Below are 57,671 nucleotides of genomic sequence, written 5' to 3'. Positions count from 1 at the left end.
GGGCGGGGATCGGTTGGCTCGGGGGCTCAATAAGCGTTGAGCCTGGCTGAAGTTATCGGTTGTCAGTGATACCGCTTTCGTCGGAACGCCGCCCGGAGCAGGCTCGCTCCCACAGTTGATCGCGTCCGTCTGGACATCTCGATCGAATGTGGGAGCGAGCCTGCTCGCGAATGGCTGCGAAGCAGCCACCGGCGCCTTGGCGTATATTCGGCAAATCCCAATTGCCTGCGCAGCCCACCATGAAACAGACCCCCACCGACCTTGAGCAGATCACCTCCACCACCCTGGGCCATTACAACTCGGTGGCTGAAAGTTTTCGCGAAGGGACTCGCGATCATGATGTCAGCCAGAACATTGCTGCGTTGCTGCGGCATATTCAGGGTGAGGCGCCGTTCGACATTCTCGATTTTGGCTGCGGGCCGGGTCGTGATTTGCAAACCTTCACGCGCATGGGCCATACCGCTGTCGGGCTTGATGGCTCGGAGAAGTTTGCGCAGATGGCGCGCGAAGACAGCGGCTGTGAGGTCTGGCAGCAGGATTTTCTGAAGCTGGATTTGCCGGCCGAGCGCTTTGACGGGATCTTCGCCAATGCGGTGTTGTTTCATATTCCGCGCCAGGAACTGCCTCGGGTATTGAAGGAGTTGCGCGGGGCTTTGAAGCCGGGTGGGGTGTTGTTCAGTTCCAATCCGCGTGGCGAGAATCAGGAAGGGTGGAATGGGCCGCGTTATGGGGCTTATCACGATTTGCCAGCGTGGCAGGAACGGCTGACCGAGGCCGGGTTTGTGGAGTTGGAGCATTACTATCGGCCGGCGGGGTTGCCGCGCGAGCAACAGCCTTGGTTGGCGAGTGTCTGGCGTCGGGTTTGATTTTAGCGGTGTGTCAGCTAGATCGACCCCTCACCCCAGCCCTCTCCCCAGCGGGGAGAGGGGGAAAGGGAGCCGATCTTCAAGTCTTTCAAAACCTGGGTTCGGCTTGATTTCCCCGGTCGCAGAATGCCTCAGAAACGACTCGGTCAGCCCCCTCTACCCCCTGGGGAGAGGGTTGGGGTGAGGGGTGGATTTCAAGCCGAGCACACACTCGTGTAACACCCTTAATCTTTCTTCGGCTCCCGAATCTTGTACCAAGCCACATATAGCGCCGGCAAAAACAGCAATGTCAGCAACGTCGCAATAATAATCCCGCCAATCATCGCGTACGCCATCGGCCCCCAGAACACTTCCCGGGCGATCGGGATCATCCCCAGGCTCGCCGCCGCAGCCGTCAGCAGAATCGGTCGGCGACGATGCTCCGTGGCTTGCACCACCGCATCCCACGGTGCATGACCGTCCTTCTCCAGGGCGTCGATCTGCGTCACCAGAATCACCGAGTTGCGGATGATGATGCCGATCAGCGCCAGTATCCCGAGGATCGCCACAAAGCCCATCGGCGTGCCCGTCGGGATCAACGCCAGCACCACGCCGATCAGCCCGAGTGGCGCGACACTCGCCACCAGGAACAGCTTCTGCACGCTGTGCAACTGGATCATCAGGAAGGTCGCCATCAAAAACAGCATCAACGGCACGACCTTGGCAATCGGCCCTTGGGCCTTGCCGCTTTCCTCGACGGTGCCGCCAGTGGCGACCTTGTAGCCCACCGGCAAACTGGCGGCGAATTTATCGATGTCGGGTTGGAGTTGTTTCACCAGATCGGTCGGTTGAATGTCGTCGCGCACCGCAGCCTTGATGGTGATGGTCGGTTTGCGGTCACGGCGCCAGACCAGCGGTTGCTCAAGTTCATAGCGCACGGTGGCGAACGCCAGCAGCGGAATCGACGTGCCGCCCGGCGTGACGATCTGCAAATTCTGCAGGGTTTCCGGGGTGCCGCGTTCGGCGTCTTCCGCGCGGCCCACCACGTTGATCAGGTAGATATCGTCATCGACCTGAGTCACGGGTGCGCCGACCACGATGCTGTTCATCAGGTTGGCCACGTCTTCTGACGACAGTCCCAATTGCCTTGCCTTGTCCTGCGCGATGTCGATGCGCAGGACTTTGCCCGGTTCGTTCCAGTCGTAAATGATCTCGCCAATGTGCGAGTTTTTATCCAGTTCGGTGGCCAGGGCGATGGCGTGTTTGCGCACCTGATCGATGTCCTTGCCGCTGACCCGGTACTGAATCGGCCGCCCCACCGGCGGGCCCATTTCCAGCGCCTGGACGTAACTGCCGATACCGACAAAATCCTTGCGCAGGCGCTCGCGCAAGCGTTGGCTAAGCGCGTTACGCGATTCCAGCCCTTTGCTGACGATCACCAGTTGCGCGTAATACGGGTTCTGCAATTGCTGGTCGAGGGGCAGGTAGAAACGGATCGCACCTTCGCCGATGTAAGTACTCCAGCGCACGATGTCCGGGTCGCCCTTGAGTGTCGCCTCGAGCTTGTCCACTGCCTTGCGGGTTTCGGCGATCGAAGCGTTTTGTGGCAGGTTCAGGTCGACGAGGATTTCCGGGCGGTCCGAGGACGGGAAGAACTGGTTCTGCACAAACTGCATGGAAAACACCGACGCCACGAACAGCAAGAGGGTGATGCCGATCGCCCACCAGCGATTGCGCATGGCCCAGAGCATGCCGTAATTGAACGTTCGGCCAATGCGCCCCGGTTCTGCTTCGTGAGGTTTCACGTTGGTGCTGAGGATGTGCACGCCGATCACCGGGGCGAACAGCACCGCGACAATCCACGACACGATCATGGCCACCGCGATCACCGCGAACAACGTGAAGGTGTACTCGCCGGCCGAGCTGGCATTGAGGCCGATGGGCACGAAACCGGCCACCGTCACCAACGTACCGGTGAGCATCGGGAACGCGGTCGAGGTGTAGGCGAACGTGGCCGCTTGCTCCTTGGTCTCGCCCATCTCCAGGCGCGTGACCATCATCTCGACGGTGATCATCGCGTCATCCACCAGCAGGCCGAGGGCGATGATCAGCGCGCCGAGGGAAATCCGCTGCATGGTGATGCCGCTGTATTCCATGAAGACGAAGACCATCGCCAGCACCAGCGGAATCGAGCAGGCCACCACCAATCCGGCACGTACGCCGAGGCTGATGAAGCTGACGATCAGCACGATCACCACCGCTTCGAACAACGCACTGGTGAAGCCGCCGACGGCTTTTTCCACCACTTCGGCCTGGTCGGAAACGTTGTGCACGCCGACGCCCACCGGCAGATCGGCAGTCAGGTCGGTCATGCGCTGGTGCAACGCCTTGCCGAACACCTGAATGTTGCCGCCCTTCTTCATCGCAATGGCGAGGCCAATGGCAGGATGGCCGTTAAAGCGGAATTCCGGGGTCGACGGGTCGACATAGCCACGGCTGATGTCGGCGATGTCGGCCAAACGGTAGAAACGGTCGTTGAGTCGCAGGTTGACGTTTTCCAGGTCCTTCTCAGAGACAAACTGCCCCGACGTGCGCACGGAAATCCGCTCGGGACCTGCCTCGATCACACCGGCCGGGGTCACCGCGTTTTGCGATTGCAGGCTCTGCACCACCTGACGCTGATCAATGCCCAGCGCCGCCAGTTTGCGAGTGGAGAAGTTCAGGTAGAGGACTTCATCCTGCTCGCCGACCATCTCGACCTTGCCCAGCCCCGGCACTTCGCGGATCTCGGCGCGGACTTGCTCGACGTAATCGCGCAATTGGCGCATCGACAAACCGTCGGCGGTAAAGGCGTACACCGAGCCGAACACGTCACCGAATTCATCGTTGAATCCCGGCCCTTGCAGGCCTTGAGGGAAGTCGCCGCGAATGTCATTGATCTTCTTGCGCACCTGGTACCAGATTTCCGGGATGTCCTTGGCGCTGGTGGTATCACGCAAATTAACGAAGACCGTCGACTCGCCGGGGCGGGTGTAGCTTTTCACGTAGTCGAGCGAGTCGAGCTCTTCGAGTTTTTTCTCGATCCGGTCAGTGACCTGCTTGAGGGTTTCTTCCTGGGTCGCGCCCGGCCACCGGGTCTGGATCACCATGGTTTTGATGGTGAACGACGGGTCTTCCTCACGGCCGAGGTTCAGGTACGAGAACACGCCCATCAGCAGCGCGATGAACATCAAATACCAGACAAACGACTGATGCTTGAGGGCCCATTCGGACAAGTTGAAACTCCCTTTCATTGCGGGCTGTCCTCATCGATTTTTACTTTCTGCCCCGGTTTCAGGCTATTCACCCCGGCACTGACCACCCGCTCGCCGGACTTCACCCCGTTCGCCAGGACCATCGTTGAGTCAGTGCGGCTGACCAGGCTGACATCTCGCGGGGAAACGGTCTGGGTCTGCGGGTCGATGACCCAGATCCGCGGTTTGCCATCGACCTCCTGGAGCGCAGTCAGGGGCAGTTCGATACGCGGTTTGATCGCGGAACTGAGGGTCACGCTGATGGCCGTGCCCAGGCGAAAACCCGGTGGTGTGTCGGTCAGTGTCAGGCGGGCGCGACGGGTACGGGTCGCGCTTTGCGCCTGGGGTTCGATTTCGCGAATGATGGCGGTGGTGGTGATGCTCGGGTCGAGCTGGACGGCCACCTGAAACACCACGTCTTCCGGCAACTGGTCGACCAGGGTGTCCGGCAGGTCGATCACCGCTTCCTTGATGTCCGGCTGCGCCAGGGTCACCACTTGCTGGCCGGCGCTGACGACTTGCCCGGCTTCGGCGTTCCACGCGGTGACCACGGCTTTGTGGTCGGCGCGCAGTTCAACGTAGTTGAGCTGGTCCTTGGCCTGATCGACCGCAGCCTTCGCTTGATCGAGGGAGGCCTGGGTGGTTTTGAGATCGGTCTGTGCGATGTCGAGTTGCGCCTGGGCGCCCACGCCACGATCGAACAACTCTTGCTGACGCCGGGCGTTGGCCTGGGCGTTGATGAGTTGCGCCTGGACGCTGGCCAGATCACCCTGAGCGGAGCGCAACTGGTTCTGCTGATCGGTGGGGTCGAGCGTGGCGAGCAACGCGCCCTTATCGACTTCGGCACCGACATCGACGTTACGGCTGGCAATACGCCCCGGCACCCGGAACCCGACATTGCTTTCATACCGGGCCTGGATGTTGCCAGCGAAGCGGCCCAGGCTTTCTTCGTCCAGAGACTGGACCTTGATGGACAGCACCGGACGCACAGACTCCGGCGGCGGTTCCTTTTTCGAGCAGGCCACCAGCATCACACCGGCGCATACCAGTAACAGACGCTTCATGGCTGGGCTCCCGCGGATAAATCCTTATAGGTGTTTTCGGCGATTTCCACCTTCACGCCGGGGTGCAGCAACTGTCCGCCGGCGATGACCACTTTTTCGCCACCTTTCAGGCCGTCGCTGATGATCACTTTGCCCGTCAAGTAGCGGCCGACCGTGACGGTGTGCAGCTGTGCCTTGCCCTCGCCGTCCACCAGCCACACCGCCGGGTCGCTGAGATTTTTCGTCAGAGCCGACCAGGGCAGTTCGACCGCCGATTTGCCTGGCGTCTTGGCCGTGGCACTCACCACCGAACCGAGCTGCATGCCTTCCGGTAGTCCGTTGAGAGTGACTTTGACCTGCACCGTGCCGGTCTGCGCGGAGACGGCCGGGGTGATTTCCCGAACGGTGCCGGTGGTTTTGATCGCGGGGTTGTCGAGCAGGCTGACGACCACCGTTTTATCCTCTGGAGGCTCTTTCAGCAGCGATTCGTAGACGTTGAACACGGCGTCGCGCTCACCGTCCCGGGCCAGGCTGAAAATCGGCACAGTGGCCTGCACCACCTGGCCGACCTCGGCCTGGCGCGCGGTAATCACCCCCGGCGCGTCGGCAATCAGCGCGGTGTAGCCCAGTTGTTCCCGGGCGTTGGCCAGCTGCGCCTGTGCGGCAGTCAGCGCACTCTGAGTGCTGCGCAAGGCGGCCTGGGCGGAATCGAACTCGCTCTGGCTGGTGTAGCCCTTGGGCAGGAGTTTTTGCTGGCGAACGAATGCGGCGGCGGTCTGTTTGACCCGGGCCTGCTCGGCAACAACCTGCGCCTGAGCCGAGTCGACGCTGGTTTGCAGGTCCTTGGGATCGAGCTTGGCCAGCACTTGTTTGGCCGATACCCGGTCACCGACATCGACCATGCGCTGGATGATCTTGCCGCCAACGCGGAACGACAGGTCAGTCTGGACCCGCGCCTGAACATCACCGGTCAGGGTCACCGTCGCCGCGTAATCCGCAGGTTTTACCTCTTGCACGAATACCCGCGGACGGTCCTTTTCGACCGGTTTTTTATCGCCACAGGCGCTCAGCAGAACAAGGAGGCTCAGGCCAACCACTGTTTTCAATCCGGGACCCACCATGCAGACTCCTTTGCGTTGTACGAACGTGCCAATGGCGATACGACTGTGAGCGTAGAACAGGGTTCCAAGGGTGCGCCTCACGGTTTGAAATAAAGCCTGGCGCACGATGACGTCGACAATAAGGCAGAATCGCGCACCACGCAGCAGGAAGCTTCCCATGCTCAAAACCCTCGCGGTGGCCAATTACCGCTCGATCAATAAATTGGTGATTCCGTTGGGTCGGTTGAACCTGATCACCGGCCCCAACGGCAGCGGTAAATCCAACCTCTACCGCGCGTTGCGCCTGCTGGCGGAAACCGCTCAGGGCGGCGTGGTCAATGCGTTGGCCCGCGAGGGTGGGCTGGATTCGACCTTCTGGGCCGGGCCGGAAAAAATCAGTCGGCGGATGCGTAATGGTGAAGCCCCGATCGAGGCGACCGTTCGACACAGTGCCAAACGCCTGCGCCTGGGGTTTGCCGGGGAAGATTTCAGCTACTCAATCGCGCTGGGGCTGCCGGAGCCGAGCCTTTCCGCGTTTTCTCTGGACCCGGAAATCAAGAAGGAATGCATCTGGTCCGGCCCGTTTTACCGCCCGGCCAGTCTGCTGGTGGATCGAAACGGCCCGATGATCCGGGCCCGGGCCGGGCGCGGCTGGGAGGTTCTGGCCCAACACACGCCGAATTTCGACAGCCTGTTCGATCAGGTCGGCAGCTTTCGCACCTCGCCGGAAGTCATGCAGTTGCGTGAGTTCATCCGCCGCTGGCGATTCTATGATCACTTTCGCAGCGACGCCGATGCGCAGGTGCGTCAACCGCAATTGGGCACCCGCACGCCGGTGCTGCATCACGATGGTCGGGATCTGGCGGCCGCGTTGCAGACGATCCGCGAAATTGGCGACCCCGAGGCCTTGCAGGCCGCCGTCAGCGACGCCTTCCCTGGCGCGCGATTGAACATCGCGCCGCTTCAGGGTGGTCGGTTTGCGATCGAGTTTTACCAGGAAGGATTATTGAGGCCCTTGTCGGCGGCCGAGTTGTCGGACGGGACGTTGCGCTATTTGCTGCTGGTCGCAGCGCTGCTGACGCCTCGGCCACCGACGCTGATGGTGCTGAACGAGCCGGAAACCAGTCTGCACCCAGACCTGTTGCCCGCGTTGGCGCGGTTGATTATCCGCGCGTCCGAGCAGTGTCAGGTGTGGGTGGTTTCTCATGCGCGGCGGTTGATTTCGGCGCTGCAGGAGGACCCGGAGTGCAATTGCATTGTGCTGGAGAAGAACCTGAGCCAGACCGGGATTGTCGGGCAGCGGATGCTGGATGAGCCGGCTTGGTATTGGCCGGACTAACCCCGACCCACGCACTGAGTGGGAACGATCATCCATATCGCGCAAAAACTATCCTCCGAATTTGCTGAGGCAGCAGAAGACGACTATTTTTCTTTGCGTTGTAGGAAGGATCTTTTTTTCGTAATCCCCCTCCAAGGACGCACAGCTTTTGGCCAGACTCCCCGGCCGAACCATCACAAGGAAGAGAAAATGGCTGACGTAAAAGTGCCACAGCGGCTGGATCCGCAGGACATCGTGAAGTTGCTGGTGGCGTTGCGCAGGGCGTTGAAGGCCAGGGTGGCCTGAACGAGTAGATTCCCCTGTGGGAGCGAGCCTGCTCGCGAAAGCGGCGTATCAGCAAAAGTAATGTCGACTGACACTCCCTCTTCGCGAGCAGGCTCGCTCCCACATGAATTGCGTCCATAAAAAACGCCGACGCTATATCAGCCGTCGGCGTTGAAACCTTGAAGGGGTTTACCTCGCGAATCAGAACGCCGGCAATACCGCGCCGCTGTACTTCTTCTCGATGAATGCTTTCACTTCCGGGCTGGTCAAAGCCTTGGCCAGTTTCTGGATGGCTACGCTGTCCTTGTTGTCCGGACGCGCCACCAGGAAGTTCACGTAAGGCGAATCTGCACCTTCGATCACCAGCGCGTCTTTAGCCGGGTTCAAACCGGCTTCCAGCGCGTAGTTGGTGTTGATCATATCCAGGTCGACCTGGTCCAGAACACGCGGCAGCATGGCCGATTCCAGTTCCTTGAACTTGAAGTTGTGCGGGTTCTTGGCGATGTCTTTCGGGGTGGCCAGAGCGTTTTTCGGGTCTTTCAACTCGATCAGGCCAGCCTTCTGCAACAGGATCAGGGCACGGCCGCTGTTGCTGCCTTCGTTCGGGATTGCGATGGTTGCGCCGTCTTTCAACTCAGCCAGGGTTTTGACTTTCTTCGAGTAGCCGCCGAAAGGTTCGACGTGCACACCGATCACGGTCACCAGGTTAGTGCCTTTGCCTTCATTGAAGCTTTTCAGGTACGGCAGGGTCTGGAAGTAGTTGGCGTCCAGACGCTTCTGGTCGACCTGTACGTTCGGCTGAACGTAGTCGGTGAATACTTTGATTTCCAGGTCCACGCCTTCTTTGGCGAGGGTTGGTTTGATCAGTTCAAGAATCTCGGCGTGTGGAACCGGGGTCGCCGCCACCACCAGTTTCTCGCCAGCCTGGGCCAGGCCCGCGGTCAGGGCAGCCGCCAATGCGGTGAACAACAGAACCTTTTTCATGCAGTGTCCTTATCGAAAATCACGGTCGTGCTCGACGACGGCTTGTTTATTACGAGTGGTTTTTGTAAGTGCTAATGAAGTGCTATCGCTGGCGTGACGCGGACAATACCGGGATTTTTTATTCCCGAACAATATCTTTTATTCACTTTCATATTCCATTTTGTTCATACAGCGTAGGAGCTGCCGAAGGCTGCGATCTTTTGATCTTGATCTTCGGCAATCTAGAAGATTGCCAAGATCAACAGATCGCAGGCTGCGCCAGCGCCTACACAAACGCGGTGTTTTTGAGGAGTTGTTTCAAGGCTTCTCTCTCTGCGGTGGAACCGCTGCCGAGAATCTGCTTCAGTTGCCGCTCGATCTGCACCAATGACGGCGGCGCCTCGGGCAGATTCAAATGCTCCGGCAAAATCTCATCGCCGGTGCTGACCAACAATGCAAAGTGAATGACGTTTTCCAGCTCCCGGGTGTTGCCCGGCCAACTGTGTTGCTCTAACAGATGCTGCGCGGCTTCGCTGATCAGCGGCACCGGCAGGTCCAGGCGCTGGCTATAGATGCCGAGGAAATATTCGGACAGCGACAGAATATCGCCCACCCGCTCACGCAAGGCCGGCAGTTCGAGCTGGCCTTCGCTGAGGTAGTGGTAGAGACGCTCATGGAATTTTCCGGCGGCCACCGCTTGGGCCAGGTCGATGCTGGTAGCCGCCACTAGGCGCACGTCCACCGGGCTTGGTTGGTGAGCGCCGACCCGCGTGACTTCGTGGTTTTCCAGCGCCGCGAGCAATTTGATCTGGATTGGTAGCGGCAAGTCGCCGATCTCATCCAAATAGAGCGTCCCGCCGTTGGCAGAACCGAACCACCCCGCGCGACTGCTGGCTGAACCGCTGTAACTGCCGGCGGCATAACCGAACAATTCCGCATCAGCGTAAGTCGGGCTGATCGCGCCGCAGTTGACCGAGACGAACAACCCACCGCGATCACTTGCACGATGGATGTGCCGCGCGAGCAACTCCTTGCCGCTGCCGGTTTCGCCACGGATCAACACCGAGATCGAACGCGGCGCCAATAGCTCCAGCTCCTGGCGTAACTGACGCGAACGCGGATCGACAAACACCAGCGCCTTGGCGCGAATGCTCAGGGGACTTTTTTCTGCGTCGGGGAAGGTCAGCAGCGGCTGACCGAAGGTTTCAAAACTCATGGCAGACTCCCGCCCTGAACCGCCGGGAGACGGGGGGCGTTGTTTTAAAAAACAAAAGCAAAAAATAAAAGGTTCAAGCGCGGCGCAGGGCGTGGTGTTCCATTCGGTTTTGCAGGCGATAGAGATAGGCAAAACCCTGCTCCCAGCGTTGATGACCGGACTTCACATTGATGTGCCCGGCGCCCGACAAAATCCCCGCCTCGGCGCCCCAGTGACGTGCCAGTTCCAACGCACGCGGTGTGCTCACGGCGCCGTCATTGTCGGAGCTGACAACCTGACTCGGGAACGGCAGCAGGTGGGTCGGAATCGGTGCGAAATTGCGCAGGGCCGGTGCGCAGGACGGACGCTCGACGTCCGCTGGGGCGACCAGCAAGGCGCCGCGGACCTGACGCAAAAACGGCACGGGCGCCGTGGCAGCCCAATGCGCGACAGTGATGCAACCCAGGCTATGGGCGATCAGGATCACCGGCGTGCTGTCGGCGGCAATCGCCTCAGCCAGTGCCGCGACCCAGTCTTCACGACGTGGTGTCAGCCAGTCGGCCTGCTCCACCCGCGCGCTGTTCGGCAGGCTGTTCTGCCAGTGGCTTTGCCAATGATCTTCTGGCGATCCTTGCCAGCCCGGCACAATCAGATAGCGAATTGATTCGTTGCGCATGGGGGAGCTCTCCTGCTGCTTGTCTGTTCCCGAGCAAGTATAGGGAGGAGAGTTATATTCGTTAAGGAATAAGAAGCTATTTATTAAGACCTATATCGAATATAAAATCGATCACCTGTGGGAGTGAGCCTGCTCGCGATAGCGGTAGATCAGTCACCATCCATGTTGGATGTAGCGACGCCATCGCGAGCAGGCTCGCTCCCACAGGGTTTGGTGTTTGTCCGGAATAAAAAAGGGACCGCACCCTGCCAAGGAGACGGCCCCGGAAACTCAAAATTTGAAAGCGCGATGATTGGCTGAAATTGATATCCAATAAAGGAATATTTAATTACTTTATTAGGCCTAAAACGCATATATCAATCAGCGATACCGTAGCCACCCAGCAACCCTGCTTGTGCCATAACGTATCGCCCTTTTGGGTCAGATTGATGACGGGCGCCTTTGCCGTTTTGAGTTTCCGGACACATCGATCAAACCTGAGCCGCACGAACCTCCTGTGCCTCTGTTGTTTCCTTGCGCACAAATCGATTCGCCCGCCCAAACGTCCCGAAATCATTAAACCGCACGCCCATCTCGCGCATCACTTTATGCGCCACCGGCACGGTCATCTGACGGATGTAAAACGGTTCCTTCACCACAAAATGATGGATGCCGTGGCTGCTGCCGAAGTTGAAGCAGAACGCCTGCAACGGCCACATCCACCACGGGTTCAGCACCTGGGTCTGCTGGATGACATTGCCCGGCTCCACGTCACCGTAGTAGTGCATGTTCGAGCTGACGAAATGCAGGCAAAAGGTACGCAAGACGTTCGGACCGATGATCACCACGGCAGCGATGTCGATCACCTGCATCACCGACAGCGTGGTCGCCGACCATTCGATCGACGTTCCCATCAGATAGGCGATGCCATTGGCCGCATGGAAGCCGAGAAACAGGTACCACGCCCCCCAATGCACCAGCGCCAGCGGCGCGTAGACATTCAGGGTGCGCTTGATGATGCTGATCTTGTGAGCCCAGGTCTTGGCCCGCAGCATACGAATGAACGCCGACATCACATTGTCGCCGACCATCAGCAACCGCGCGAAACCCCAAGGCTCGCCGTTGGTGATGGCGCGCTCTTCCATGTCGGATTCCGTGCCGGAGACTTTGTGGTGATTGAGGTGCAGATGCCGGCGAATCCACGGATTGATCGTGCTCGGACGCGCCAGCCACACCAGGCCCATCATCAGGTTGTGCGGCACGCGCTGTTTGCGGAAGTACATGCTATGGATCAGGTCGTGTTCCAGCTCGTGGGTCAACGAGGCAAAAAAGGCGTTGAGCAACAGGCATGCCCACCAGGCCATGTGCCCGGTCGTGTAGAGCGTCGCCGAGCCGATCATCCCGATCAGCGCGAAGGCCAAAATACCTGCGCCCAAAGCGTCCTGATGGTTGAGAATCGGGTAGCGCTGACGCAGTTCGCCCCCCTTGGCCAGCACCACTTGGCGAATATGCGCTGATCGCTGAGCTACATTCAGTCGCTGGGGACTTGCAGAAGTACCGTGCATGCTTCCATCCTCTGGTTATTGATGTTCGCATCCTGCCTTGTGAACCCTCGCAACGCGGTAGCCGTGAACGCCAACCTGTTGACCGGAAGCGCCAATCAGCATGACTGAACCGACCTCCCTCGCCAGCTGGACCCGCGCCCTGCGCAAGCAACTCGATGCGCTGGGCCTCGACAGCACCGCCCTGTGCCAACAGGCGGGGCTCGACCCGCAACTGATGGACGACCCGAACGCCCGTTACCCGTTGTCCGGCACCACGCGCCTGTGGGAAATCGCAGTGCAGGTCAGCGGTGATCCGGCGATTGGTTTGCGGGTATCGCGCTTCGTCAGCCCCACCACGTTTCACGCACTCGGCTATGCGCTGGTGGCCAGCGGCAGTCTGCGAGAAGTGTTCGAGCGCATCGTGCGTTATCACCAGGTGGTCAGCGATGCCCTGGACCTGGAACTGACCCGCACCGAGGACCGCTACCGCTTCCGCCTGAAAATCCCGCCAGGCAATCCGGCCCCGGCCTTCGAAGCCATCGACGCCTTCACAGCGATTTACGTACGCACCTGCCGCAATCGCCTGGGCCGCGATTACGCCCCGCTGGCGGTGTACCTGCGTCGCCCGGAACCGGCGGACCCGCATCAATGGCACAAAGTCTTCCGCTCACCGGTGTACTTCGCCGCCGATGAAGACCGACTGGAATTCGCCGTCGTGGACTTCGACAGCCACCTGGACGACGCCAATCCGGAACTGGCCGAACACAACGAAGCCGTGCTCAAACGCACCCTCGCCCAGCTCAAACCCCTGACCTGGGAACGCAAGGTTCGCGACGCCATTGAGGAGCAATTGCCGGAAGGTGAGCCCAGCGCCGAACACATCGCCCAGGCTCTGCATCTGAGTTTGCGCAGCCTGCAACGGCATCTGGCGGACGAGGGTTGCCGGTTCGATACGCTGCTCAACGAAAGTCGCGAGAACCTGGCGCTGCTGCATTTACGCGATCAGCAATGCTCATTGAGCGAGATCAGCTATCTGCTGGGATTTGCGGACACGAGCAGCTTCAGCCGCGCATTCAAGCGCTGGACCGGGATGACACCGGGGCAATTTCGAGATGGGTTGCGGTAACAGATTCTGAAAGTGGGTTGTCTGGTCTTGCCTCTTCGCGAGCAGGCTCGCTCCCACAGTTGACCGCATTCCAATGTGGGAGCGAGCCTGCTCGCGAAGAGGCCAGACCAGACGCTACAGAAACGCCTCAGCGCCCCCGATCCCGCCGCAACAACTTGCGCACCCGCTTCACCAACTCGCTTACGGCAAATGGCTTGAGCAGGTAATCATCCTCATGCAACTCCAGATCGCGCAGGCGATCCTCGATGCCGTCCCTGGTGGTCAGGAACAGCACCGGCGTTTCGCCGAGCTTGCGGATCTGCTGCAGCAACTGCCAGCCATTGAGCCCGGGCAGCATCACGTCGAGGATGATCAGCTCGTATTCGCCGGACTCGATAAAGCGTCGGCCGTCCATACCGTTGACCGCCACATCGACTGAGTAACTTGCCTCGCTCAGGCCTTTAGCCAGGAGTTTGGCGGTCTCGGGTTCGTCTTCCACTAACAGCACACGCATGGCACACCTCGATTGTCGTCATCACAGGCTAGGCGCCTTCGCGTCCAAAGCCCACCACTAACGCCGGGTTTTAGATAATCGCCAACATCCGCAATCGTTGCGCATCCAGAATCTCGATCTCGCCGTACTTGAGATTCACAATCCCCTGCCCCTGCAAGTCGTTGAGAATCTGGTTGGTGGTCTGGCGCGACAGCGACAGCATCGACGCCAATTGTTCCTGGGGCAGTTGCAACACCCGTCGCGGCGGGTCGATCTCGCCATAGCCCTCGGCGATCATCAGCAAGCGATGCGCCAGTCGGGCCGCTGCCGGCATGAGGCTCAGCTGTTCGAGATTGATGAACGTCAGGCGCAGCTTGTGGCTCATCAGCAACGCCAGTTGTCGCCAATACACCGGTTGTTCATCAAGCAACGTCAGCAGCGCGGTTTGCGAAATGTGCAGCAGGGTGCAATGACCCACACCGAACGCATCATGAGTGCGCGGCTGGCCATCGAACAGACAGATTTCGCCGAACCAGTGGGGCGACTCCACCAGGCTCAACAGCGCCTCCTTGCCCTGCTCGCTCACTGCGCCGATGCGCACCGAACCTTCGAGCACCGCGTACAGCCCGCACGGTGGATCGCCGCGCTTGAACAGCCGCTGGTCCGGCGACAACCGCCGCACCCGGGCGGCAGACAGCAGACTATCCTGTAAGGAAACAGGTAAATGGCTGAACCACTGGCCGCTCATCAGGCGTGGACGCCAGACCTGCATATCCATGAAAACTCCTAGAGATTGTCGCCTGCCTGACAGAGCGAAATGTGGACCCGGGGCATGATCCATCACCCAACAGGAGGAACAACAATGAAAAGCCTCGTCGACCATCTCAGTCAATACGCCGCCTACCACCGTGACCCGCGCAATATTGCCACCCACTTTATCGGTATTCCGCTGATCGTTGTCGCCGTTGCGGTGCTGCTGTCACGGCCCGAGTGGTCGCTGGCCGGGGTTTGGGTGTCACCGGCGGTGCTTTTGGCGCTGGCTTCGGCGTGGTTTTATCTGCGATTGGAGTTACGGCTGGGCGTGCTGATGACCGTGCTGCTGGGTCTTTGTGTTTGGCTGGGTCATGTGCTCGCGCAGCAAAGCACGCTGGTTTGGCTGGTGAGCGGCATCGGGATGTTTGTGGTGGGTTGGGCGATTCAATTTGTCGGTCATCACTACGAAGGACGCAAACCGGCGTTTGTCGATGATGTGACGGGGTTGATTGTCGGGCCGTTATTTGTGGTGGTTGAGTTGGCGTTTTTACTGGGGTTGCGGCATGACCTCAAAGAGCAGATCGAGGCGCGGGTGGGTGGGGTGCGTTTGCGTCAGAAGAACGCTGCAGCGTAGGACGCTTTAAAAGATCGCAGCCTGCGGCAGCTCCTACAGGTTTTTCGGTTGGCCACACATGTGTGCTTAACCCAAATCCACTGTAGGAGCTGCCGCAGGCTGCGATCTTTTGATCTTAGATGTTGGCGAGTTTCTGCCAGACCTTCGGCTTGAAAAACAGCGTCTCGCCCTTCGCCAACCCGATCAGGCTGTCGTGATCTTTCACCACTTCTGCTTCGATCAATTCGCTCTGGCCTTCGACCTTCAACGTCACCCGTGTCGTCGCACCCAACGGACGAATATCCCGCACCTCGGCCGCGTGGTGATCCTCCAGCTCATGACGCGACAGCGACACTTCGTGAGGACGGAACAGCACATGGTTGTCTTCACCCAGATGCAACCGGTTCGAGTCACCCAGGAAGTGATAAACGAAATCGCTGGCCGGGTTTTCGTAGACGTCGCCCGGTGAGCCGATCTGCTCGATCACGCCCTTGTTCATCACCACGATGCGGTCGGCGACTTCCATCGCTTCTTCCTGGTCGTGAGTCACGAACACCGAGGTCAGGTTGATGTCTTCGTGCAGCCGCGCCAACCAGCGACGCAGTTCTTTACGGACCTTGGCGTCGAGGGCGCCGAAGGGTTCGTCGAGCAGCAGGACTTTCGGTTCCACCGCCAAGGCACGAGCCAAAGCAATACGTTGACGCTGACCGCCGGAGAGTTGTTCCGGGTAGCGATCCGACAGCCAGTCCAGTTGCACCATGTTCAGCAGCTCGTGGACTTTCACCGCGATCTGGCTTTCGCTCGGGCGCTGGTTTTTCGGCTTCATGCGCAGGCCGAACGCGACGTTGTCGAACACCGTCATGTGGCGGAAAAGGGCGTAGTGCTGGAACACGAAGCCGACGTTGCGATCACGCACGTCGTGGCCGGAAACGTCTTCACCGTGGAACACGATATTGCCCTGATCCGGGGTTTCCAGGCCGGCGATGATCCGCAGCAACGTAGTTTTGCCGCAACCGGACGGGCCGAGCAGCGCCACAAGTTCGCCGCTTTGAATGTCCAGGCTGATGTTGTCCAGCGCCTTGAACGCGTGAAAATTCTTGCTGACGTTACGCACTTCAATCGACATGACTTATTCCTCCGCGGCGCTGGCGCGCAGGCGGTTAATACGGTTTTCGCTCCACTGCTTGAGCAGCAGGATGAAGAGCGCCAGGATCAGCAACAGGCTCGCCACGGCGAACGCGGCCACGTGGTTGTATTCGTTGTAGAGGATCTCGACGTGCAGCGGCAGGGTGTTGGTCACCCCGCGAATGTGCCCGGAAACCACCGATACCGCCCCGAACTCACCCATGGCCCGCGCCGTACACAGCACCACGCCGTAGATCAAGCCCCATTTGATGTTGGGAACGGTGACGTGCCAGAACATCTGCCAGCCATTGGCCCCGAGCAGGCGCGCGGCCTCTTCTTCCTGCGTGCCTTGTTCCTGCATCAGCGGGATCAGCTCGCGCGCCACGAACGGCACAGTGACGAAGATCGTCGCCAGCACGATGCCCGGCAAGGCGAAGACGATCTGGATGTCATGGTCCTGCAACCACGGACCAAACAGGCCCTGAGCACCGAACATCAGCACGTAGACCAGACCGGCGATGACCGGCGACACCGAAAACGGCAAGTCGATCAGAGTGACCAGCATACTTTTGCCACGGAACGAGTACTTGCTCACGCACCATGCGGCGCTGACACCGAACACCAGGTTCAGCGGCACTGAAATCAGCACGGCGATCACCGTGAGTTTCAGGGCCGACAAAGCGTCGGGTTCGAAGATCGCGGTGAAGAACGCACCGATTCCGAGCTTCAGGCCCTGAGACACCACGATCACCAGCGGCAGCAACAGGAACAGGGTGAACACCAGCCAGCCAAGGCCGATCAGGATTCGCCGCGATGAAGCACTGCCACGGCGGGCGGCGTTCGAGGAAGCAGCAGCAATAGACGATTGGGACATTTCTGCGCCTCCTTATGGGGTTTCGATGCGCCGCTGCAGCAAGTTGATCAGCAGCAACAGGACGAAAGAAACCACCAGCATCAGTACACCAATGGACGTGGCGCCGGTGTAATCGTACTGGTCGAGCTTGACCATGATCAGCAGCGGCAGGATCTCGGTTTTCATCGGCATGTTGCCGGCAATGAAAATCACCGAACCGTACTCACCGACCCCGCGGGCAAAGGCCAACGCGAAACCGGTCAGCCAGGCTGGCAGCAGCGCGGGGACCAGAATATGGCGGAAAACCTGCAACGGTTTCGCACCCAGGCACGCCGCCGCTTCTTCCACTTCCCGAGGGATATCAGCCAATACTGGCTGTACGGTACGTACTACGAATGGAAGTGTCACAAAAGTGAGGGCAAGGGTGATGCCGAGGGGGGTATACGCGATCTTGAAACCCAGGTCCGCTGCAAACTGACCCACCCAACCATTGGGCGCGTATAGCGCAGTCAGCGCGATACCGGCCACGGCGGTGGGCAATGCGAAGGGTAAGTCGATCATCGCATCGATGACTTTGCGTCCAGGGAAGGTATAGCGCACCAGCACCCAGGCCAGCAGCGTGCCGATGATGCCGTTGATGATCGCGGCATAGAGCGCGGTGCCGAAGCTGAGCTTCAACGCCGCCAGCACCCGTGGCGCCGAGATAATCGCCCAGAACTGGTCCCAGGTGAGTTGAGCGGCATGCACGAACATCGCCGCCAGTGGAATGAGCACAATCAGGCTGAGGTACACCAAGGTGTAGCCCAGCGTCAGCCCGAAGCCGGGTATGACGGGGGAGATACGACGCGACATAAAAGTCCTTGGTTGAAAAAATCAATCAGCTCAACGCATCCATGTGGGAGCGAGCCTGCTCGCGAAGAGGGAGCATCAGTCAACAATTACGTCGCCTGAAACACCGCCTTCGCGAGCAGGCTCGCTCCCACATGTTCCGCGCCCAAGCTTAAGGCTCGTTGTGTGGCTTATTTCAGGTTATTGCGCCTGATAAATCTGGTCGAACACGCCACCATCGTTAAAGAATTTCGGCTGTGCGGTTTTCCAGCCGCCGAAGTCCTTGTCGATGGTCACCAGGTCCAGTGTCGGGAACTGTTTGGCGTACTTGGCGGCAACATCCTTGTCACGTGGACGATAGAAGTTTTTTGCCGCGATTTCCTGGCCGGCCGGGCTGTACAGGTGCTTGAGGTACGCTTCGGCGATCTCGGTGTTGCCCTTTTTCTCGGCGTTCTTGTCGACCACGGCTACCGGAGGTTCGGCGAGGATCGACAGCGAAGGCACGACAATGTCGAACTTGTCAGCGCCACCGTCTTCTTTCAGGGCCAGGAAGGCTTCGTTTTCCCAGGCCAGCAACACGTCGCCCTGACCGTTGTTGACGAAGGTAATGGTCGAACCGCGAGCACCGGTGTCCAGCACAGGAACGTGCTTGAACAGGGTTTGCACGTATTCCTTGGCTTTCGCTTCGTTACCGCCATTGGCTTTCAGGCCATAGGCCCAGGCGGCGAGGAAGTTCCAGCGTGCGCCGCCGGAGGTTTTCGGGTTCGGGGTGATGACTTCCACGCCGTTCCTGGTCAGGTCGCCCCAGTCCTTGATGCCTTTAGGATTGCCCTTGCGCACAAGGAACACGATGGTCGAGGTGTAAGGTGTACTCGCTTCCGGCAGACGCTTCTGCCAATCCGCTGGCAGGGTCTTGCCGAGTTTGGCGATTTCATCGATGTCACCGGCCAGGGCCAGGGTCACCACGTCGGCACGCAGACCGTCGATCACCGCTCGGCCCTGTTTGCCCGAACCACCGTGGGATTGCTGGATTTTCACGGTGTCGCCAGCGTGGTCTTTCTGCCAGAACTTGACGAATTCGGCGCTGTAGTCCTGATACAGCTCGCGAGTTGGGTCGTACGATACGTTAAGCAGTTCGTAATCCTTGGCAACCGCGGAACCAGCAAAAAGGGCACTGGCCAGGGCGGCCAAAGCGAAATGACGAATCGACGACATGGTGAAAGCTCCTGGAATTCTGATTGTGTTGGCTTTTTATGGTCTGGAATCGGGGTTGCCTGTCAAAGATCGCAGCCTTCGGCAGCTCCTACACAAAGCCCCCGTAGGAGCTGCCGCAGGCTGCGATCTTTTGATCTTTGTTTCAGCTCGGTTTGTTGCTTGGGTTCTGCAACCGGAATTTCTCTTTGCGTTCGATCTGGACCACCTGGGCGTTGTGCACGGTGATTTCCACTGCGCCAAAACGCAGATCGCGCAAGGCGCTCTGGATCTCACGCAAAATGGTTGCTTCGTCCTGGCCGTCAACGCTACGCAGGGATGCGCTCATGGTGCTGCTCCTTCAACTAGAGGTTGCCTGGCAGTGGCGAGACTGCTTGCGGCGTGAGGGCAATAGTAGATAGGCGTGGTTATTCTTAAAAAGACTATTTAAGAATGTTTATATAACCAAATTAGATTATCTGACGGGACAAGGGTTTGCGGAGGGTTATTGGCCCAAAGATCAAAAGATCAAAAGATCGCAGCCTTCGGCAGCTCCTACAGGGGTACGCATCCCCATGTAGGAGCTGCCGAAGGCTGCGATCTTTTTGCTTTCATAGAATTTCTGGCGCTTTGGCCCAATCCAACTGCAGTGCCTGCACCGGCCGTCCAAACCAGTACCCCTGCCCCAGATCGCAGCCGTGTTCGAGCAGGAAACTCGCCTGCTCGACCTGCTCGATCCCCTCGGCGTGAACCTGCATCCCCATGCTCTGGGCCAGCGCAATGATCACCCGCACAATCGCCGCGTCATCCTCATCCCACGGCAACCCGGCAACGAAGCCCTGATCGATCTTGAGTTTCTGTACCGGCATTCGCTTGAGGCGCAGCAACGACGAATAGCCTGTACCGAAGTCATCGATGGCCAGCCGAACGCCTAATTCACGCAACCTGTGCATCTGCTCCAGCGCGACTTCCGGGTCATCCATCACAGCGCTCTCGGTAACTTCCAGCTCCAGACAGGCAGGATCCAGCCCGGTTTCGTTCAGCACCTTCGCCACCTGCCCAAACAGCTCGCGGCGGGCGAACAATCGAGAAGAAACATTCACCGCGACAAACGACAACACCACCCCGGCCTGCTGCCACTGGCACATCTGCTCACAGGCCTGGCGCATCACCCAGGCATCAATTTCGGCGATCAGACCGGTGCGCTCGGCAATGGGAATGAATTCTGCCGGCGACACCAACCCTCGCTGTGGATGCTCCCAGCGCACCAATGCCTCGACGCCGATCAGGCGGCTGGTCTTGAGGTCGTGAACCGGCTGGTAATAAACCCGCAACTCCTGCTGCTCCAGCGCACGGCGCAATTCGAATGCAGTCTCGACCCGTTGCTGGGCATGGACGGTCAATTCTTCGGTATAGAGGGCGTAGCCGTTACGCCCGGCGCTCTTGGCCTTGAACAGCGCCGAGTCGGAATTGCGCAACAACTGCTCCGCGCTCAAGGCATCGCCAGGGAACAGGCTGATGCCGACGCTGATATTGACGAACAACCGATGCCCGTCGATCTGGAACGGCTCTTTGAGGCCATCGATGATCCGCTGAGCCAGCGCCGCCGCGTGCACCATTTGCGGACAGCTTTCAGCCAGCACGGCGAACTCGTCACCACCCAGGCGCGCCAGGGTGATTCCCGGACCGACCATCGCTTTCAAACGCTCGGCCACGCCCTTGAGCAACTGGTCCCCAATGCTATGCCCGAGGCTGTCGTTGATCATCTTGAAGTGATCGAGATCGATCAACAGTAACGCGCAGCCGCGCTTGTGGATCTGCGCCGAAGCCAGGGCCTGCCCGGTGCGGTCGGTGAACAGCAAGCGGTTGGGCAGATCGGTCAGCGGATCGTAATGAGCCAGACGCGTCAGTTCATGCTCGGAGTTTTTGATTGCGCTGATGTCGGAAAACACTGCCACGTAATGGCTGCGCCGCCCCCTCTCGTCGTCAATGACGCGGATGGTCTGCCATTGCGGGTAGATCTCGCCGCTTTTGCGGCGGTTCCAGATTTCCCCGCTCCACTCGCCGGTGCTGTTGAGTGTCGCGAACATCGCCTGGTAGAAAGCCGGCGGATGATGACCGGACTTGAACAGACTGGGGCGCTGGCCGAGCACCTCCTCGCTCTGATAGCCGGTGATTGCCATGAAGGCCCGGTTTACATGGACGATCAACCCTTTGTTGTCGGTGACCAGCACCCCTTCACGCGTGCAATCGAACACCGCGGCCGCCTGACGCAAACGCTCGCGATCTTCAGTGCGCTCACGCAATTTTGCGCCGATCCCCAAACAACGGAACAATCGCGCCCGGGCGAGGAAAATCAGACCGGCACTGAATACCACCCAGGCATAACCGTTGATCAGTTGCCATCGTATTAGCTCAGCAGAGCTATCGAAGAAACTGTTCAATAAATAACCGCTGAACAGCAGCCAACCTATAGAAACCAGAAGGTAAAGCAGTGCAGCACGCAAAGCATCGCGATAGGTGGCAGACATTCGGCTATCCATGTCCCTTCAAAAAGGATGGAACTATAGTTTAAAGAAACATCCGGCCACTCTTATCTGAAAGGGCGACTGGTTTTATCTGTGGGCTAAGTGATAATGCAACGGCTGTTTTTTTCTTTATCGAGGGCCCAATAGCCTATGTGGTACGAAGGTTTTCTCGGCTTGTCGCCCTGGTCACTGGTGGCAGTCACCCTGCTGATGACCCACGTGACGATCATCGGCGTCACGGTCTATCTGCATCGTTATTCAGCCCATCGCTCGCTTGAGCTCAATGCTGGCCTGAAACATTTCTTCCGCTTCTGGCTGTGGCTGACCACGGCACAGAACACCCGCGAGTGGACCGCTATCCACCGCAAGCACCACGCCAAATGCGAAACCGTCGATGACCCGCACAGCCCGGTCATCAAGGGCCTGTCCACCGTTCTGCGCAAAGGCGCCGAGCTGTACCGTGCCGAGGCGGAAAACCCCGAGACCCTGCGCATCTACGGCAAGAACTGCCCAGACGACTGGATCGAACGCAACCTGTACAGCCGTTTTCCGCTGCTGGGCGTGGCGATCATGGGCGTCATCGACCTGCTGCTGTTCGGCACCATCGGCATCACCATCTGGGCGATCCAGATGATGTGGATCCCGGTCTGGGCCGCCGGCGTGGTCAATGGCCTGGGCCATGCCATCGGCTACCGCAACTTCGAATGCCGCGATGCGGCGACCAATCTGGTGCCGTGGGGCATCCTGATCGGCGGCGAAGAACTGCATAACAACCATCACACCTACCCTAATTCGGCAAAACTGTCGGTAAAGAAGTGGGAATTCGATCTCGGCTGGGCCTGGATCCAGGTCTTCAGCTTCCTGCGCCTGGCCAAGGTTCAGCGGGTCGCGCCAATCGCCCATCGGGTCGAAGGCAAAGGCAACCTGGACATGGACACCGCCATGGCGATCCTCAACAACCGCTTCCAGATCATGGCCCAGTACCGCAAATTGGTGATCGCACCGCTGGTCAAACAAGAACTGGAAAAGGTCGATCACTCGGTCCGTCACCAGTTCCACCGCGCCAAGCGCCTGCTCTCGCGGGAAACCAGCCTTCTGGATGACAAACACCACATTCGCATCCAGACCATGCTCGAGCACAGTCAGGCGCTGAAGGTAATTTACGAGAAACGCCTGGCCTTGCAGCAGATCTGGGTCAAGACCAGCTCAAATGGTCACGACATGCTGGCCGCCATCAAGGATTGGGTACACGAAGCCGAAGCCAGCGGGATTCAATCCTTGCGCGACTTCGCCGATCAGTTGAAAACCTACTCCCTGCGCCCCGCCGCTGTCTGACGCCGTTGATCGGTGCGCCCCGTTCGTGGGCGCACCCTTCGGAACTAAGCTCCAAATCCCCTATCTCAAAGACACTTCGCCATCCAGGCGGGCTCTGGTATTGGCCGCTTTCGAACCTCGAGCGGCACACGCCCTTTGAGATTTTGTGTCGATGGTCAATAAAAGCCTACAAGACTCATCCCTCCCGCTGTGGCCCGAGGCCGCGCAAACGCTGCTGGCGCTAATGCATGCACAAGGCGAAGTGGCGCGCCTGAGTGAACGCGAGCAGCTGTTCAGCGCTCTGCTGGTGAGCGTCAACGCGGTGCTTTGGGCCTTCGACTGGGAATCCCGTCGGGTGCTCTATGTCAGCCCTGCGTATGAACGGATTTTCGGCCGCTCTGCAGGCTTGTTACTGTCCGACTACAACCATTGGCGCGACAGCATTTACCCCGACGATCTGGACTATGCCGAACGCAGCCTGGCCGAAGTACTGGTGAAAGGTGCCGTTGAAGACCGCGAATACCGAATCATTGCCGCCGACGGCCAGGTTCGCTGGCTCAGTGACAAGTGCTTCATCAACCGTCAGGCCGAGCCGGGGCAACCGGTGATCATCGTTGGCATTGCCGAAGACATTACTGACAAAAAGCAGATGGAAACCGAGCTGCAACGCTTGGCCACCACCGACGTGCTGACCCAGAGCAGCAACCGCCGACACTTCTTCGAATGCGCCCACCGTGAATTCCAACAGGCACGGCACCAAGGCACGCCGCTGGCATTCCTGCTGCTGGACATCGATGATTTCAAAGTGATCAACGATTCCTACGGCCACCAGGAAGGCGACAACGTGCTGCAACGAATCGCCGAGAGCGGTCGCGCGGCGTTGCGTCGCGGCGATGTGTTCGGGCGAGTTGGCGGTGAGGAATTCGCAGCGGTATTTCCCGGCTGTGCGCCAGACATGGCCATGCAAGTGGCCGAGCGCCTGCAACGGGAGATTCAGCGATTGAGTTTCAGCCATGGCGACCAGACGTTCGGCATCACCGTCAGCCAGGGCCTGACCAGCCTCACCGCCGAGGACGAAAGCGTCGACAGCCTGTTTGCCCGCGCGGATGCGGCAATGTACAAAGCCAAACACCAGGGCAAGAACCGCATCATCTGCGGCTGACAGGTCCAACACAGACCCCATGTGAGAACGGGCTTGCTCGCGAAGGCGTCGGGTCAGGCAACTCAATGTCGACTGGATGTCCGCCTTCGCGAGCAAGCCCGCTCCCACATGGGGAATTGTGTGATGCCTATTTCTTGCGCAAACGCATCAATTCCGGCAACCCGATCTTGAGCAACCGCGCCGTCCGGCTCTTCGCCAGGTCCTCAATGCCCTCATGCTCGGTCAGACGCGCCAGTTGCGCAGCCATGTTCATCACCAGCGCTTCGCGCGAATAAACCCCACCACCGAGCTGGTAGACCGCCGCAATCAGCTCTCGCAGCTCCAGCGGCAGGCGCCAGCGAGTGCGAAGCGCCGAACCATAACCCGCGCCGAATTCGGCCAGCGCCTCGCCAACCTCCTCCCATTCATCCAGCTCGCCACCGGCCTGCTTCCATTCCTGCAAACACCGCAACAGCGCAAGGTCACCGAGGCGATGCAGCATACCGGCGCAATAACAACGCTCCTGATCCAGATCCAGCAAGCGCGCCAGGGTCCGGCCATATTCGGCGGTGCGCAGCGACAGCTCCCAATAGCGCTCGGCATAGTCGGCCAGACACGGATCGCTGAGTCGGGCACTGCGCTTGAGGGCCAGCCCCAGAATCAGGTTCATGCTTTGTCCGGTGCCGAGGCGGTGCAGCGCCTGGGACAGGGTTTGTACGGCAGCGCCATGGTGCTGGGCCGCGCTATTGGCAGCGGCGATCAGCACGGCGGTCACCTGCGGATCGGTGCGGATCTCGTCTTCCAGCACTGTCAAATCGAGGCCGTTGGGATTGAGGCTGCGTTTGACCGCCAACTGCACGTCGGTCATCAAAGGCGCGCCATCAGCAAACTCACGACGACGCTCCAGGTACGCCGACAAGGTCATGCCCGGCGCCAATGAAGGCACCTCGCAAGACACTTCCTCACCGGCATTGAGCAGCAGATCCTGCAGACGCAGGGTCAGGCTTTCCATGTTCAGGGGTTTGGTCAGGTACGCCGCAGGCGCCAGGGGCAAGACTTCGCGCACACTGGCGCTGTCGTTGCGGCTGCCCATCAGAATGAACGGCAGCGGTGGATTCCGTTTGCGTTGGCGGACATTGCGCAAGACATTCAAACCATCGACGCCGGGCAACTCCCAGTCGACGATCACCAGGTCGTAAGGATTTTCCGCCAACAGGTGCAACGCTGCCTGACCATTGGCACACAGATCCAGCCGTGCGTCGCAGCGCACATTCAACAACACCTGCTTGAGCAGGTCACGGGACCAGGGGTCGGCCTCGGCAATCAGCACACGCGGCGCAGCGGGTAACACCACAGCAGTCATTTACACACTCCAGAGTAGTGCTTGCACCTTAGTCAATGCTGGCCATTCGATACAGCGCATTTGCCATCGATGGGTTCCAGGGACACAAAAAAACCCGCCGAAGCGGGTTTTTTTGTTGATCAGTTCACACATTCATCGGAGCACTTTAAATCAAAGCTCAGAGAAGCACTCTTCGATGATCGCCAGACCTTTGTCCAGTTGCTCATCCGGGGAAGTCAGTGGTACCAGGACGCGCAGAACGTTGCCGTAAGTGCCGCAGGACAGCAGGATCAGACCTTTGTCGCGCGCCTTGGCCACAACGGCGGCTACCGCTGGAGCGTTCGGCTTGTGGCTGTCGCCATCAACGAACAGCTCGACCGCGATCATCGCGCCCAGGGCACGGACTTCGCCGATCACCGGGTACTTGGCCTGGATGGCTTTCAGGCCAGTGACCAGACGCTCGCCGACAGCCTTGCAGCGGTCCAGCAGGTGCTCTTCTTCGAACACTTCCATCACGGCCAGTGCTGCGGCGCAAGCGATCGGGCTACCGGCGTAGGTGCCGCCCAAGCCGCCTGGAGCAATGGCGTCCATGTATTCGGCCTTGCCGCACACACCGGCCAACGGGAAGCCGCCAGCGATGGATTTGGCGAAGGTGGTCAGGTCGGCAGCAACGCCCATCTGTTCCATGGCGAAGAAAGTACCGGTACGACCAGCGCCGGTTTGTACTTCGTCAGCGATCAGCAGGATGCCGTGCTGGTCGCACAGCGCGCGCAGACGCTTCATGAACTCTTTAGGCGCGACGTAGAAACCACCTTCGCCCTGAACCGGCTCGATGATGATGGCAGCGATGTCACGCGGCTCGGCGTCGTTCTTGAAGATGCGTTCGATGCTGGCGATCGAATCGTCGATGCTCACACCGTGCAGTTCGTTCGGGTACAGCGCGCGGAAAATGCCGCCTGGCATCAGGCCCATGCCGGCCGAGTAAGGCACGACTTTACCGGTCAGGCCCAGGGTCATCATGGTGCGGCCGTGGTAAGCGCCGGTGAAGGCAATCACGCCGGCACGGCCAGTGGCGGCACGGGCGATTTTCACGGCGTTTTCTACCGCTTCGGAACCGGTGGTCACCAGCAGGGTTTTCTTGGCGAAATCACCTGGCACCTTGGCGTTGATTTTTTCGCACAGCTCTACGTACGGTTCGTAAGCCAGTACCTGGAAGCACGTGTGAGTCAGCTTGTTCAGCTGCGCGGTCACGGCGGCGATGATTTTCGGGTGCAGGTGACCGGTGTTCAGTACGGCGATACCGCCGGCGAAGTCGATGAACTCGCGACCTTCAACGTCGGTCACGGTGGCGTTCTTCGCGGACTCGGCGAAGATCGGGTGAATCTGGCCAACACCGCGTGGTACAGCGGCTTCGCGGCGTTTCATCAGGGATGCGTTAGTCTTGCTCATATAGTCCTCATTCACCGCTCATCGGGCGGCGTGGTTCAAGGAAAATGCGGCGGGGAGGCAACTACGGCAGCATGCGATGATCGACTGCCACAGCTTTCCCGACCACAGAGAAAATTCCGTTTGAAGCGCAGAAAGGGACAGCGCTCTCGTGCCCTTTCCGCTTGAAGCAATGCCTAGCCGGGCTTAGATGCCCAGGCAGAGGTATTTGATTTCCAGGTAATCTTCGATGCCGTACTTGGAGCCTTCACGGCCCAGACCCGACGCCTTGATGCCGCCGAACGGCGCGACTTCGTTGGAGATCAACCCGGTGTTGACGCCAACCATGCCGTATTCCAGGGCTTCAGCCACACGGAACACACGACCCAGGTCGCGAGCATAGAAGTACGAGGCCAGACCGAACTCGGTGTCGTTGGACATCGCGATCACTTCGGCTTCGTCTTTGAAGCGGAACAGTGGAGCCAATGGACCGAAGGTTTCTTCCTTGGCCACGGCAGCGTTTTTCGGCACGTTGGTCAGGATGGTCGGCTCGAAGAAGTTGCCTTCCATGACCTTGCCACCTGCCAGAACAGTTGCGCCTTTGCTGATGGCGTCAGCAATGTGCTCTTGAACCTTGGCCACGGCTTTTTCGTCGATCAGCGGGCCAGTGGTGGTGCCTTCTTCCAGACCGTTGCCGATCTTGAGTTTGGCCACGGCCACTTTCAGCTTCTCGGCGAACGCGTCGTAGACCGAATCCTGAATGTACAGACGGTTGGCGCAGACGCAGGTCTGGCCGTTGTTGCGGTACTTGGAAATGATCGCGCCTTCGACGGCCTTATCCAGGTCCGCGTCGTCGAACACGATGAACGGCGCGTTTCCGCCCAGTTCCAGAGACACTTTCTTGATGTCCTTGGCGCATTCAGCCATCAGCTGACGACCAATTTCGGTCGAGCCGGTGAAGGACAGTTTGCGCACGATCGGGTTGCTGGTCAGCTCGCTGCCGATGTCGCCGGCACTGCCGGACACAACGCTGAACACACCGGCAGGAATGCCGGCACGCTGGGCCAGTTCAGCCAAAGCGAATGCGGAAAACGGAGTTTGCGAAGCAGGCTTGAGCACCATGGTGCAACCGGCGGCCAATGCTGGACCAGCCTTGCGGGTGATCATCGCGGCCGGGAAGTTCCACGGGGTGATTGCAGCGGTCACGCCGATTGGCTGCTTGATCACGATCAGGCGCTTGTCTGGCTGGTGACCTGGAATCACGTCACCGTAGACGCGCTTGGCTTCTTCGGCGAACCACTCGATAAAGGAAGCGGCGTAAACGATTTCGCCCTTGGCTTCGGCCAATGGCTTGCCTTGTTCCAGGGTCATCAGGCGAGCCAGGTCGTCCTGGTTCTCGATGATCAGTTCGAACCAGCGACGCAGCTTGTTGGCCCGGTCCTTGGCGGTCAGTGCACGCCAGGCCGGCAGCGCTTTGTCAGCGGCTTCGATCGCACGGCGGGTTTCGGCAGCGCCCATTTTCGGCACGGTGCCCAGAATTTCGCCCGTTGCCGGGTTGTTGACCTTGATCGTCTGACCATTGTCCGCATCAACCCAAGCGCCATCGATAAAGGCTTGCTGGCGGAACAACTGGGTGTCTTTAAGCTGCATGTCGGCTTTCCTTAACAGCACCGCGGCAAGCGCGGAGCGAATTATGATTGTAGAAAGGCGCCTTATAGGCTGCCGTCAGGGAAATCATTCACCGGGCTGAAGCACATAAATAGCGCACTGATTGAATCTCGTGCGGTTCAGCACCCAGACAAGAGCGTTTGAAATCTCAAACGAATCCTAGGATCAAAGGGGGTAAAGGACAATAGCCTGTTCGAAAAAAAGAACGAAAACGCCGCATTTGCCTAATTTTTCTGATCAACGTAGCAAACACAGGTTACGCTTTGGAAAACCGCAGGCGATTCAGCAGCATGGACGCCCGCAGTGCATATGAGTATCATGGCGCCCGCATTGCACCAGTAGCTCAGCTGGATAGAGTACTGCCCTCCGAAGGCAGTGGTCGTGGGTTCGAATCCCGCCTGGTGCACCATATAGCAGTCTAGGCCTGTCTCAGACAGTCTACGAAACACCCCAAGAAGCCCGCCCCGTGCGGGCTTTCTTGTTTCTGGCTATCCATCCCTGTCTACCCCTATAACTTCACGCCGTGTATGCCCACGTGTATGCTTTGAGATTCATTGAACTGGAGGCATACACGCAGTGAAGCGTACTGAAATCAAACGCCGCCCACTGGCCGACACTACTCTCGCAGGCTTGGAGCCGGAGAATGCGACGTACCGGGAGCAAGACGGCAACGGCTTGTATTTTCGGGTGAAGGCAAATGGGCAGAAGTCGTGGGAGTTGCGCTACAAAAAACCAGACGGGAAATGGTCCTGGCTGGGCCTAGGCGGTTACCCCGAAATCAGTGGTTCGCTAGCCAGGCAGAAGGCGGCGCAACTGCGGGATGACGCATCGACTGGTAAAAATCCTTTAGTCAGTAAGCAGGCTCGTAAGATTGCTGACCGGGTGGCTGCCAACAACACTTTCGAAGCATTAGGCCGCGAATGGTTTGAGGCTAGGCGTTCAAGCTGGGAAGCCGGCACGTCCCGTCGAGTCCTTGGAGCCCTGGAGCTTCACGTATTCCCTGTTTTCGGCAAACGCATCTACACAGAAATACTGCCCCTTGAATGGATGGAGTTTCTGCGCGGCATGGAGCAGAAAGGGATCATTGAGCAAATGGGCAGAGTTCGGGCCTTCTGCAAAGAGATCTATGACTTGGCACGCGTGACAGGTCGAGCGATCCACAACCCCCTTGAAGGCCTCAATAAATTTCTACAAACGCGCAGTGCTGAAAATTATGCACACGTATCAATAGAAGAGTTGCCTGCATTACTTCGCGCCATCAACTCTTACCCTCACGCGAAGGACGTCCGTCTAGGTCTCCGACTGCTGGCCTTATTAGCGGCACGCCCGAGTGAGATTCGAGAAGCACGCTGGTCAGAGATCGACCTCAACAAAAAGCTATGGACGATTCCAGCCGAGCGAATGAAGCGTCGTCGCGAGCATGTGGTGCCTCTATCTCGCCAGGCCATTGAAGCGATAACGGAGCTGCGCACGCTAACAGGGGCATACCCCCTTCTCTTCCCAGGAAGAAAAGATCGAACCATCCCCCGTAGCAATACCGTCTTTCTGATGGCGCTGCGCAGACTGGGATACGCGGGCCGGCAAACTGGCCATGGCTTCCGCCATATCGCGAGCACGATCCTTAATGAACAAGGCTTTGATGAGAACCACATTGAGGCTCAGCTTTCTCATGTCAAAGAGGGAATTGCAGGGGTGTACAACAAGGCGGTGTACCTGCCTCAGCGCAAAGTCATGATGCAGTGGTACGCAGATCATCTTGATGAGCTAGTAGTTGGCAATGTCGTGCAAGGCCAATTTGGAAAGGTGATATGAGGCTCATCATCCACCCCCCCAAAAAAAACGGTGTTACGCGTGTTACAGGTGTAACGCAAATCTATAACTCATTGAATATAAAGAACTTATATCGCGCTACACGAAGAAATGGTCAGCGCTACACGACGTGTTGCGTGGTCGAATCGTGTAACAACATTTGCCCAGCCACCTCACTGTTGGTCGAGGAGAACCGTGTCGTGAACCGCTGTATTCATGACGCCAAGCGGGGCCAAGGGGCAGTGAATGGACGATGAGAGCATGCCGATTGGCCGCCTAGAGATTGCTGGCTTCGATGTCAGTAATTTGCTGTGGGAACTAGACGACATCGAACAGGCCGTGCGTGAGTTAGCGTTGTATTCGCAGTTTCGGGAGTATTTCAAAGAGGCGCTGGAGCTGGCCAATTACGCCACCTCATACTGGCTTGAGGATGGCCGTTATCCTGATCGAGCAGGGTCGGTGGTCGCTACGATGTTTCAACTCCGCGACGAGATCGAAGAACATGCCAGCTACGCCGATGCAGCCTCACTGCCGAGTGTCATACGACGGTTTCATGGCATTGATCACAACGCTGCGGACTCGCAACTCGTGGCGACTTACACCCTAGTGCAGAGCATTCAAGCCATTCAAGTTCTCGCCAACTGGCTCTTTGAAACGGAACTCTACGTCTTCGACCTTGACGCAGATCTCATAGCCCAAATGCAAATAACAGATCCTAAGAAATATTGCGCACTGGCCGAAAAGGAGCGACTAAAGGATCCAGGCGGGGAAATTGATGCTCGTGAATCCTTCCGCACATTCATGGGCGATGCCGACAAGACGATCATGCTGGCGAGCCTCTACAGACAAGTTGAGGACATCGACGTATCGAAGGGTAGCTTCAATGTGGCCAATTTTCTAAGCGAGGCGCTGAGTAAAGCGTTTTCCGCCAAGGCCTCGCAAAGAGGCGCGGCTGCGGGTAAGGCCAACAGGAAGCCGGAGTCGGTAAAGCAGCAGAATGCAGCGGATCTCCGCGAGCGCATCCGCAGTGCGGCTGACCGTCACATTTTGGCCAATCCGACTATTTCAGAGCGAGAGCTGAAAAAAGCATTGGTAGAACAGGAGGGCATAGCGTCTGAGCCTACCGTCAAAAAATATCTGATTATGGGTGGATACCTACCCCGATAATTTCAATCAAAAGCAAACCGTGTTTGCTTTTTTTTCCCTCTCTAGTCTGTGCCTGTCTCTCACCATATAGGCACGACTATGACAGCTTCCGTCCAAGCAATTGATACCAAATCCCCAGCTCGCGACCCCTATACAACCCTCATTCGTATCAACGAAGTCATTGCGATGGTAGGCCTTGCTCGCCCCACCATCTACAAGCTCATGCAGCGCCCTGACTGCAACTTTCCCCTGCCCGTCAAATTGAGCAACAGCAACGCGCGCGGCGCCCCTGTCGCCTGGGTTCTTTCCGAAGTACAGGCATGGACACGCAGCCGCATTGAGGCGCGTGACCAGGTGGCAGCATGAAGCGCAACTACAGTCTATTCAAAGGGCCGTTTCTCGACTCCTACAGCATCGGATTTCGCCTCTATCAAACCGGGGCAATCAACTGGCGGCACCGCACGATTGCGGGTGTGAGCTGGAATGGGGAGGAACAAGATGCCTTCTTTTTCAACCCTGATGGCCTGGTCCTTCCGCTTAAACCCAATCCGTGGGAATTGCCTGAACTGCTCCGCAAAAACGCGGTACGCAGGGAGTTTTCCAGCATCCACGGTACGGGCCATTTCGCGATGAAGGAGGGCCGTCGCACCGCCCTGAAATCGCTGGGCTTGACCGACTGGGTCACGTATTGGCTGGTCGATCAATCGGCAGGATTTGCGAACGATCCGGCGGTGTGGCAACAGATCACCGAGCGGGATCTTGCCGAGGAAAGGACCGCTAGCGAACGCCTGCACCGTGAAATGCGCATGACCTCCGATCTGTCCAGCTATGTGGATGAATGCCTGGCACAGCAACGCGATCGGCTCACGGTAGAACACCGCCGGCGGTGCGCCGAGGACAGCAAGATCCTGGCTTGGCTCAAAGGCGAAACACCACTGCCGCTGTTTGCCAACGTGCAGGAGGCAGCATGACCCCGACCTTTCTTCACCACCAAGCATTGGATCTTGTCGGTGTACTTGAAGCGTCTCTGACTTCTACCGCAGAGATCAAAGGTCGCCAGCGCTTGCTGACCCTTCGCGATCAAGCGATCTCGGCCGGCGCTCAGGTGCTAATCGTGCTGTGGCATGACCTGGAGTGGACGTTGTTAGCGATTCAGCCGCCCGCAGACGTGGTGATCAGCGACGCTTGCGAGCTGATTCCCAACCTCCTGCGCAATCCCGAAGCGCTACAGCAGATGCGGCAACGCGCCGGCCAAGGCAACCACTTGCAGTGGCTCACCCTCGCCCGTCCCATCACTACCCAGCACTAACGAAAACGCCCCCGGGAGCGATCCGGAGGCGTTGAGGTAAATCTACATGCCCACACAATTTATGCCGCATCAAAAAAATGCGCAAGATCTCCGCACGGTTGCACTTTGCAAAACAGGACGTTACTCTTTGGCCGTCGCTGCAAATTCAGCGACCGGGTTTGACGGCCCGATCAACAATAGGCGCACAGGCGCCCCCATTACGATTGCAGGCGCTTTTTTTGTGCCCGCATTCCCGTTTTATGGTGGCTGTGCGTGGGAGACCTTCGGGTCTGCCGGGTTCCTATTGTCCCGGTCCGTCAACCTGCGCACAGCTGCCACCCCAATTCGTTTGACGGCGAACGGTGGTAGCTCCTCAACAATAGGAGTTTCGCCCCATGCACGCCCTCAATCCGTTCAAAATTCGCGCCACTGCCCATCGTGCAATGGCTCTCGCCGCTTTACACGCCAACTCCAGCCTCGCTACACGCCTCACCCGATACAACGCCCATATGGCCAAAGCCCGCGCGCTCGAAGCCGCAGGCGGTGCCCAATGAACCAAGCCCTGAGCTTCTCCCTACCCGAGGACCTGCTTTGCGTCCACAAAGGCGCCGAAGCCGGTGTGCCGATTGACGCCATCACCTGCGCAGTGGATCGAGCCAACTCCGTGCTTTTGCTTCTTGAAGACCAGTTCGAGTGCGACGGCCCACGTCTGGCCAACCATGTCATCGCGGCGGCGCTGTGGGATGTTCGAGGAACATTGGGACTGATCCGCACCCTTGCCGTGCACGCTGACAACTCCACTCGCCCACCCATGAGTGGAGGCGCCCAATGAGCCCTTCTATGTTGATCAATACGGTGGGCGGCGCCACCTTTGCCAAGTGCAACGCTCAGAGTCAGCCACTGTTCCGTATCAATGCTGGCATTTCGTGCGAAGAAGCGCTCGAACAAGCCTCTCTACTCATGGATTGTGTAAACAAGCTCACTTTCCTGAGCGGAATGGAGAATGACAACGACGCGATGGTCTGGGCTTCACACTATTTGAGCGAGATGGCGAAGGCGATCATCGATGACGTCACCAGCGGGTTGCAATTGGCCCAAGGCGGTGGCGTATGAATGCACCTACATCTCATACCCGTCGCCCCACGTTCGCCCAAGTCAAAGCCGTTGCGTTGCAGAACATTGATCGCGTGCTTGCTCACTGGCTGCCCAACGGTAAACGCGTCGACAGTGGCAAGGAATACACCGCTCCTAATCCGACTCGCACCGACAAACATGCCGGCTCCCTCAAGGTCAGTTTGGCCAAAGGCACCTGGGCGGATTTTGCCACCGGCGACAAAGGTGGCGACCTGATCGATCTGGTGCGCTATCTCGACGGCGGCACCGACGTCGAAGCCTGCAACAAGCTGGCGGATCTGCTGCGCGTTACCGCTGGGGCGGCTGAATCGAAACCAAGCCCTAGCAAAAGCAAAACACCGGAATGGCTGGCCATTCAGCCGATCCCGGCCGAGGCCATGAGCAAGTGCCCGGCCAAACACCGGCAACACGGTACGCCGTCCAAGGTTTGGATTTATCGCGACGCTCAAGGCCAGCCAGTCATGGCCCTCTATCGCTTCGACTTGGGCCCGGATGAAGATGGCAAACCGCGCAAGGTGTTTGCCCCGTTGACCTGGTGCCAACGGGCCGAAGGCCAAACCCAACAATGGCGCTGGCAGGGCCTGCCTGAGCCGCGTCCTCTGCTGCGTCTGGATGAACTGGCGCAGCGCGCAGAGGCACCGGTCATTCTATGCGAAGGCGAAAAGGCCGCCGACGCCGCGGCGGGGTTGCTGCCCAGCTACGTGGCCACGTGCTGGCCGAACGGCTCGAACTCCTGGCACAAAGCCGACCTGACACCGCTCAAAGGTCGGTCCGTGGTGTTGTGGCCAGACAACGACGCCAGTGGCAAAAGCTGCATGGACGCCGTCGCCGAACATCTGCAACAGATCGGCGCCGCGTCGATGCGCGTGATTGCCCTGGACGTCTTCAAGCGCAAGCCCACCCTCAAGAATGACCAACCGACCTTCGCCAAGGATGGTCAATGGGACGACGGCGACGACGCGGCCGATGCACGGTCCAAAGGTTGGACGGCGGCGCACTTCGCCGAGCTGGAGCGTAGCGGTGAATTGTTCGGGGTTGAGCCGGAGAAAGCACCGGCCGAACAACCCGAAGTCAAAGCCAAGCCAACGACCAAGCGTGCCGCAAAACCCAAAAACGATCTGCTGCCCGGAGGCTTCCGCCTGACGCCCGAAGGCGTGTTTTATTCCGGTGACGATGGCGAGGCACGCCCGGTGTGTTCGCCACTGGAGATCCTGGCACGCACCCGTGATGCGCAGGGGCATAACTGGGGATTGCTGGTCGAATTCGACGATCCCGACGGTGCGAAAAAGCGCTGGAACATCCCGGCGCGGACCATGACCGGCGACTTCGGCAAGGACGTGCTAGGCCCACTCGTGGACATGGGTTTGCGTCTCGCCGGCAGTCGCTCCGGTCGCAATGCCCGCAACGACCTACAGAGTTACCTCGGCGGCTTCGACAGCGCCCAGCGCGCTCGATTGGTCACTCGCTTGGGCTGGCACGACAGCGCCTTCCTGCTGCCCGAACAACAGGTCGGCTCGCACGTTGAACACCTGCACTTCTATGAGGCCGGCGCCCAGCTTCCACCCATCAGCGAGGCCGGCACTTTGGAGCAGTGGCAAGAACAAATCGGCGCCTTGTGCATCGGTAATCACCGCTTGGCGTTTGTGGCCAGCGTGGCGTTTGCCGGTCCGCTGCTGCACATGCTCGGCCATGAGTCGGGCGGCTTTCACCTCTATGGTGACAGCTCGGGCGGCAAGACCACCCACCTGCAAGTGGCCGCCTCGATTTACGGCGGGCCGCGTTTGGTGCGCTCCTGGCGCTCGACGGATAACGCCTTGGAATCCATCGCCGCCGCGCATTCAGACGGGCTCCTGGTCCTAGATGAAATCGGCATGTGCGACCCGCGCATCATTGGTGAGACGGTGTACATGCTCGGCAACGGCACCGGGAAGGCTCGCGCCAATGATCGAGGACAAGCAGGCCGACAGGTGCAGGAGTGGCGCTTGCTGTTTCTCTCGACCGGCGAGAAGACCTTGGCGCAGCACATGGCTGAAGCCAATAAGGAACTGAAAGCCGGTATGGAAGTGCGCATGCTTGCCGTACCAGCGGATGCCAGCAAGGGCCTGGGCATGTTCGACGTACTGAACGGTTTCGATGACGCCGCCGCCCTCTCCGATGCACTCAAGGCACGGGTGGCCAAGTACTACGGCACACCGCTCACCGCCTTCCTGTCGGCCCTCTGTGAGCCCGGTAAGCGACATGGTTGGTCGGCGATCCTGCGCCACACCTTGGAGGGGTTCATCGCCAAGGCGCTACCTGCCTCGGCCAGCGGTCAGGCGCATCGTGCAGCGGCCCGTTTCGGTCTGGCCGCAGCAGCCGGCGAACTGGCCACCGCGATGGGGATTACCGGCTGGCCCGATGGCGCCGCCACCACCGCAGCTAGGGTGTGCCTCAGTGCCTGGATGAATGAGCGCGGCGGTGCTGGCAACTTGGAAGGGGACGCGATCTTGGCGCGCTTGCGTCAGGTCATCGAGCGCTTCGGTGAAAGTCGTTTCACCCGCTGGGAGTCGGCCGCCGCGAAGATTGATGAGCACGGTCCACGCACCATTGACCGGCTGGGTTTTCGCAAGACGCTGGAGCACGGCCTCGGTGACGCGTTGCACACCACCAACACCTACTACGTGTTGCCGGAGGCTTGGCGCTCCGAGGTGTTCAAAGGCATGAACATCAACGCCGTGAACAAGGAGCTGATACGCCGAGGTGTTCTTGAGCCCGGGCCGGACGGCAAAGCCTCCTGCGCCGTCCGCTTGCCCGGTCTAGGCACTCAGCGTTGCTATGTGGTGAAGACGGTACCGGGGACGGATGAAAGCGAGGCACAGGCCGCCTGACGGTGAACCTGCTGACTGAGGTAGAGCCGGCTTAATCGGCCTCGCCAGCCACTGCGACCCCCCATTAATCATCAGGACAAAACTCATGAACCGAATTGAACAACTGAAAAACGCACGCGCCAATAAAGTCATCGAAATGGAGGCGCTCAAAAAAGAAATACCACCTTTTGAGTCAGCGCTTCACAGCGAGGACGTCATTAACAACGGCCGAGAGAGCGACGTCAGGCATGAAATCAGCAGTCGCCAAATCAAGATCGACTCGATCGATCATCAGATCTTCCGACTCGACCAAACGCTGGACCGCCTGGAGAAGCTGGCTAACCGAGAAAGCCTGATGGAAGGCTACATTACCGACATGGCTAACTGGATGGCGGATGAGCTGGAGCTTAACGATAAACGGCAAAGCCTGAGCACTCGCCTGGAGGAAATTCGCCAGCAAGCGCAGGAAGAGATGGCCAGCGCACGGCAGGCTGAGACTCAGGCGGCTACCGCATACGCACAGGCCGTGGCGTGGGGCGACGTCGACGGCGAAAAAGCAGCCAGCACCGACGCTCAGAAAGCCGCAAAAAACCTCACTACCGCCACCGAACAACATCGCCGCCAGCTCCTAATCATCACCGCCTTGGAGCAAGAGCTGGCCATCGTAGACCGACACATCAGCGAGGCTCAGGTAGAACACCAAAAAATTGAGGACACAGCCTTGCGGCTGGCCCACAACGCCCTGGAGGAAGCATGGAATGAAGCCGCCCAAGCGCTGCTAGATGTGGGAGGCAAGCTGTACGCCGCAGCTCGGCTGATAGGCCGTGACCCCGTGTCCTTAATGAAGCTCGACATCCCCGAGCAAGGTGAAAACTTCGGCAGTTGGAGGTGGAGCGAACTGGCGGACCGTGGCCGTCAGCATCGCACGCGCGATCTGCTCGCGATGTAATTGCCGCCTCTACTGAAACAGCCTGCTTTCGCGGGCTGTTTAAATCACTCCAAGGAACGAAGCCATGAGCATAGCGACGCAAAACAGCTCAACTATTTCCGAGACACTTAAAGCGAGAAAAGCCCACCTGACCGCCCTACTCAAGATCCTAGATACTAAAATTGGAGGAAGCACTGCGATGCAGAAGCTCACCATCACTGCGATCAAGGCAGAAATGGGGCTTATCGAGCATAAGCTAAAAAAACGGCCGTAGAACAACGCGGAAGCTTGCCAAAGTTTCCGCTGCACTAAAGAGTTCTTGGTACTGGCTGTCGCCCAGCGACGCATCAAGAAACGTCTCTACAGACCATCCGGTAAAAAATAATGTGCGGCGAAGCTGCGTTGGATAGCCCCGGAATCCTCTTAACAATCTCAAGGAGCACAGGGAGTACACGGGAGCACACCGAGTACATGGATAACCATGGAGTACACAGCAATCAGCCAAACCCATTGTTTTATTTGGCTTTTTATTTATTTTTTTGCATGATTCCGCGCAACTTAACTATATAAATTGAGTTATATCTATCAATTGAAGCTGATGTATTGATCGGCAAATATCATCAATTTGCATGAAACCGTGCGTCTTCACTCATTGCTTGGTTGCCCCAGCTACCCCAAAATGTTCCTCATTGAACATTGGGGGATCCAAAAAATGAAAGAGCAAACCAAAGCCGGAGCAACGAAAAAAGCCCCGACACCTAAAGCAAAGGCATCGGCAAAAGCACCTTCTAGCGACTCGAAGATTGATGGCAAGTCTCTGACAGACAAGCAAAATACTGCTAGAAAAAATGGAATGGCGGAGCGCGCAGCAGAGCAGCTTAAAGAGTATTTCCCTGATGTGCCGACCGAGCAGTTGTGGCTCCGTCAAAAGAACAAGGGGTTCAGCACTATCCCACGCACGCTTCCGATTGCCATGGAGGTGATCGATAACCTTTCCAAAGGACAACCTGCGGGGCACGCATATTTTGCTCTGTGGTGCCGTGCACCTGACAGCCCTCTTGTGGTGGTGCAAAACCCTATTGTTTTCGCAGCAGAGGCCGGCTTCAGTGGGGAGCGGACTGTGGATACCTGGCGTCGACGGATGAAACGGCTTAAGGAGCTTGGTTTCATCCAGACAAGGAAGGGAGTGTCGGGAGACTTCCATTACATTTTGCTGATGAACCCAAATGTCGTTATCGAGTTGATGCATAAAAGCGGTAAGCATCCTATCCAGGAGGAGCTTTATCTGAAATTTCGTGACCGCATTATGGATATCGGGGCCCGAGCAGATATTGCTACCGCAGCCGAGATCTTTGAAGCGAGCCGCTAGGATCTGCAGGAGGTGGTCCCATGGGCGGGCTAGTAGCAAAGAAAATTTTTGGTCAGAAAAACTGGAAACTGATTGGGCTCCCTGACATTCGTGACATTGACGTGAGATTGCAGGCTCTTGCCCTTCCGGAAATGGACGGCGCGCCTGATATGGAAAGCGCGCTGAGCCAGGTTGCCTTGGGGTTCGGGCTACAGGAAGGTATCGATGCAGTACTGATCGAGACACCTTGTGGGGCTGTTGCAGTGCAGCGTAAAGGACTCGCGCACATTGTGAAGAAGCGGCCTAACTCGCGTGAGCGTTTCACAGCATTCGCGGTTGACACTGTGAAAAAACCTTTAGAAGTCTGGCGTACTAAGTACGATGATGGATCGTCCAGACTCGTTTTCATTGGTATCTATCAGGCTAGGTACCAAATGCTGGTGATCGTCCATTTGGAGCATGGTCGAGCGCTTTGGAACTTTATGAACTGCGATAAAAAAGCACTGAACAAGCATCGCAATGGAGAGCTCGTTTATCGGAGCTACGAGACCCAGAAATGAAAAAAGCAGCCGTTTGGCTGCTTTTTTCAGGATGTGTTGCTTGATATTGTGCTCCCTCAAGCGGGGGAGAAGAGGTCTCACCCGTGCGCTGATATCTAGGTCATCAACGGGGTTCCTAACGCCGACTATTGCCACCTAGATGCAGTCGGTTTCGCGCTCTCAAGAGCAATTCTCTGCCACAGTTGACGCTGGTGTCAACTGCCTACGCTTACCAACCGATGACTGCCGCTCTTGCATGTTGACCACAGGATCGCCAACGGCAGCTCTTCTCCCGTGCATAAAGCCATCGCGAATCTGAATCGGTCAGCCTAGTCGACTTCGACATCAATGCCTTAAAGGATCGCCTGACAGCAACAAGACTCTTTGACCACCAGGGCCTTCCCCAGCAGCAGGGGTTAAGTGAGTGCAGGCTGGAAGCAGCGTTTCATGAAAGGCAGATATCGGCCAGAAACGGACGGTCGGCCTAAGTCCGCTTTCGGCTGTGGAATCAACCGGTCCGCTTCCGGCCCAATAGCGGTCATTGAATCGTGCCTACAAAAGTGGGAGGCGACTCAAATTGAGGAAGAATCCGACCTATTCGTGGGCTGTGCAACGTTAAAAAAAGTGTGTTTTACTCAGCGAAACAGGCCTGATTAGCAGTGACGAAAGGATAAGAATGATTCAGGATACGGATTTCATACCCTTGGTTTCGCCTTCGAGCGAAGATCATATTCCCCTTATTGATAAGGGCGAAGATCTAAGCAAATGGCTGAGTGAAAAAGAGAATGAAGGGCAAGTTGTTCGCACGAGATTGAAGGCAAGCGAACGTGTAATTGCACGTGTCACTGATGGTATTTACCGCCAACCTGCCTCTGCCCTCCGAGAACTGATATCTAACGCATGGGACGCTGATGCCAATAACGTAGACATCATCACCGATGCTCCTCGATTTTCGCGCATGTATATCAGAGATGATGGCGCAGGAATGTCCTACGCAACTTTGGCTAGGTTACTTCACTCAATAGGTGGCAGTGCAAAAAGGACAGAGGTCGGCCAAGAGCTTGGGGTGACGGATAAGCTAGATAGCGAAAAAACTCCCGGCGGACGACTTCTAATAGGAAAAATAGGCATCGGCCTATTTTCGATTAGCCAACTTGCTCGCAGGTTTCGAATAGTCACTAAAGTAGCCAATGAGAACTATCGATTAATCGCAGAAGTAAAGGTTCGTGCCTATTCTGAAGATTCAGATGATGAGGCCTCGCGCGACGAGGATGATAACTTTGTAAATGGCGAAGTTTTAATAACTCGCGAATTTGTAGAAGACCTTGCCGCGCATGGCACCGACATCATACTTTATACATTAAAGCCTCGCGTCAGAGATATGTTACGTAGTGCGGACCGCTGGAAAGCACTAGATGAAAAAGAAGCGGCATTGGCTGCCGATGATCTAGAAGCGGCACAAAGCATTAGAGTAGAAGAGCCGAAATACCACTCTGGCTGGATAGAAAATCCCCCTAAAAAGAAAAGCGACCCGACAGTTCTCACAAAGATACCAAAATTCCCATGGGACGCAAACGCTCCAGCTGATTCACGCATGTCGCTCTTAATGGATGCCATAGAAAAAGAATCCAGCCGCACTGAAAGGCCTGATCTTGCGAGTACACTTGATACATATTTGGAAACCTTGTGGACACTATCTCTATCGGTCCCGGTCGAATATGTTGAAAAGCATCCCTTTGAGTTAACCGCTGATTCTGGTGTGAGCATCTATTGGTTGTCGAATGAGAATCGTGGCCAAGCGATAGAGGTAAAACTAAACCCTGGTCAAACTGTTCGTGATGCGGTGAAAGAACAAATCGCAGGACACCCTGAGCTTACGGAAGGAAAGATTTCGCCAAGTGGCGGCTTCAAGGTAACCATTGATGGCTTTGAATTAAAACGCCCGATTAGATTCAAACACCCAACAAATGATGCAAAAAAAGCTAACAACCCTATGCTATTCGTTGGTCGGTATTCTCCTAATTTGGCCAACGTTAAAAGCGATGTGCGCGGCGGTAATCTTTCATTAGAAGCGTACTTATTTTGGAACTCAAAAATTGTCCCTAAAGAAAACAATGGAGTTCTAGTTAGAATCAGAGGCGCAAGCAGTGGCGTTTTTGACACTACCTTCTTCAAATATCAAGTCTCGGAACAAACGCGACTCAGACAGATAACTACAGAGCTTTTCATTGGCAGGGGGCTGGACGCTGCCCTGAACATAGACCGGGAGTCGTTTAACTTTTCACATCCTCATGTGCAGCTTGTCGGGCAATGGTTACACAAAGCAATTCGCCAGTTAACAAATAAGCACAAAGATCTTAGCAAGCGCGCACGAACTGAAAAAAATGAAGCTCAAGCCGAGCAGGTTCGCGATGCATTGACCGTGCATTCGGAATCGGTATGGAATTCACGCCGTATCGGTGATCCCCTGCCAGAAATTACTATTGCTCAAGATAGAGCAAGCGCAGAACAATCTCGCTCAGATGGATTCATGACCATCGTCCGAGAAGATATCCCATCCCTAACCGGGGCGATGACTACAGCAGAACGGAAAGACAAGGAAGCGCAAGCTAGTGCACTCATGCGAGTCCTAGACGCATATGGAATGTTGGATGATCGCCCTTATGACGAACAACAAAAAATTATCGATGCTATTTTCAAAGTTTTCTACGCGGCAAATATCAAATGAATGAAACTAATGCAATGCCGGAAGCCGCGTATGAGTCTGAAGAAGAAAACTTTGAAGATGTTTACGGAGAGGAAGATGAAACCGTTGATGACCAAGCTACGTTAAATCGTTTTCATCGTCGTGACTATAGCCCCTGGCACCACCCAGTTAAGCAAATTGTTCGCTCTCATCAATGGGCAGCTTTGACGGAAAGATTCATTCAAGCACGCCCCCAGGCGAACGCTTCCGATGTGCTAACTTACTTTACGCTGCCTGGTGCCGATCTGTTTGATGTTCAAACTCTCTCAAACATCTGCGAACCATTAGGAGTGAAAATTAAATACTTTGGGTTCAATTCTGCATTTCCAGATGAAGAAGCCGGAGAAGGAAATGATTCTTCAGATGCACCTTGGGTCACTGCGGAATCGGCTCTTAGACAGGCGGGGCGCATTACTTCAGATGCAGTTGTATTGTCTGATCGGTTGGAAGACATAGCAAATACTACTTCCCAAGCATCGCTTGAGCTTGGAAAACGCCCGCCTTTCGACATCATAAATATTGATGCATGTGATCATCTTGCATACAACCCGAAAGGCCGACCTCAAAGTATATTTGATGCACTACAGCACTTATTAGGCCATCAACTCAGAGCAACTTCCCCCTGGCTTCTTTTCATCACTACAAGAGTACAACCCGATTTGATTGGAGATCCAGGGTCCCGATTCCAGCAAGCCATTAATGAAAACTTATCCGTTACTAATAGCGGCTTCGGCGCAGCCCTAGCGGATTGTCTATCTTTAGATGAAGAGCGACTTAGAGAGGAATTATCATCATGCTGGGATATACATGATGAGCGATTTCTTAAATTATATACGATTGGCTTGGGCAAATATCTTCTTCAGTTCTTCCATGGACAACCTTCACTCCCTGCAAATGTTGAACTCGCAAGCGTTTATTCATACCGGGTGTTTGGCGAGCAGGCAGATATGTTGGCGCTCGCATTCCGAGTGACACCAGATCCTATGCGAGTTTTTTTACCTATGACTGGTGGGTCTTTTATCATCCCGGACTTAGAGCCACGACGCGCCACAAGAGTCGCGCGTCAAGCAGTTAAAATTCAGGATTTGGATAAAGCACTAGCTGAGGATGAAGACATCCGTGAGGCAGCCATTAATGGCACTGTTAAATTACTTGAGGGAGCAAGATTCGATATAGCAGGCTGGTGCGAATGGCTGGCCAACCACAGCCAACGCCCCCTAGTAGTGTCACTTTAGGAGGTTTCAATTACTGCCGCAGTTAGCTGAATTCAGAGCGAACTTAACTGCGGCAGCTATACTCTGAGCCAAAGGAGGTGGAACAGCATTAGAAACCTGCTCAACCTGCTCCGACAAGTTTCCCTTTAACACAAAGCTAACTGGAAACCCTTGAAGTATCATCGCTTCAAAAATACTTAAACGTCGAGTACCATTCGGATGTACGTGTATCTCACGATTTCCAAATGCCACTGTCGGACTAGCTTTATCCCAAACCAAACGCTTGAAGCTTCTTCCTTCTGCGTAGTTTGATTCCGGACTTAAAAAGCGAGCTGATTTCGGCTGCATTGTCCAATGATTTGGATGGACAGGAATATCTGCAGGCGTCAGGGCCCTGTTAAAAAAAACAGGCTCAGAAAGATGCGAAATAGCCTCTCTAACTGTTTTTAATCCTGCCTTCTCTAAAGGTTTTACGGGCAAGTAGCCCTGCCCTATACGCATAGCGGACAATATAACTCGACGGCGATTTTGAGGAACACCGAAATCGAGAGCGCACAACTCTTTCTCTGTAACGTCAAAACCTAAATCGATAAGGCCGTCCACTAATGCCTTATATGTATCAGCGTGCTTTTTGTCTCTGATACCTAATACATTTTCCAAAACTACAAAATCAACTGTGTAGTCGATTTGTAATCGTTTAACGATGTCCAAGTAGAGACGAGGAAGCTGATTCCGCGGATCATCCGCTTGAGATGTAGTGTTGGCTCGCGAGAAGCCTTGGCAAGGCGGGCCCCCAATCAAACCTATCCGCTTTCCAACACTCACTTTTTCTGTAACGAGCCCATGGACACCTTCAGGCTGTAATTTAATAAGATCCGCCGCAACGCTATGCGTTTGTGGGAAATTAGCTTTGTGCGTGCGAACTGCCGCTGCAGAAATATCAATTGCTAACGGAATCTGAAAACCTTCTTGATGGAACCCCCAGTCCAGGCCCCCAGCCCCACAGAACAAGCTGATGACTTCCGGATACTCAGTTTCACCAGTAACAGACTGCATCGGCGGGATGGACTCACGTTCGGGAGCTTCATGGCAACGTGCAGCGCTAGCTGAGGACATTAATTTCGCCTTTGGAGATGCATACAGGTGATTCTTGGGATAACACGGTCAACCCGATGCAAATGCACGGAGGACGAGTCTTGTACCTATGGGGCTCACCTCACAGGCATCAAACGAGGCAGTATATCAGTTAGCACCATCGCTACGCCCACCAAGGCTCTCTTTTTGGCATCGCTGAGGACCTCTGAGAGTAGCTATGACCGAGCTCGAAAGGGGTTGGAACAGCTGGAAGCATTCTATTATTTCCAAAGATTTTGTAACACCGCAAAGGCTGATCGCTTGGGGGTGTAACGTATTTCAGCCTTGACGTGTAACGGACATAAAGCCAATGAAATCAACGAGTTGAACTATTAGCAACACCAGTAACACCTGTTACACCACCATTTTATCGACCAAGAACAATCCTCCCCCTTTCCCCCATTTCAGGACGCCTACAGCGGCCGAGCACCGGCGAATGATGTTGAAATCTCCCGGGGCCCCTGCGGATATCTGAGAGGTACGGGGTCGGAAACCCGCGTGATCGTGTTAGCGGAAAAGTGCACAGCTTAGTGAACAGGTGAACCTGGTGAACTGCTATTCACCTGTGCATTTGCCCTATCGCATGGTAGCTCGCCGGGGACCCTGGGCATTTCGAATGGGTACGGGGCAAAGAACCCGCGCGTTCGTGTTAGCGGCTAGATTTTTGAAGTTGGTTGACAGGTTGACGGAGTTGACTCGGTTGACGAACGCCATGCGTGCGTTATCAGCAACACAAAGGAGCATCTTTACCAACACGGTAACGATGCCCTTTTTTCTTCAAGATCCTTTCAATTTCAACGTTGAAATTTCAGTAAGCTGAGGAAACTACCGCTAACAAGATCTCGCGGGTTTCCGACCCCGTACTGTTACGAATCTCTCAGGGTCCCCAGCAGTTTTCACGGTGTAAGTTCGACGTCAAACACGAGCTTCGTGCCGGAGGTAGGCTCATACACCCAGAGCTCTCGTTCTTCAAAAAGGACATGGAGTCGAAAGTCTTTATCGGCAAAACCCAGCGAGTGCTGGATGGAATCTTCGGTCAATCTGCACACACTCTCGAGGTGATCTAGCTGTGCATACAGTTTCTGTAAGCTCATGAAATCTGCCATGGCCGTCTTGTTACTCATAAATCCACCTCCTGGAGGAAACACAACCTCCCCCGATGGCTTCGCGACAGTGGCATTGACTGACTTCCGCCTTAAAGTGATGCGCTCACGAGGTGTCAGGCGCTCAGAGGTCATCCTTGTCCCATTGCTTGGAAGCAACGAAGGCCAATTCTCAGCGATTGTGCCTATTAGCTGCTCTTTGGCCCAAACGTCTCCATGACCTATGCCATGGGGATAGGCTTCAATGAAATAAACACAATCTGGCGTGATCAGCACGAAAGCAACAATCTGTGTCGACTCAATCATTCCGTTAGGTTGCATTTGCTCGCCTAAATGCAAATGCAAAATCCCCCAATCATCGAGTAGCTGATCGTGTCGTTGGGTGTTGAAGGTACTGCGACTTAAATAGGGGCCAAGGCTGCCTCCTAGGTGGATGACACCACAAAGCTTACTGAGCCCAGCTTTCAGATCGTCTGGTACTGAAAATGAAGATGAGAATTTTGTATCCCGGCGAATCGCCTCAGGGCAACGACGCCGTAACTTGAAGAGCAGGAGAGTGCAATCAGTCGTATCGTTTGACGGAGCTTCAACACCCAAACCTGAAAGCTCAGCTTGAGCGTACTTAAGCAAATCAGCTCTAAAATCCATATCCATGCGGCAGCTCCAAACTGGATGACAAGTGCACGGAACAGTAGATCGGCCGACGAGAGGTCGTAAACAATTAACAAATCAATAGAGCGGCCAGTGCTCCGCACCGTGTATGCCCACGTGTATGCCTAACTGAAACCATGCCACCATAGACCCGTAAATAGGGCACTTGAGCCTCCAGTTCAAACGACGCCTGGGCACCATACGTAGAAACGAGAAAGCCTCAGACCGCAGGGTCTGGGGCTTTTTTGTGTTTGAGATTTCGGCGAGCACTCAGCTCTAGTTCTATTGGTAGCTGCGCTCAATCAGTACTTTGGCCCTTTCCAGATCAGCCTGAGTACGCAGGCTCAACTCCAAATCGCCGGTACCCCAGTGACCTATGCCGCACATCACGGCTGAAGCCTTCTATAAGCTCGACAGAATCAGGATTAAGTTTGAGGTAAAGCTGTAGCCGCTTGGATTGCACCAACAAGCTGGCGAAGTTTTTCAGACGACGGAATGCGAGGTAGAGCTTCAAGGGCTTCTCCTGAACATCATCGCCTAGAGACTGCAGGTAGCTGGTGGTCTGCTCAAAGAGCGCGGAGATGTCCAACGGCGCCTGGGCCAGTTGTTCCTGCCAAGTCTTATCCTTAGCGGCGGAGGTAGGTTTGTCTGCTCCGCTTTCTACAGACTTTGCTGATGCCGATGCATCAGCCACGCTCACCACATTGACCAGCTCAAACAGCAGCAGGTCATCTGCGAACAATTTGTAGCGGATCAGCTCAATATTGCGCTGGATCAGTTGTACCGCATGCTGATCGTAACGGGTGAAATCGGCGGCTATACACAGCAGTCGCGTGCCGCTCCACTCAATCTGTTCGGCGGCCTCCTTCCCCAATTTTTCCATCACCAACCAGCGAAACTCGGCCTGATGATCCAGCAACCAATCGAGATAGAACAGACCCTGATTAATCACATTCTCGTTGCTATGACGCTTGTATTCGATGATTACAGGACAGCCATTCTCGTCGAGCCCAAGCGAGTCGATACGACCCTTGTGGGTTTTACCGGTGGCGTATTCGGTGGCGAGAAAACGCACACCGAGGAAGGTTTCCATCTGCGCTTCGATTAAGCTTTGTAGCTGTTTTTCTACCGCCACTGCACGACCAGGTAATTCACAGGCACCGTTTGCGGTGTTCAATCGAAAGAGTTGGATATCGCTCACCCTAGCATCCCTCGTATATTTCCCTGCAAGGTTGACTTGAGTGCAGCATCGCTAGCCACCAATCGGTACAGCTCAAGATCCTCGCGCCGGCGCCTCAGCATTACTTCATCAAAGATTTTGTCGAAGGCCAGTTTGCGATGGTCTTCGTCCTGGCTCTTCTGATACTTGGTATCGAAATCGGGATGCTCTTGAATGCCCTTAACAATACTCAGGAACTTCACGCGCTTTTCTTCGTTCGTTACTCCCCAGGCCTGGAACCAGCGGTCGTTGAAGGACTGGATGATCTGATCCAACGGGTCAGTTTCCTGATCGCCACCGTGCACCCCTCGCGGATTGGGGTTTGCCGGATCCTGCGTGGTCTCGGAGTCGTCCAACACAATTGAGTGATTGAGCTTTACCCGCTCCAGCCCATACGAGGAAAGATCCACTGAGTTCAGTAGGGCGTCGATCTCGTCGGCGTGCTTATCCTCGACCTTTAGCTTCGGTATCAGGAACTTGAGGAACCAGAAGAGCTTTTCCCAGGCAACGATCTCATAAGGCATGATCGAAGCCATCTGCCCGTAGATCTTTACGAACTGCTTTGCCTTAATTTTGAAATCAATTTTCTCCTCATCCTCCAGCTCCAGTTCAACGTCGTAACGCTCGACGGCAATATCAATCAGCACAGCCAACCGCTCAGCGTCGACATTGTCGAAGTACTGCGCAGCAAAAGACTCCACCTCCGGCCACTCGTAAACTCCCACCTCGTCCAATTGATCCTTGAGCTCATGAAGCACATTGATGTCCGTGGCGCCGGAGAGACTGGTGGCTGTGTAGAAAGGATCGAAGGACGTCTTGATCTCCTCTACCAGGTTGAAAAAGTCGAGAACGAACAAGTCTTCGGTCTTCTTGCCCCATTTCGGCGCAGCGCGGTTGAGGCGTGACAGCGCTTGCACGGCGAGCACGTCCTGCAACTTCTTGTCGACATACATGGCGCATAACTTGGGCTGATCAAAACCGGTCAAATACTTGTTAGCTACAACGAGTAAGCGGTACTCCTCGGTATCGAACTTGTCCCGGGTGTCTCCTTCGGCGAAGCCGTTGATCTGAGCCTCACTATATTCGATGCCGTCCACCAGCTTGTCGCCGGAGAAGGCGATCAACACCTTGAACGGGTTGCCCCGCGCCTCCAGCAAACGGCAGATGGCCTTGTGATAACGGATGGCCGCCTCAATGTTCTGGGTGATGACCATGCCCTTGGCCAGACTTTTGAGTTTTTTCGGGATGACCACCTGCTCGATGAAGTGATCCAGCATGATCTCGGCCTTGGCGTTGATGGTCTGCTGGTCGCGCTCAACATAGGTACGTAACTTCTTCTGTGCCTTTAGCTTATCGAACAGCGGGTTGTCCTCGATGGACTTGCGGATTTCGTAATAGCTTTTGTAGGTGGTGTAGTTCGCCAGTACATCAAGGATGAAACCTTCCTCGATGGCTTGCTTCATTGAATACAGGTGGAACGGCTCGAAGCGGCCATAAGCCTGGAGTTGCCCGAACTTCTCCAAGGTGCTGTTCTTCGGCGTAGCTGTGAAGGCGAAGTAAGAGGCGTTTCCCTGCATCTTGCTTTTCTTGATAGCTCCAAGAATTTTCTCTTGTGCGTCATCCAGCTCATCACCCCCCATCACCCTATTCATGTTTCCGTGGGAGCTGCCATCCTGCGAGCCGTGAGCTTCGTCAATAATCACGGCAAAGCGCTTGCTACTCATATCGTCGATACCTTCGACGATCACTGGGAACTTCTGAATGGTGGTGATGATGATTTTTTTGCCCTGTTCCAGCGCGTGCTTTAAATCCGAAGATTTCAGCGCTGGAGCGATGATGTTCTTAACCTCCGAAAAATCACGAATGTTTTCGCGCAACTGCTTGTCCAGCAAGCGCCGGTCTGTCACCACAATGACCGAATCGAAGAGCGGCACATCCAGACCCCTAGCCCCAGCCACATCCAGCGAAGCCGGGTAGGTTTCGATCAACTGATAGGCCGCCCAAGTAATGGAGTTCGACTTGCCCGAGCCGGCCGAGTGCTGGATCAAGTAGCGCTGGCCCACTCCATGCGAGCTGGCATGCGCCACAAGTTCCCGCACTACATCCAATTGGTGGTAGCGCGGGAAGAAAAGCGTCCGCTTGGTCAGCGGTGTTTTGCTGCTGCCGTCCAGACGAACGAAGTGCTGGATGATGTTGGCCACGCTCTGTCGGCTGAAGATTTCCCGCCACAGGTAGGCACTCCTGTGGCCATCGCGGTTGGGCGGGTTGCCGGCACCATGATTGTGACCCTTGTTGAATGGTAGGAAGAAGGTAGCGTCACCGGCAAGCTTGGTGGTCATATAGACTTCATCGGTATCTACCGTCATATGCACCAAACAACGACCGAATTGCAGCAGGGGCTGACTGCTGTCGCGATCCTGCTTGTACTGTTTCTGTCCGTGATAACGGGCGGTCTGGCCGGTCCACGGATTCTTCAGCTCCAGGGAGGCAAAGGGCAACCCGTTGATGAAGAGCACCATATCGATCTCTTCCAGGGTATTGCTCAGGGAGTAACGCACCTGACGGCTGCTGCTGAAGATGTTCGTCGCAAAGTGGAGCTTGACCCGTTCTGAGCTGCTGGCCAGCGGCGCGGGATACATCAGGTTGAAGTGAACGTCGTCTATAGCGAGGCCACGTTTAAGGAGATGAAGTAAGCCATACTTCTTCGCCAACCGGTCGAAACGCTCCAGGATGCGCAGATCCCAATCGTCGTAACGCTGCTTAAGACGCTCCAGTTCATCGGGCTGGCTGTCATGAAGGAATTGCCATAACCAGCGGGTATCCACCGCATAACGGGCATTGAAGTCCTGGGGGCGGCCCCGCCGGTATCCGTGATTGGGGCCAAAGGGACATTCAGCCGCGCCCTCGCGTACCATTAATTGCTCTTCTGAGCAGGTACCGGTTAGGTATTTCTCAATACTCGCTTCCAGCGCTTGTTCGTTGGTCTTGCTTACCATGCTGGCTTCCTTGTGCCGTGCATTCCTGTCGGCACCAGGCAACCCCCGGCACGACGCGCGAATGTCTAAAAATGTCTAAAAACGTCTAATAATGTCTAGAAAATCAGCCTTTAGACATTTTCCACAGCTTGCCCTTGACCTCGATAACGCCCTGAATCTTAAGCGCCTGCAGCAGATTTTTGATCTTGTTGGCTTTCTGCTGACGGTCTAGAACCTCAGGTAGTTTGTCTACCAGTAGCTTATCGATGTCGATCCGTTTTGCTGAGCCAGACTTTTGGATCAACTCGCAAATAAGGCGCTTGTAATGGGTATCGTCGATGCCCCGGTTAAGGATGTACTGCGCCAGATCGTCGCTGTGCCGCGCCACTTGGGCGGAAATATGAAAATTGGGCTTACGTCCTTCAATCAACCCCTGCGCCTTGAGATGGAGAGACTGCGCATCGGTCAGCGGTTTGCGCTTCTGCACCCGATCCAAGAGCAGGATGTCCTCCAGCGACAAGTTGGGCAGCTCAGCCAACTTGCGCGCATAGCTCATATCCAACACGCGTCCGGTGATAGTGACCTGCACGCGATTCCGCTCAAGCTGATACTCAGGCAGTGGAAAGAAGCGGTTCTTCTGGATCAGAAACATCTTGCGGATGCCGCTGCCGATGGTGTCGATCATGTTCAGGTTGACCATTGCATCGGTGAGGAAGCGATTGCGGTAGCGGGTTTCTGGGGCGTCGGCCTGGATCACTTGTTCCACTGAGCCGGGAATGAAGTCGCCGGGGTTACTGAAGCAAAGACGCCCGTCTTCGAATTCGACCACTGACACCTTACCGCCCAGCTCGTAGTCTTGGTGAGCAATGGCATTGTTGAGGGCTTCGCGGATGATGAAAGGGTCATACTGGTCGACCTCTTCGGGGAACAACGAGCTCTCGGACATATAGCGGTATTTCAGGTTGCGGATTTTACGGTAGACCTCATCCGCACTGACTAACAATGGGCAGGAGAAGTGCTGGTAATCCCGCTCAAAACCGTCGCGGTCCTTGAGAATCCAGCTGAGAGTGGGCGAGGCAGGATTGAGCCAGTGTGCCGCCTCCGGTTTGCCCAGCAACAAGATGGCGGTCCGAGTGATCTGCCCCTGGATGGTTACCTTCGCCTTGTTGAGAAAAGTCTCATCAGTCCAGTCCGTCAGTTCAGCGGCTAGCTTGGGGTGTTTGGTGGCATATTCGCGCCGGGCCAGCGCGATAGCCTCTTCACTCAAGTCGGCCAGGCATGCACCGGGACAGAGGCCCGCGCTCCAGTCTTGAAGTCGGTTCTGGCGGCGAATTCGCTCGATCTCTTCGAGTGACAGTGGCCCGAGAGATTCGCCGTCACGGCCGTAGTAGTGTCCTTCCCAGCCCACCGGTAGCCCTTGTGGTGCTGCGGGAATCTCGAACAACAGCACCCGACCGGAGGGATGCTGAACGGTATGAATCTCGATAAAGGTCAGGCGCTGACTAACTTTGTCGGCCACTTCCTTTTTCAGCGATTGCAACTGCTTGGGTGTCTCTCGAAAGCGCGTGCCTACCACCTGCTGGCGGTCATTGACGCCGAAAACCAGCCAGGCACTGTGCAACCCTTTGAGGTTGGCCTCGTTGCTTAGCGCCGAGAAATAGCGGCCGAGCTTGTCGAAGTCGTAGTTGCTCTTGGCTTCCTTGAACTCGACAACTTCGCTCTCGCCACTACCGGCCAGCAAACGCTGCAGTTGCTGCTGGACATCCATCAGGCCATCTCCAAGTCCTGTCGCTCAGGCTCCACTACGCCAGGCACCTTGATCTTGCCGGTCACGGCGCTGTTGATCATGGTGGATTTGTACTCTTTGAGTTTGGTGATTTGCTCTTCAAGCAAAACGATTGCCTTGTCTTGCTTTTCAGAGACCTTCTCGATAAAGCGTAGAATCTCTCGCTGCTCGTCTGAGGGTGCAACGGGCACAGGCATATCAAACAATTCGCTTGTATATAGGCGAATTAACCCTTCAACAATCCCAGTTGCACGGACAACAAATTGAGAAATATAAGATGGATTTCTAAACAAGTATTCGAGAAGCTTTAGATCATCAATATAAGCCTTACGCTTATATACTGCATAATCAGGGCTAACAATTCCCTTTTCTGGGATGCAGCTCTTGAAGAAAACCCCCAGATGGGCTTTCAACTTATTGAAAACCAAGTCACCTTCAAAAACAATTTTGTTGTCTACATTGCTTGCAGCAACTTCAGCTTTTTCATGATATTCCGAGCGAACAACGAGACCATGCACCTGACTGACCATAAATAATGGTTCTTCGCCAGTTTTTGACCGTTCATTTCGCTCTTCAAGCACGTATTTCAGACGTTTGATTACCCAATGCGCTGGAATCTCACCAATCCATTCAATACCGGAATCCTTCATGGATACATTAGGGTCAAGGCCAAGCATTACGGCCTTCTGCACTAGTATCTGCTTGCGCTCTTTAAGCAGTTCAATCTGTCGTTCCTTGACGCTCAAAGCCTGGTCAATTAGACCTACTTTTCGGTCTAAAAAATCGGCAATTGCAATCTGTTCGCAATATGGAGGAAATATCAAGTCTACTTGTGAGAAATTATAAAAATTTAGATCCTGCCCATCCCGTATAAAGCTTGCAGTTGACTGCAGGGCCTCAATATATCTTTTTGACTTGAATAGATAACCATAATAGCTGGAATCTAATTCTTTCAATGGGCGAAGAACAACATAAGACGATCGAATGCATCCCGCAGCCCAAGCACGTTCCAATCCGCCCTGGAAGCTCCGCATGCTAATCACGAAGTCGTTGACTTCTACATGTTTTCTTTTGTCCAAGTGCAAGGTTATCTTAACTACTTTTCGCCCCACCATGGATTCAAATTGATCTTGAGGTATAACGCCATATGCCTGAGTTGCCGAGAGTTGAACATCTTCCTTTTTTGCTCGCTCAATTCTTTGAGAGAAAAGGTGTTTGCTACGGCTTATCCCCCAGTGACTAGGAATTTTTTCAAGCCAACGAATTGATGAGCATTTATAAGCATCATATGCAGAAGAATTTGGCGGCGCCGTCATGACCACGTCCTCTGTACAAGGTCAACCTCAATCCCTAAAATCTCCGCAATCAATCCCTCCGCCTGATGCTCCAGCGTCACGATTTCCCGCGCCAACTCTTCCATGCTGCGCAATGGCTGGTGCTTGTAGAAATACTTGTTAAAGCTAATCTCGTAGCCGATCTTCACCGACTCCAAATTGATCCACGCTTCCTCGACATGGGGCTGCACTTCAGCCTTGAAGAAACGGTGGATAGATTCAGCCAACGGGATGCTTTCGCTATCGCGCAGCTCGCTACTGGATTCATAAGTGATGAACTCACCGGGCTTGCCATTAGGGTAGTAGCCATAATCCACAAGCTCGTGCTCGCTGCAGTTCAGCCGCTGCCGCAGGACCGCCAGATGTGCGCGGTCAAACTTCTCGACTTTGCGGATCACCTTAGCGGCTTTTTCGTCGTACCAACTAACGGCATTCAGCAATTGGTTACGCTCGCTGGCACCGAGCTTAATACCGGATTCGCGGCTCAACTGCTTGAGCACCTTGTCCACCTGTTTGGCGAACCAATTGAAGTCGTCGAACTCGTTGGTGCCGACTGCCTGCATCAAGTAGTTGGCCACGGTAACCAGCAGGGACTGCTTCATCCAAACTTCGAGGTTCAGCACCTTCTTGCGTTGTTTGGCGTTGAGTTCCAGGCCCTGATCCTCGCACCAAGAGAGAATGGCCTTTTCGTTCTTGGCCAGAGTCTGATCCTGGTACACCGCCTCGCCCCACTGGCGGTAGATCCATTCCATGGGCTCGCGCAGTGCCTTGTCAAAACGCAAGGTTTCGATGCGTTCGGCGCTGAACTGCGCCTTACGTCGGTCCGGCCGCTCGATATTGACCTTGTGGTAGCCGAAGTCACGGTTTTCGAATACTCGGGCAGCGATGCCGTCGCTGCCGCCCTGACGGTCGATGCTGTCCAGATTGAGGTAAGCCTGAGTAATCAGCTCGATATGTTCGGCAGCGAACTCGCAGTTCTTATTGCCCAGGTTCTTGCGCAGCTTGCGGTACAACAGGCTGGCGTCGATCAGTTGCACCTTGCCCCGTCGATGTGCCGGCTTGTTGCTGGACAGCAACCAGATATAGGTGGTGATGCCGGTGTTGTAGAACAGGTTGTTGGGCAACTGGATGATGGCGTCCAGCAGATCGTTTTCGATGATGTGACGGCGGATATTGCTTTCGCCACCGCCAGCGTCGCCGGTGAACAGGCTGGAGCCGTTGTGCACCGAGGCGATGCGCGAACCAAGACCTACTTCACCCGGTGCCTTCATCTTGTTGACCATTTCCATCAGGAAAAGCAGCTGGCCGTCGCTGGAGCGCGGGGTAGCGTCTTGCTCCTCTTCGTTGCCCCAGTAGTCCCTGAGCGTGACTTTGAAGCGCGGATCAATGACGTTGCCATTCTCCTTGATGAATTTCTGCTCACTCGCCCAGCTCTTGCCATAGGGAGGATTGGACAGCATGAAGTCGAAGCGGCTACCGGCAAATTCGTCGACGGACAGGGTGGAACCGGGTCGGATGTAGGCGGGGTTATTGCCCTTGATCATCATGTCCGACTTACAGATGGCATAGGTCTCGTCGTTGATTTCTTTGCCGTAGAGGTAGACGTCACGTCGTGTAGTCGGGTCCGGGTATTTCTCTTCGATGAAGTTCTGCGACTCGGTAAGCATGCCGCCACTGCCGCAGGCCGGGTCGTAGATGGTCATGACCGTAGGCAGGCGATCCTTGATCGGGTCGAAAACCAAGTGGGTCATCAGCTCGATCACTTCGCGCGGGGTGAAGTGTTCACCCGCTTCCTCGTTGTTCTCTTCGTTGAACTTACGAATCAGCTCTTCGAACACATAACCCATGCCCAGGTTACTCAAGGCAGGCAGGCGGTTGCCCTCTGGGTCCTCGATATCCTTCGGGGTGAGGTTGATGTGAGGAGAGGTGAATTTTTCCAGTACGTCGAGCAGCACGTCTTTAGCGGCCATGTGGCGCACTTGAGCCTTGAGATTGAAGCGCCGGATGATGTCTTTGACGTTGCCGCTGAAGCCGTCGAGATACTCCTCGCAGTTGGACAGGAGAATCTGCTGATTGTTGGTGGCCGTCTTCTGTAGCTGACTGAGCGTCCATTTACTGATGTTGTAGAACACATAACCAGAAGCAGCTTGCAGGGCGCTCTCGTCCAGTTCGGTCAAACCCATCTCACGCTGAAGTGCCAACTCATCCATCACTTTGGATTTGGTCGGCTCCAGCAAAGCATCCAGGCGACGCAACACCACCATGGGAAGAATGACGTCGCGGTACTTGCCGCGTACATAGATATCGCGCAGGCAATCGTCGGCAATGGACCAGATGAAAGAAACCAGTTTGTTGTGGACCGCGTGGTTCACTGCAGATACTCCGTATCGAAGACGCTGGCCAACCGGGCGACTAGGCAGCCCAAGGGTTGACGAAACGCAGCATCTTAACCAAATGGGGCCGAGACCGGGCTGAAATCTGGCCCATGGAACAGCCGTCGATCACCTCGTCCCGGCTCTTTCGGATAGGGATACCTCGCGGCTTACTCCTAGGGTTGAGCGGACGCTCCAGTCGAATGCGAGATTACTGCCATGACCAGGGCTGGCGGAACCTCAAATGGCAAAAAGAAAAATCCAGATAATAAAAAACCCCTGAGCAGTCTCAGCGCCGGAGCGCATCAACCGACAGGGGCCGTGTTGTTGGTGATTATAAGGAATGAGAACTTCTCGGCAACAGCTGGTTAATCCGATGCAACCGTCAAGGAAAACTTGACGGTTCGATTTGAGTGCAGCCGCCAGACTCCGACGCCCGCTGGCTTTCCTATATTTCCTGGATGGTTTTTAGCGGTACCTGGATGACTCTTGGGTAGTCAGCGGCCATTGCTGCTCCGACACTCGCGGTTGCCATTCACCCAATATCAGAGGTTGCATCGTGCACCACACGCGAAGGGAGCGGAGCCTGTTAGGCCTGAATCAATCGACCGGTTCGGACAAATGCCGCAAAACTATTTTTTGCCCGGTGCGCCTCACGCTCTCCAGAATGCCCCTAGGACTTAATCAAAGGGAATTTCATGCGCTTGATAAGGAATGCCGACAAGGGTTTCAAACAAACCGAAAGCCCCAGCAATGCTGCACGATTGGTGAAGGACGCGCTGATGCGAGGTCGACACAACATCGACGGACTTGCCAATTTTGGGAGCCATTCCCGCATCAGCGACAGCGAAATTGTCGAGTCCGTCCGCAAGGGTGATTTGCTGTTGGTAAAGGAACGCATTACCAGTTCAGGCAGTGGCTTCGTAGCTAGATCAGCGCCAGCGCCTGAACCGGTCTACATCCCCCAAAAAGATCCATGGCCACAGACCAAGCCTCGCGACGATCAGGTCTTTGCCAAATCTTGCATCCCCGATAACTGGTGTCGCACCGACGCCGGCACCGCCTTGGAACCCGCTTCGAACTTCGGCAAGGTAATGGTCGCAGGCGCCATGCTTTTTCCGTCGGACAGTACCGCCGTAGCGACGGCACTTGGCGCCGATCTGGCACTAGGTCGCATGGCCGGTGGCGGCATCCTGCAGCAGCGTCTCAATTGGGCGATACGCGGTGCGGGTGGGCCTGTCAGTGTTTTCATACTGGGCATGCTCCCGACCAAGATGGATGACGGGACGCTCCATACCGACACTCAATTGCGTAGCATGACCCACGCACCTACCCGTGTGCGCTTTCAGTTTCGTCGCGATGCCAAGGGCGCATTACAAGTCTACGGCATCCATACAACCGCATCAGGCGACGATACGGTACGCACGGTGCAAGCCACGTGGAACGCCGACAAAACCGCCTTGGAGGCCAAGCTCAACG

General features: G+C 56.2%; 48 protein-coding genes and 1 tRNA gene (2 of these 49 cut by a window edge). 24 read left to right on the top strand and 25 right to left on the bottom strand.

Annotation, left to right across the window (positions count from 1 at the left end; genetic code table 11):
• Positions 1 to 40, top strand: the final stretch of a protein-coding gene (locus EAH74_RS19410; RefSeq protein WP_033058513.1) for a methionine ABC transporter permease. 605 nt of this gene lie to the left of the window's left edge; the window shows 40 of its 645 coding nt (coding positions 606-645); its start codon lies beyond the left edge, outside the window; the stop codon is at positions 38 to 40.
• 199 nt (positions 41 to 239) lie between these two features.
• Positions 240 to 866: a class I SAM-dependent methyltransferase gene (locus EAH74_RS19405; RefSeq protein ID WP_140680415.1), complete on the top strand. Its 627-nt coding sequence runs from the start codon at positions 240 to 242 to the stop codon at positions 864 to 866.
• A 224-nt stretch (positions 867 to 1,090) separates the two neighbouring features.
• Here the strand turns inward: EAH74_RS19405 and EAH74_RS19400 are convergent, their stop codons facing one another.
• The 3 genes from EAH74_RS19400 to EAH74_RS19390 are packed head-to-tail and all read right to left on the bottom strand — an operon-like array spanning position 1,091 to position 6,302.
• Positions 1,091 to 4,138 (bottom strand): efflux RND transporter permease subunit, encoded by a 3,048-nt coding sequence (locus EAH74_RS19400; RefSeq protein ID WP_140680413.1) that lies wholly within the window; start codon positions 4,136 to 4,138, stop codon positions 1,091 to 1,093.
• Positions 4,135 to 5,202, bottom strand: coding sequence for an efflux RND transporter periplasmic adaptor subunit (locus EAH74_RS19395; RefSeq protein WP_140680411.1), 1,068 nt, complete (start codon positions 5,200 to 5,202; stop codon positions 4,135 to 4,137). Before EAH74_RS19395 ends, EAH74_RS19400 begins: the two co-directional genes overlap by 4 nt.
• Positions 5,199 to 6,302: an efflux RND transporter periplasmic adaptor subunit gene (locus EAH74_RS19390; protein ID WP_140680409.1), complete on the bottom strand. Its 1,104-nt coding sequence runs from the start codon at positions 6,300 to 6,302 to the stop codon at positions 5,199 to 5,201. The genes EAH74_RS19395 and EAH74_RS19390 overlap by 4 nt, the downstream gene beginning before the upstream one ends.
• A gap of 157 nt (positions 6,303 to 6,459) precedes the next feature.
• On the opposite strand from EAH74_RS19390, the gene EAH74_RS19385 reads away from it, so the two are divergent.
• On the top strand, positions 6,460 to 7,620 hold the full coding sequence (locus EAH74_RS19385) for an AAA family ATPase (protein WP_140680407.1): 1,161 nt from the start codon (positions 6,460 to 6,462) through the stop codon (positions 7,618 to 7,620).
• A 465-nt stretch (positions 7,621 to 8,085) separates the two neighbouring features.
• On the opposite strand, the gene EAH74_RS19375 is transcribed toward EAH74_RS19385, so the two are convergent.
• From EAH74_RS19375 to EAH74_RS19355, 4 genes are all read right to left on the bottom strand, one after another.
• A complete protein-coding gene (locus tag EAH74_RS19375; RefSeq protein WP_010464830.1) occupies positions 8,086 to 8,868 on the bottom strand; it encodes a MetQ/NlpA family ABC transporter substrate-binding protein in 783 nt (260 codons plus the stop codon).
• Between the two features lie 265 nt (positions 8,869 to 9,133).
• Positions 9,134 to 10,063 carry a sigma 54-interacting transcriptional regulator gene (locus EAH74_RS19370; RefSeq protein ID WP_140680402.1) on the bottom strand — a complete coding sequence of 310 codons (930 nt, stop codon included), beginning with the start codon at positions 10,061 to 10,063 and terminating at the stop codon, positions 9,134 to 9,136.
• Positions 10,064 to 10,136: 73 nt separating this feature from the next.
• The gene (locus EAH74_RS19365) at positions 10,137 to 10,718 is read right to left on the bottom strand and encodes an alpha/beta hydrolase (RefSeq protein WP_140680400.1); all 582 of its coding nucleotides are present in this window, start codon (positions 10,716 to 10,718) and stop codon (positions 10,137 to 10,139) included.
• Between the two features lie 470 nt (positions 10,719 to 11,188).
• Positions 11,189 to 12,262 carry a fatty acid desaturase gene (locus tag EAH74_RS19355; RefSeq protein ID WP_140680396.1) on the bottom strand — a complete coding sequence of 358 codons (1,074 nt, stop codon included), beginning with the start codon at positions 12,260 to 12,262 and terminating at the stop codon, positions 11,189 to 11,191.
• 100 nt (positions 12,263 to 12,362) lie between these two features.
• Between EAH74_RS19355 and EAH74_RS19350 the strand changes: the two genes are divergently transcribed.
• Complete coding sequence (locus tag EAH74_RS19350) at positions 12,363 to 13,367, top strand: AraC family transcriptional regulator (RefSeq protein WP_140680394.1); 1,005 nt, start codon at positions 12,363 to 12,365, stop codon at positions 13,365 to 13,367.
• 127 nt (positions 13,368 to 13,494) lie between these two features.
• On the opposite strand, the gene EAH74_RS19345 is transcribed toward EAH74_RS19350, so the two are convergent.
• Positions 13,495 to 13,860, bottom strand: a complete 366-nt coding sequence (locus EAH74_RS19345; RefSeq protein WP_140680393.1) for a response regulator — start codon at positions 13,858 to 13,860, stop codon at positions 13,495 to 13,497.
• A gap of 70 nt (positions 13,861 to 13,930) precedes the next feature.
• Positions 13,931 to 14,617, bottom strand: a complete 687-nt coding sequence (locus tag EAH74_RS19340; protein ID WP_140680391.1) for a Crp/Fnr family transcriptional regulator — start codon at positions 14,615 to 14,617, stop codon at positions 13,931 to 13,933.
• Positions 14,618 to 14,701: 84 nt separating this feature from the next.
• Between EAH74_RS19340 and EAH74_RS19335 the strand changes: the two genes are divergently transcribed.
• Complete coding sequence (locus EAH74_RS19335; RefSeq protein ID WP_140680389.1) at positions 14,702 to 15,226, top strand: DUF962 domain-containing protein; 525 nt, start codon at positions 14,702 to 14,704, stop codon at positions 15,224 to 15,226.
• Between the two features lie 115 nt (positions 15,227 to 15,341).
• Here EAH74_RS19335 and EAH74_RS19330 read toward each other — a convergent pair whose 3' ends face one another.
• The 6 genes from EAH74_RS19330 to dibA all read right to left on the bottom strand — a co-directional run bounded on the left by EAH74_RS19330 (position 15,342) and on the right by dibA (position 21,733).
• Positions 15,342 to 16,331 carry a sulfate/molybdate ABC transporter ATP-binding protein gene (locus tag EAH74_RS19330; protein WP_008148216.1) on the bottom strand — a complete coding sequence of 330 codons (990 nt, stop codon included), beginning with the start codon at positions 16,329 to 16,331 and terminating at the stop codon, positions 15,342 to 15,344.
• A gap of 3 nt (positions 16,332 to 16,334) precedes the next feature.
• Positions 16,335 to 17,204 carry a sulfate ABC transporter permease subunit CysW gene (gene cysW, locus EAH74_RS19325; protein WP_111449511.1) on the bottom strand — a complete coding sequence of 290 codons (870 nt, stop codon included), beginning with the start codon at positions 17,202 to 17,204 and terminating at the stop codon, positions 16,335 to 16,337.
• A 12-nt stretch (positions 17,205 to 17,216) separates the two neighbouring features.
• On the bottom strand, positions 17,217 to 18,035 hold the full coding sequence (gene cysT / locus EAH74_RS19320; protein ID WP_007899634.1) for a sulfate ABC transporter permease subunit CysT: 819 nt from the start codon (positions 18,033 to 18,035) through the stop codon (positions 17,217 to 17,219).
• A 177-nt stretch (positions 18,036 to 18,212) separates the two neighbouring features.
• Entirely contained in the window at positions 18,213 to 19,226 is a 1,014-nt protein-coding gene (locus tag EAH74_RS19315) for a sulfate ABC transporter substrate-binding protein (protein WP_140680387.1), read from the bottom strand.
• A gap of 142 nt (positions 19,227 to 19,368) precedes the next feature.
• Positions 19,369 to 19,551 carry a sulfur starvation response protein OscA gene (oscA, locus tag EAH74_RS19310; RefSeq protein ID WP_007945260.1) on the bottom strand — a complete coding sequence of 61 codons (183 nt, stop codon included), beginning with the start codon at positions 19,549 to 19,551 and terminating at the stop codon, positions 19,369 to 19,371.
• 262 nt (positions 19,552 to 19,813) lie between these two features.
• Positions 19,814 to 21,733 carry a phosphodiesterase DibA gene (gene dibA / locus EAH74_RS19305; protein ID WP_140680385.1) on the bottom strand — a complete coding sequence of 640 codons (1,920 nt, stop codon included), beginning with the start codon at positions 21,731 to 21,733 and terminating at the stop codon, positions 19,814 to 19,816.
• Positions 21,734 to 21,880: 147 nt separating this feature from the next.
• Between dibA and desA the strand changes: the two genes are divergently transcribed.
• Both desA and EAH74_RS19295 read left to right on the top strand, forming a co-directional pair.
• Entirely contained in the window at positions 21,881 to 23,065 is a 1,185-nt protein-coding gene (gene desA, locus EAH74_RS19300; RefSeq protein ID WP_140680384.1) for a delta-9 fatty acid desaturase DesA, read from the top strand.
• A 151-nt stretch (positions 23,066 to 23,216) separates the two neighbouring features.
• Positions 23,217 to 24,206 carry a sensor domain-containing diguanylate cyclase gene (locus EAH74_RS19295; protein ID WP_140680383.1) on the top strand — a complete coding sequence of 330 codons (990 nt, stop codon included), beginning with the start codon at positions 23,217 to 23,219 and terminating at the stop codon, positions 24,204 to 24,206.
• 127 nt (positions 24,207 to 24,333) lie between these two features.
• On the opposite strand, the gene EAH74_RS19290 is transcribed toward EAH74_RS19295, so the two are convergent.
• The 3 genes from EAH74_RS19290 to gabD form a co-directional block, all read right to left on the bottom strand.
• On the bottom strand, positions 24,334 to 25,548 hold the full coding sequence (locus tag EAH74_RS19290) for a response regulator (RefSeq protein WP_140680381.1): 1,215 nt from the start codon (positions 25,546 to 25,548) through the stop codon (positions 24,334 to 24,336).
• Positions 25,549 to 25,698: 150 nt separating this feature from the next.
• Positions 25,699 to 26,976 (bottom strand): 4-aminobutyrate--2-oxoglutarate transaminase, encoded by a 1,278-nt coding sequence (gabT, locus tag EAH74_RS19285; RefSeq protein WP_134419251.1) that lies wholly within the window; start codon positions 26,974 to 26,976, stop codon positions 25,699 to 25,701.
• A 183-nt stretch (positions 26,977 to 27,159) separates the two neighbouring features.
• On the bottom strand, positions 27,160 to 28,602 hold the full coding sequence (gene gabD / locus EAH74_RS19280) for an NADP-dependent succinate-semialdehyde dehydrogenase (RefSeq protein ID WP_008148203.1): 1,443 nt from the start codon (positions 28,600 to 28,602) through the stop codon (positions 27,160 to 27,162).
• Positions 28,603 to 28,952: 350 nt separating this feature from the next.
• On the opposite strand from gabD, the gene EAH74_RS19275 reads away from it, so the two are divergent.
• The 16 genes from EAH74_RS19275 to EAH74_RS19205 all read left to right on the top strand — a co-directional run bounded on the left by EAH74_RS19275 (position 28,953) and on the right by EAH74_RS19205 (position 43,639).
• Positions 28,953 to 29,029, top strand: a tRNA-Arg gene (locus EAH74_RS19275).
• A gap of 167 nt (positions 29,030 to 29,196) precedes the next feature.
• The gene (locus EAH74_RS19270; protein WP_095127663.1) at positions 29,197 to 30,432 is read left to right on the top strand and encodes a tyrosine-type recombinase/integrase; all 1,236 of its coding nucleotides are present in this window, start codon (positions 29,197 to 29,199) and stop codon (positions 30,430 to 30,432) included.
• Positions 30,433 to 30,675: 243 nt separating this feature from the next.
• Positions 30,676 to 31,596 (top strand): hypothetical protein, encoded by a 921-nt coding sequence (locus EAH74_RS19265; RefSeq protein ID WP_140680380.1) that lies wholly within the window; start codon positions 30,676 to 30,678, stop codon positions 31,594 to 31,596.
• Between the two features lie 78 nt (positions 31,597 to 31,674).
• Complete coding sequence (locus EAH74_RS19260; RefSeq protein ID WP_140680379.1) at positions 31,675 to 31,941, top strand: helix-turn-helix transcriptional regulator; 267 nt, start codon at positions 31,675 to 31,677, stop codon at positions 31,939 to 31,941.
• A complete protein-coding gene (locus EAH74_RS19255; RefSeq protein WP_140680378.1) occupies positions 31,938 to 32,546 on the top strand; it encodes a hypothetical protein in 609 nt (202 codons plus the stop codon). Before EAH74_RS19260 ends, EAH74_RS19255 begins: the two co-directional genes overlap by 4 nt.
• Positions 32,543 to 32,884, top strand: coding sequence for a hypothetical protein (locus EAH74_RS19250; protein ID WP_140680377.1), 342 nt, complete (start codon positions 32,543 to 32,545; stop codon positions 32,882 to 32,884). The genes EAH74_RS19255 and EAH74_RS19250 overlap by 4 nt, the downstream gene beginning before the upstream one ends.
• 374 nt (positions 32,885 to 33,258) lie before the next feature.
• On the top strand, positions 33,259 to 33,417 hold the full coding sequence (locus EAH74_RS33115; RefSeq protein ID WP_170206630.1) for a hypothetical protein: 159 nt from the start codon (positions 33,259 to 33,261) through the stop codon (positions 33,415 to 33,417).
• The gene (locus EAH74_RS19245; protein WP_140680376.1) at positions 33,414 to 33,695 is read left to right on the top strand and encodes a hypothetical protein; all 282 of its coding nucleotides are present in this window, start codon (positions 33,414 to 33,416) and stop codon (positions 33,693 to 33,695) included. Before EAH74_RS33115 ends, EAH74_RS19245 begins: the two co-directional genes overlap by 4 nt.
• Positions 33,692 to 33,976: a DUF3077 domain-containing protein gene (locus EAH74_RS19240; RefSeq protein ID WP_140680374.1), complete on the top strand. Its 285-nt coding sequence runs from the start codon at positions 33,692 to 33,694 to the stop codon at positions 33,974 to 33,976. The genes EAH74_RS19245 and EAH74_RS19240 overlap by 4 nt, the downstream gene beginning before the upstream one ends.
• Positions 33,973 to 36,864 carry a DUF927 domain-containing protein gene (locus EAH74_RS19235; RefSeq protein ID WP_140680373.1) on the top strand — a complete coding sequence of 964 codons (2,892 nt, stop codon included), beginning with the start codon at positions 33,973 to 33,975 and terminating at the stop codon, positions 36,862 to 36,864. The genes EAH74_RS19240 and EAH74_RS19235 overlap by 4 nt, the downstream gene beginning before the upstream one ends.
• 85 nt (positions 36,865 to 36,949) lie before the next feature.
• Positions 36,950 to 37,792, top strand: coding sequence for a chromosome segregation protein SMC (locus EAH74_RS19230; RefSeq protein ID WP_140680372.1), 843 nt, complete (start codon positions 36,950 to 36,952; stop codon positions 37,790 to 37,792).
• 64 nt (positions 37,793 to 37,856) lie between these two features.
• A complete protein-coding gene (locus EAH74_RS19225; protein ID WP_140680371.1) occupies positions 37,857 to 38,045 on the top strand; it encodes a hypothetical protein in 189 nt (62 codons plus the stop codon).
• Positions 38,046 to 38,483: 438 nt separating this feature from the next.
• Complete coding sequence (locus tag EAH74_RS19220; RefSeq protein ID WP_240050535.1) at positions 38,484 to 39,140, top strand: hypothetical protein; 657 nt, start codon at positions 38,484 to 38,486, stop codon at positions 39,138 to 39,140.
• Positions 39,141 to 39,160: 20 nt separating this feature from the next.
• A complete protein-coding gene (locus EAH74_RS19215) occupies positions 39,161 to 39,679 on the top strand; it encodes a PBECR2 nuclease fold domain-containing protein (RefSeq protein ID WP_240050534.1) in 519 nt (172 codons plus the stop codon).
• A 655-nt stretch (positions 39,680 to 40,334) separates the two neighbouring features.
• Positions 40,335 to 42,386: an ATP-binding protein gene (locus EAH74_RS19210; RefSeq protein ID WP_140680370.1), complete on the top strand. Its 2,052-nt coding sequence runs from the start codon at positions 40,335 to 40,337 to the stop codon at positions 42,384 to 42,386.
• Complete coding sequence (locus EAH74_RS19205; protein WP_140680369.1) at positions 42,383 to 43,639, top strand: PP_RS20740 family protein; 1,257 nt, start codon at positions 42,383 to 42,385, stop codon at positions 43,637 to 43,639. The genes EAH74_RS19210 and EAH74_RS19205 overlap by 4 nt, the downstream gene beginning before the upstream one ends.
• A gap of 6 nt (positions 43,640 to 43,645) precedes the next feature.
• Here EAH74_RS19205 and EAH74_RS19200 read toward each other — a convergent pair whose 3' ends face one another.
• The 7 genes from EAH74_RS19200 to EAH74_RS19170 all read right to left on the bottom strand — a co-directional run bounded on the left by EAH74_RS19200 (position 43,646) and on the right by EAH74_RS19170 (position 56,192).
• Positions 43,646 to 44,734, bottom strand: a complete 1,089-nt coding sequence (locus tag EAH74_RS19200) for a DNA cytosine methyltransferase (protein ID WP_205012922.1) — start codon at positions 44,732 to 44,734, stop codon at positions 43,646 to 43,648.
• 914 nt (positions 44,735 to 45,648) lie between these two features.
• The gene (locus EAH74_RS19195) at positions 45,649 to 46,509 is read right to left on the bottom strand and encodes a hypothetical protein (protein WP_140680368.1); all 861 of its coding nucleotides are present in this window, start codon (positions 46,507 to 46,509) and stop codon (positions 45,649 to 45,651) included.
• Positions 46,510 to 46,831: 322 nt separating this feature from the next.
• Positions 46,832 to 47,707, bottom strand: a complete 876-nt coding sequence (locus tag EAH74_RS19190; protein ID WP_205012921.1) for a DUF5655 domain-containing protein — start codon at positions 47,705 to 47,707, stop codon at positions 46,832 to 46,834.
• Positions 47,704 to 50,721, bottom strand: coding sequence for a type I restriction endonuclease subunit R (locus EAH74_RS19185; RefSeq protein ID WP_140680366.1), 3,018 nt, complete (start codon positions 50,719 to 50,721; stop codon positions 47,704 to 47,706). The genes EAH74_RS19190 and EAH74_RS19185 overlap by 4 nt, the downstream gene beginning before the upstream one ends.
• A gap of 103 nt (positions 50,722 to 50,824) precedes the next feature.
• Positions 50,825 to 52,468 (bottom strand): RNA-binding domain-containing protein, encoded by a 1,644-nt coding sequence (locus EAH74_RS19180; protein ID WP_140680365.1) that lies wholly within the window; start codon positions 52,466 to 52,468, stop codon positions 50,825 to 50,827.
• Positions 52,468 to 53,802, bottom strand: a complete 1,335-nt coding sequence (locus EAH74_RS19175; protein ID WP_140680364.1) for a restriction endonuclease subunit S — start codon at positions 53,800 to 53,802, stop codon at positions 52,468 to 52,470. The genes EAH74_RS19180 and EAH74_RS19175 overlap by 1 nt, the downstream gene beginning before the upstream one ends.
• Positions 53,799 to 56,192: a type I restriction-modification system subunit M gene (locus tag EAH74_RS19170; protein ID WP_140680363.1), complete on the bottom strand. Its 2,394-nt coding sequence runs from the start codon at positions 56,190 to 56,192 to the stop codon at positions 53,799 to 53,801. Before EAH74_RS19170 ends, EAH74_RS19175 begins: the two co-directional genes overlap by 4 nt.
• Before the next feature lie 698 nt (positions 56,193 to 56,890).
• Between EAH74_RS19170 and EAH74_RS19165 the strand changes: the two genes are divergently transcribed.
• Positions 56,891 to 57,671, top strand: the 5' portion of a protein-coding gene (locus EAH74_RS19165; RefSeq protein WP_240050533.1) for an S-type pyocin domain-containing protein. The gene runs 500 nt beyond the window's last position; only the first 781 of its 1,281 coding nucleotides appear in the window; the start codon lies at positions 56,891 to 56,893; its stop codon lies beyond the right edge, outside the window.

This window comes from Pseudomonas mandelii, from assembly GCF_006438925.1.
GTDB lineage: Bacteria > Pseudomonadota > Gammaproteobacteria > Pseudomonadales > Pseudomonadaceae > Aquipseudomonas > Aquipseudomonas mandelii_C.
The sequence above is the reverse complement of the archived record's forward strand: the minus strand, read 5'-3'. Positions and strand labels throughout refer to the sequence as shown.

Bases quoted from the DNA above. Each gene is read 5' to 3' on its own strand.
- EAH74_RS19205 (WP_140680369.1), top strand. From the start codon at position 42,383: ATGAATGAAACTAATGCAATGCCGGAAGCCGCGTATGAGTCTGAAGAA.
- EAH74_RS19215 (WP_240050534.1), top strand. From the start codon at position 39,161: ATGGGCGGGCTAGTAGCAAAGAAAATTTTTGGTCAGAAAAACTGGAAA.
- EAH74_RS19295 (WP_140680383.1), top strand. From the start codon at position 23,217: ATGGTCAATAAAAGCCTACAAGACTCATCCCTCCCGCTGTGGCCCGAG.
- EAH74_RS19250 (WP_140680377.1), top strand. From the start codon at position 32,543: ATGACCCCGACCTTTCTTCACCACCAAGCATTGGATCTTGTCGGTGTA.
- EAH74_RS19375 (WP_010464830.1), bottom strand. From the start codon at position 8,868: ATGAAAAAGGTTCTGTTGTTCACCGCATTGGCGGCTGCCCTGACCGCG.
- cysT (WP_007899634.1), bottom strand. From the start codon at position 18,035: ATGTCGCGTCGTATCTCCCCCGTCATACCCGGCTTCGGGCTGACGCTG.
- EAH74_RS19265 (WP_140680380.1), top strand. From the start codon at position 30,676: ATGGACGATGAGAGCATGCCGATTGGCCGCCTAGAGATTGCTGGCTTC.
- EAH74_RS19390 (WP_140680409.1), bottom strand. From the start codon at position 6,302: ATGGTGGGTCCCGGATTGAAAACAGTGGTTGGCCTGAGCCTCCTTGTT.
- EAH74_RS19240 (WP_140680374.1), top strand. From the start codon at position 33,692: ATGAGCCCTTCTATGTTGATCAATACGGTGGGCGGCGCCACCTTTGCC.
- desA (WP_140680384.1), top strand. From the start codon at position 21,881: ATGTGGTACGAAGGTTTTCTCGGCTTGTCGCCCTGGTCACTGGTGGCA.
- EAH74_RS19385 (WP_140680407.1), top strand. From the start codon at position 6,460: ATGCTCAAAACCCTCGCGGTGGCCAATTACCGCTCGATCAATAAATTG.
- EAH74_RS19350 (WP_140680394.1), top strand. From the start codon at position 12,363: ATGACTGAACCGACCTCCCTCGCCAGCTGGACCCGCGCCCTGCGCAAG.
- EAH74_RS19180 (WP_140680365.1), bottom strand. From the start codon at position 52,468: ATGGATGTCCAGCAGCAACTGCAGCGTTTGCTGGCCGGTAGTGGCGAG.
- gabT (WP_134419251.1), bottom strand. From the start codon at position 26,976: ATGAGCAAGACTAACGCATCCCTGATGAAACGCCGCGAAGCCGCTGTA.
- EAH74_RS19370 (WP_140680402.1), bottom strand. From the start codon at position 10,063: ATGAGTTTTGAAACCTTCGGTCAGCCGCTGCTGACCTTCCCCGACGCA.
- EAH74_RS19195 (WP_140680368.1), bottom strand. From the start codon at position 46,509: ATGGATATGGATTTTAGAGCTGATTTGCTTAAGTACGCTCAAGCTGAG.
- EAH74_RS19200 (WP_205012922.1), bottom strand. From the start codon at position 44,734: ATGTCCTCAGCTAGCGCTGCACGTTGCCATGAAGCTCCCGAACGTGAG.
- EAH74_RS19340 (WP_140680391.1), bottom strand. From the start codon at position 14,617: ATGGATATGCAGGTCTGGCGTCCACGCCTGATGAGCGGCCAGTGGTTC.
- EAH74_RS19405 (WP_140680415.1), top strand. From the start codon at position 240: ATGAAACAGACCCCCACCGACCTTGAGCAGATCACCTCCACCACCCTG.
- EAH74_RS19395 (WP_140680411.1), bottom strand. From the start codon at position 5,202: ATGAAGCGTCTGTTACTGGTATGCGCCGGTGTGATGCTGGTGGCCTGC.
- EAH74_RS19175 (WP_140680364.1), bottom strand. From the start codon at position 53,802: ATGACGGCGCCGCCAAATTCTTCTGCATATGATGCTTATAAATGCTCA.
- EAH74_RS19220 (WP_240050535.1), top strand. From the start codon at position 38,484: ATGAAAGAGCAAACCAAAGCCGGAGCAACGAAAAAAGCCCCGACACCT.
- oscA (WP_007945260.1), bottom strand. From the start codon at position 19,551: ATGAGCGCATCCCTGCGTAGCGTTGACGGCCAGGACGAAGCAACCATT.
- EAH74_RS19400 (WP_140680413.1), bottom strand. From the start codon at position 4,138: ATGAAAGGGAGTTTCAACTTGTCCGAATGGGCCCTCAAGCATCAGTCG.
- EAH74_RS19235 (WP_140680373.1), top strand. From the start codon at position 33,973: ATGAATGCACCTACATCTCATACCCGTCGCCCCACGTTCGCCCAAGTC.
- dibA (WP_140680385.1), bottom strand. From the start codon at position 21,733: ATGTCTGCCACCTATCGCGATGCTTTGCGTGCTGCACTGCTTTACCTT.
- cysW (WP_111449511.1), bottom strand. From the start codon at position 17,204: ATGTCCCAATCGTCTATTGCTGCTGCTTCCTCGAACGCCGCCCGCCGT.
- EAH74_RS19345 (WP_140680393.1), bottom strand. From the start codon at position 13,860: ATGCGTGTGCTGTTAGTGGAAGACGAACCCGAGACCGCCAAACTCCTG.
- EAH74_RS19290 (WP_140680381.1), bottom strand. From the start codon at position 25,548: ATGACTGCTGTGGTGTTACCCGCTGCGCCGCGTGTGCTGATTGCCGAG.
- EAH74_RS19365 (WP_140680400.1), bottom strand. From the start codon at position 10,718: ATGCGCAACGAATCAATTCGCTATCTGATTGTGCCGGGCTGGCAAGGA.
- EAH74_RS19255 (WP_140680378.1), top strand. From the start codon at position 31,938: ATGAAGCGCAACTACAGTCTATTCAAAGGGCCGTTTCTCGACTCCTAC.
- EAH74_RS19210 (WP_140680370.1), top strand. From the start codon at position 40,335: ATGATTCAGGATACGGATTTCATACCCTTGGTTTCGCCTTCGAGCGAA.
- EAH74_RS19245 (WP_140680376.1), top strand. From the start codon at position 33,414: ATGAACCAAGCCCTGAGCTTCTCCCTACCCGAGGACCTGCTTTGCGTC.
- EAH74_RS19330 (WP_008148216.1), bottom strand. From the start codon at position 16,331: ATGTCGATTGAAGTGCGTAACGTCAGCAAGAATTTTCACGCGTTCAAG.
- EAH74_RS19335 (WP_140680389.1), top strand. From the start codon at position 14,702: ATGAAAAGCCTCGTCGACCATCTCAGTCAATACGCCGCCTACCACCGT.
- EAH74_RS19185 (WP_140680366.1), bottom strand. From the start codon at position 50,721: ATGGTAAGCAAGACCAACGAACAAGCGCTGGAAGCGAGTATTGAGAAA.
- EAH74_RS33115 (WP_170206630.1), top strand. From the start codon at position 33,259: ATGCACGCCCTCAATCCGTTCAAAATTCGCGCCACTGCCCATCGTGCA.
- EAH74_RS19315 (WP_140680387.1), bottom strand. From the start codon at position 19,226: ATGTCGTCGATTCGTCATTTCGCTTTGGCCGCCCTGGCCAGTGCCCTT.
- EAH74_RS19355 (WP_140680396.1), bottom strand. From the start codon at position 12,262: ATGCACGGTACTTCTGCAAGTCCCCAGCGACTGAATGTAGCTCAGCGA.
- gabD (WP_008148203.1), bottom strand. From the start codon at position 28,602: ATGCAGCTTAAAGACACCCAGTTGTTCCGCCAGCAAGCCTTTATCGAT.
- EAH74_RS19225 (WP_140680371.1), top strand. From the start codon at position 37,857: ATGAGCATAGCGACGCAAAACAGCTCAACTATTTCCGAGACACTTAAA.
- EAH74_RS19260 (WP_140680379.1), top strand. From the start codon at position 31,675: ATGACAGCTTCCGTCCAAGCAATTGATACCAAATCCCCAGCTCGCGAC.
- EAH74_RS19230 (WP_140680372.1), top strand. From the start codon at position 36,950: ATGAACCGAATTGAACAACTGAAAAACGCACGCGCCAATAAAGTCATC.